Origin of the sequence: Limnobacter parvus (assembly GCF_024623725.1) — a bacterium.
In the GTDB taxonomy this organism is placed as follows: domain Bacteria; phylum Pseudomonadota; class Gammaproteobacteria; order Burkholderiales; family Burkholderiaceae_B; genus Limnobacter; species Limnobacter parvus.
Window position 1 is genome coordinate 173,015 of record NZ_JANKHG010000026.1, and the last position, 53,145, is coordinate 226,159.

A 53,145-nucleotide genomic window follows, 5' to 3' on the forward strand; every position below is an offset into this window, starting at 1 on the left:
GTTTTGATTGGCGGTGTGAAGCGAATTGGTGCAGTTGCACAAAAGGTGGTGCCATTCATGTGCGTGGCCTACATTGTGGCGTCGTTGGTCGTACTGGGCATCTACATTCAGGAAATCCCCGCAGCCTTTGCTTTGATTATCGAAAGCGCCTTTAATCCAGTGGCTGCCACGGGCGGTTTTGCAGGTGCGGCAATCATGCTCGCCATTCGCTACGGCGTTGCTCGCGGTATTTTCTCAAATGAGGCAGGTTTGGGAACAGCCGGTATTGCACAGGCTGCAGGGCAGAGTAAAAACCCGGTGGAGTCAGGCTTGATTGGGATGATGGGTACATTCATCGACACCATTATTGTGTGCACCATGACGGGCTTGGTCATCATTGTGACTGGGGTGTGGAGCAGTGGGGCGAATGGTGCAGCGCTTAGTTCCAGTGCCTATGCCGCAGGCCTGCCTGGTGTGGGTGAATATGTGTTGGCCATTTCTTTGGCATTTTTCGCATTCACCACCATTTTGGGCTGGTCATATTTTGGTGAAAAATGCTGGGAGTTTATTGCCGGAACGGCCATCACCTTGCCGTACCGTGTGCTGTGGACTGGCTTTGTGTTCGTAGGCGCCGTTACTCAGCTCGACTTTGTGTGGTTGGTGGCAGACACGCTGAACGCTTTCATGGCGCTGCCCAACCTGGTTTCCTTGTTGCTGCTGTCTCCGGTCATCGCAAAGCTGACCAATGAGTATTTCGCCAACAAATAAGCAAAGTGTCAAAACATCAACTTCTACACCTTCAAGCTGAATGGTGTGAAGTTGGTGTTTCTGTCGTAATAATCTTCGTTCTCTGCACGCTTTAATTTGGCGACTATCCAGTAGGTCAGGGGTGTCGCCAAAATTTCCCAACTTGTTTTCAACACATATTGAGTCAGCGCCACAGTGATGATCTGGTCGGTGCTCATGATTCCCCAGAACGCGATGGTGTAGAACAAGGCTGAATCAATGAATTCGCCCACCACGGTGGAACCGATGGTGCGCGTCCACAGCCATTTGCCCTGGGTCCAGATTTTCATTTTCGCCAACACAAAACTGTTGATGAAGCTTCCACTCCAGAAAGCAATCAGCGAGGCCAGCACAATACGCCAGGTGTTACCAAACACGCTTTCAATGGCAGGTTGCCTGTCGGCCCAGAAGGGGGCAAGTTCACTACGGTAAAAGCCATTACCGATGCGAAAGCCAGCGCACCAAAGCCAGCCCACACTGCGCGGCGGTCACGGCCATAACCATACACCTCGGTCAAAATGTCGCCAAAAATATAAGAAATCGGGAAGAAAAGTACCCCGGCTGCGAATGTGACCGTACCCACCACGGGCAGATCCAACTCGGAGATTTTTGCGGGGCCGATCAGGTTGGAGCACAGCAGCACCGCCACGAAGGCCACCAGAACGAACTCATAATATTTGTATTGGCGCATCTGAAACTTATCCTGTGGGTAGTGAGTACGAATATAGATCGTATATGTAGTAATTACAGTAATAATGATTATTGTGGTAACGGTATGCGAAATCTATACTCATGTTGCAATAACTGCGCTGTGGTTATTGGTGTCACCAATTGAAACAGAGGATGGAAAGATGTACACATCAATGAAGAAAGGCACACCAAAAAACAATAAAAAGTTTACCAAAAGTATTTTAGCAGGCAGCCTGTTGGCTGTTGTCAGCGTTGCTGCGTTGGCTTCTAGCCATCGCGAAGCGCCTTCCATTACCACCACACCGAAGGTAGACGGAACAGATTTTTACATGTTCCGAAGCTATGAAGCAAACCGGTCCAATTTTATTACTTTGATCGCAAATTATCAGCCTTTGCAGGATGGTTATGGCGGCCCGAACTATTTTTCGATGGACCCCAACGCTCTGTACGAAATTCACATCGACAACGATGGCGATGCGCAAGAGGAAATTACATTTCAGTTCAACTTCCGCAATACATTGCGCGATTTGAAGCAAACCATTGGAGGCGAATCCGTCAGTATTCCTTTGATTCAGCAGGGCGGTGTGGCCAATGTGGGCGACACGAATTTGAATTTGAATGAAACCTACACAATGACTGTGGTGCGTGATGGCCGCCGAAACGGCAACCGCACTGTCGTTTCGAAAACTGGTGGAAATTCAACACTTGAAAAACCAGTGGACTACATTGGTGAAAAAACTTTGGGTAACGCAGCGGCTTACCAAGCGTATGCGGATGCTCATATCCACACTGTCACGATTCCTGGATGTTCAGCAGGTACCAATCAAGCCCGCGTTTTTGTAGGCCAGCGCCAGGAAGGTTTTGCTGTGAACTTGGGTACCATTTTTGACTTGGTGAATGCACCTTTTGGAGTAATTTCAAACCGTGCCAATGCCAACGCTGCATTTGAAAATTCCATTCAAGACAAAAACGTGACCAGCATTGCCTTGGAAATTCACAAAGATTGTTTAACTCCTGGAACTGAAGACGTAATTGGTGGATGGACAACCGCCAGCGTGCGTCAGGTTCAAATTGGTGACGGTGTACCAGCGCAAGGCCACCAAACGGCAGAGAAAGTCGGTGGTGCTTGGGTACAGGTATCACGCTTGGGTATGCCTTTGGTGAATGAAGTGGTGATCGGTTTGAAAGACAAAGACCGGTTCAATGCTTCTAAGCCAAGCGGTGATGGTCAGTTCTTGACCTATGTGTCTAACCCCACCTTGCCGCAGCTGATTAGTTTGGTGCTTACCCAAAGCCCCGCTTCAGCGCCTACAAACTTTCCAAGAACTGATCTTTTGAATGTTTTCTTGGCTGGTATTGAAGGTGTAAACCGACCTGCGAATGTCACCTTGTCAGAAATGCTGCGTTTGAACACTGAAACCATGCCAACGGCAATTGGGGCCCAAAACCAGTTGGGCTTGGCCTTTGGTGATGCGGCAGGTTTCCCGAACGGTCGTCGACCAATCGATGACGTAGTGGACATTTCACTGGTTGCTGTAATGGGCGGCCTTTGTGTGGCCAATGGAACGGGCAACACGTTTGGTTTGAACACGGTGCCTGGTACCAACTTGTCATCCACTTGCGCACCTTCCAGTGTTCCCTTGGGCAATACATCGCTAAGTATTCACGACGCTGTGGAGCAGGCACGTGTGCCCTTCATGAATCGCTTTCCGTTCTTGAGCACACCCACGCCGGGTTCAGGCACGCCTGCACCAACGCAAACCACGCTTTAAGAGGACAGCACCATGAAACCTAAAAGCAAACTTGGACTGGCAGCGGGTGGGGCATTGTTGCTTACCCTAGCGGCCTGCGGTGGCGATGGTTCACCGCTTAATATCAGGGCAGCGGGCAGTGACGGAAATATCAATGCGACTGAAGCTCGGGCACTTTTAAGAAACGCCCCGGAAACCGGCGAGCCTGATGATGTTAGCAATTTAATGCTGGCTACTTCTGAAACGGCAGAGCCATTTGATTTGCCTGATTAAATTAATGATTTGATTCAGTGCGCATGGAAAATCCCGCAGCTCAAAAGGCAGCGGGATTTTTTTATTCTGCGTTCAAAATTACTGACAAAAACTGACTTTTGTAGGCTGTGCCGTTTTCTTCAGTGGTCAAGGCCCGTAGCAGAGCTTCCCCTCTGGGTTGTAACAGCAAAGTGACTTTGCCAGTGGCATCAGTTTTGGACCACAAGGTAATCGGGGTCTCTGGGTACTCAAGGCCAACGGGTAAGTCAGGTACAGCTTGGCCGTTCTTGTACACATAGATGTTGTCGCTGTCGCCAGGCAAACTTACGAATTGCGCAATCGCCGGGTTGTACAAAGCGCTATCAATTTTAATCGGTTGAATCTGCGCAGTCTTGAAATACTCTTCGTTGAACTTCTCGCTGCCCAACACCTTGTTGACCAGCGCTTTGTCCACTTTGTTTTCTTCAAAGTGCTGCGCGCCTTGGCGGGGCGACAATTCAATCAAGCTGGTTTTCAATGTGGCCAAACAATTCGTGGGGCGTTCTTTGTACACATAGCGAATGCTGTTTTCGTCAAAGGCTAAATTAAAAATTTCGCCTTGGGCGTCAACACACCTTACGGCGTCCACATATTGACCTTTCACCGTAATTTCCTTGGCCGGGAAGTTGTGCCCAGTGGACAGGCCCATGCTTTGTTGGCCCGGCTCTATCCAGGTCAGGTGTGCCATGGCTGGAGCGCTGGTACTAATAAAGAGCAATGCAATCAGTTTCTTCAACATAACAACTTTGGTGCCGCAGGTTAGAATCATTTAACAGTACTACACAACGGATCAATCATGGCGAAAACCGCTGCCACAGCGCCCAAAGATTTGGCTTCCCAGCTGCTTGAAGCTGAAGTTGCTTTCTGGCTTCTGAACCTGAAGGGTAAGAGGTTCCAGGCCATGTTGGCCGATGAGTTGGGGTATGTACTGGACCGGTTTGAACACATTTTGTTGAAAGATGCGGTTGACCAGAAAAAGGTAAAAGCCACAGCACAGCGATATGCCGTTGAAATGGAAATTGGTGGTGCCATTCCTGAACTGTTTGGCGAAATCGCCAACCGTATTTTCGAGTTTCCTGCCAGCCGCACCACGAAAATTGGCGAGGTGGTTTCTGATTCAATTGCCACTGAGTTCATCGAGAAAATCTTCGAACAAGATGGTGTGTTGGATCATGCGGTCACCAATATTCGCAACAGCACGCCTTTCCGTCATTTTTTATCCGATGTTATTTTCACTGTGCTCAAAGACTATGTGTTTGAGCAAAACAACTTGATGAAGTTCACCAGTGTGGCAAGCAGCACACGGAAGGTTCGTGAATGGCTAAGTACCAAAGCCCCTGATTTGTCGGAGGGGCTTGAAGACCGCGTGCGCAACCTGATGGAAAGCGGTGTTAAAAGTTCGCTGGAAATGGTGGATGAAACCCTGGACAACGAGCAGTACCGGGAAAACGCCATGAACAGCGCGTTGGCTTTTTGGGATGTGGTTCGCGAGTGGCCGCTAACGGCCTACCGCGATTACCTGACTGAACAAGACTTGCAAGAATTCATGGTGATGGGCTATGAATTCTGGCTTGAGTTTCGCAACACCGAGTATTTGAAATCATGCATTGATTTGGGCGTTGACTTTTTCTTTGAAAAGTACGGCGAGCAGTCGTTGCAAGACTTGCTAGACGACATAGGCGTTACCCGTGAAATGATTCTGGAGGAAGTAGACCATTACATTCCAGACCTTGCTGCCTTGCTGATCAAGGAAGGTGTTGCAGAAGGCTTTTTGCGCCGCAATCTGCAGCGCTTTTACAGCAGCAAGAAGGTGCAAGACCTTCTTGCGCCTTGATTATTTACAAATTGCCTGTGCTGGAGCCAGCTGGTAGGTTCAGTACCTTGCCGTTGCTGAATGTCAGCACCACTGGGCCATCTGATTCAACAGTGTAGGCTGCACCATTACTCAAGCAGCTTGCTGCGGCATCGATATTCATTGACGCCACATTGCTCAGTTTTGCCGTGAATCGGTTTTCGCTGGCCGTTTGCACAGGCATGCCGATCAGCCTGCGAAATGTTTGCACAAAAGGCACTGGACCGTTGCCAGCTGTTTGCCCGTTTTCAAATTGAACACTGCTGCGCGTGCACGCAAAGCTTTCGACGTCCATTGCAATGTCGCCTTCTGCGCGTCCTTTGATGTTGCTGAGCCAATAAGCCTTGTCATGTTTGATTTCATACTGCGGAAATGCAAATGCCTCGTTGGTTTTGTACGTGATTCTTCCGGGATTTTTAACCACCGTTAAATTACGTGTGAATTCGGCTTCTTTACCCCATTCGTCCAAGGCAATTAAAGTAAGGTGCTCTGCGGCCAAGTGCATGTAAAACTCGTACAGCACTCCGTCGGTTTGGCCAAGTTTGAATGCCCAGTCCAGTCCGGTGTTGACTTGTACCAGTTCATCAAGTGCAGCATAAGAATGCGTGCCAGGAATGTGCCTTAAATTGTTTAGGTAGTTACTGATGTTGCCCAAGCCACCAATGCGGCTGTTGATGGGCAATTCGAAGGGCAGGGCACCTGCCAGTGCGTCTTCACCTTGAATTAGCGCGTCGCCCAGCAGCGGTGTATTCAAAATGCTGCCGGTAAAGCCCACCCAGTTGCTTAAACCTGCAAAGCGGTCGGGATACAGGGCGGCAAGGCGTGTTGATCCGTACCCACCCATGGAATAGCCGCCCACCAGCACACGGTCTTCATCAATGTTGAAGGTATTTAAGGCATCGTCCAGCACGTCAAGCACGTCACGTTCCGACAAGCCGGTGTAAAACCCATAAGGCCCGCGACCCAGCGGTGAAATAAGCACTCGGTCAAGTTGCTCACCAAACTGGGCTTGCATATTGGGCTGGTTGATCTGGCTTGCATGGTTGGCTTCGCAGCCATGCAGAATTACCTGAAGGCTGCGTTGATCATCCAGATTGCCATTGGTGGGAATGTAAACACCATAGGGCTGATACTTGCCCACAAAGTGAAAAAATTGTCCGCAGAAGCGGCTTTCAGTTTGCTCGCGACCCGGTATGCCTTGCAGCACCATGCCTTCACCGGTGGAATTCGGTACCGTGTATTTGGATGTGTAAACACGTTGTTTAAAGCCAGCGCCCACTACTGCTTTCTCGGTGTTGCCCCGGTTCAGTTTTTGGCTGTTCACCACTGCAAAGAATTCGGTAATGTCGCCAGAACCCAGTGCAGCAGCCTGTTTGTCTTCCCACCAGTTGCCCTTGTTCGGTAACAATTGTGCCGGTATGGTGCCTTCGGCGCCAGCTTCTTCATCAGGACCTCGGAAAGCCACGTTCATCACTTCACCACTACTTTGTGCGGTCACCGCCCATAACTTGAAGGTGCTATTGGCCGGTGCTGGGAACGTGCCAGTAATTAAATTGGTGTCCGGATTTCCTGTATTGAATTCATAAACCACATCGGCACCAGCCACACTCAGGCCCAGCAATGTTTCCGAGCCAGTGGCAGGGTTGTTGTCGGAATCAATTGCGATGGCGGCTATGGTTTGACCTGCTTCATAAAGGGCGTTCAGCTCGAATGTGGCCGTGTAGGTGTTGCCTTGTTTGCTGATTCGCAATTCGACCAGGTCGGCTGTGCTTTCTGCACCGGCGGGGTATCGTGAGTCGCCAGCGGTGGGCGACAACAAGCCTGGTGTATTGGCCAGTGGATTACCCAGTTGGCCAGCACGGCTGGCCAGATTCAACAAGGCAGGGCTTGGTGAAAGCAGGCCCGTGTCAGCGCCGTAGTCATCGAACACATAGTCGCGGTACACCAGCACGCCATCGCAAATCTCGGTAACACCAGCAAACCAGGATTGTTCGTTGCACTGGGCGGTTTCCTGGGGTGAAACAGGGGTTCCTGTGGCAGAGGAAACAGTGTTTTCATCACTGCCACAGGCGGCGAGCAAAGCGGCTAAAACAATGGTGGGTAGTTGTTTTTTGTACAGCACAGTCTCGTATCCGTCAGCAATTGGTTCAATGAAGTATTACTTCACTAAAGTGCCAATGGATTCAATTGCTGCTTGCCAGTATTTGAAAGTCTTCCGCCCAACCGGCTGCGCGTTCTGCTGCATTGCTCCGTTGCTTGGAGTCCGCCACATTCAAGACATCCACGATTAATGCAATCGTGGCTTGTTGTCTCATTTCACTTTCCCGCTTTTCCGATGCATTCGCAGGGTTTTGCCAATCGTTGAGCAATGCTGCAATTTGCTGACTCAAAGTGTTTTGATCGATTTGGCGATTCGCAGCCTGATTGGCCAACACCATGAAACGTTGTTGACGCTCCAGACGTTTTTGAAACCAGGTTTCCGGGTTGTTCGAGCGATTCTTTGCCCAGTTGTCAATCAGCGCCAGCTGTTGCTTGTTTAAATTGCCAAGCCACCGCTCAAAGCGCTCTGCCATGCGTTCGGCGGATTGCTCAGTTCGCTTGTCGGGATTGCTCGGCAATCGCTCTTCTCGGTATTTTTCATTTGACTTTTTCAACGCCGCTTCAATTTCAGGGATTTGATGGGGGTAGAAGCCCAACATGTTTTTGGCAATCAAGGGGGCTGCTTGATTGGCAGTTCGGCGTAACGATGTTCGAACAGTTTGGTTCAATGCCTGCACTTGAGCCGTGGTAACAGGCTCAACCTTGGAATTGCTTGCTGTAAGTGCTGTTTGTACGACTTGTAGCTCTTGAGCCAATTTTGGTAGTTCGTTGCTGCGGTGCCATTGAACCAGTTCAGTCAGACTGGTTCGAAGCAGGGCAGATTGCGTGTCATCGAAATCAATCTTATTGCTTAGGTAGGTATGCGCAAAAGTGACCGAGTTGTTGTAACCCAGTTTGATTGCGCTGCAAGCGCCCAATAGCAAGACGCTGGCGAGCAAAATAAAGCCACGGGTTCGAATTCCAAATTTCATCGCAGATTCGCACCACTTTTTAAAGTTAAACAGTGTTGTTGAGACTCAAGGCTTTGTTTTTCGTTCATTGTGTGTGGAAATCCGCAGCCCAAATTGGCAGCGGGTTCGCAAAGACATGAAGCTGACCATCCTGTATTCGTAGTACTTTGCGAAACGGATCACTGGCGCTGGAGTTGTCGAGAACCCAAAGGTCGTCGCACAGTGGAACGGCATTCAGCACATTGTTCAAAGTACGTGGAATTCGGTTTTCAATTTTGTCGTCGGGCACTGAATGGCCGCCTGTTCCAATGCGTTGGTACACACGGGCTTTATTCAATGCAGTTTGTTCTAAATGAATAAATACCATGACTACCTGGTAGCCCAGTGCCTTGGCTTTGGCCACGAAATCGATTTTTGAAGGGTGCGAAAACACTGTTTCAAAGCAAAAAGTTTTGCCCTGTTCGAGAAGGCTGTTTCGAAGATTTTCCGCGATTTTCGCGGCGTCGTAGCTGTGGGCTTCCGGTGCTTGAGGAAACACATCGCGGGCGATGTCATCGGCGTTCACAAAGGGCATGCCCAGTGCTTGCAGTTGTGTGCGGTAAAAAGTGGATTTCCCCGCGCCATTGCCGCCCACCAGCAGCCACAGTTGTTTCATGTCAGCTCAATGTCAACTTAGTGTCGGCTTTATGGGCTTGAACACGCCGTTGTCAAACTGGCCCACTTTTATTTTGCCTTTGCCATCAACTTGTTCAAGCAGACCAGGGTGCGTGGTGCTGGCTTGGTAGCGCAGTTTGCTTTGGCTAACTTCGGCTTTCAATTCACCAGTGCTGCGTTTCAGGTCCATATTGCCAAACACCGTGTCAGCGTTCAGTGCTGGGGCGTTAACTTGCTCCAGCTTCACGCGCAGCAGCCCTGCCTTGATTTGAAGCAGACTTTCAGGGTCGAGCAAGTTTTCTACTTTTTGGCCGATACTGGCCCAGTATTCAATTTGCTCGGCCGCACTGCGGTGGTGGAGTTTACCCAACACGGAAGCATTGCTCATTAAATCAGATTGGATACGAATTGGTGAAGAGGCTTTGGCCATGGCATACTCCCTGCGAATGCAGTAATTGTAGCAAAATGCTACAAAAACAGCAAATCACAGGTTTCGAACTGATTACAAGTTGCGCAATACGAATTCTTTAATGGCCTGTGCGCAGGGGTAGGGTGTTTCAATCATGGGTAAATGCCCCACTTCGTCGAACAAACACATTTCCGCACGCTTGATGAGCCGCTCGAATTCATAAGCGCAGCTAATATGAAGCACATCGTCTTGCTTGCCCCACATGATCAAAGTGGGCGCTGAAATGTCTTCGAAGGTGGCTTTGGTGTAGTCGGGGCGGCGGCTCAGCATTTCCTGAAACAGAAACCCGTTAACATCGCGCCGGTGAATCAGTTCGGTGGCGGAAAAAAAGGCAGCAGAAGCAGCCAAAGCCCGGTTGTGAAATACCAGCTCAGTCAACTTCATCACGTCCATGGGTGCACGGGGCACCAGGCGGTTTTTACCCCGCAGTACTTCGCGGATAAAATCAGTTTCTTCGTTGCCCGGAAGGCCCAGTGCGTCCATCAATACAAGGCTGGTGACCATTTCCGGAAAGCGGGCGGCAAGCAAACCAGCCAGTGCACCCCCCATTGAATTGCCCACTACATTCACTCTATGCACGCCAATTTCAGTCAGCCAGTCGTGCAAGCGTTCGGTTTGATCTTCAAGGCCATAATTGCGTTCGGGATTGAACCCACTCTCACCCCAGCCTGGCAAATCAGGTATCAAAATCCGGAACTGTCCTGCGAAGAACGGTAGCAACGGCAACCAGTGTTCTTTCGCTGCTGCAAAGCCATGCATTAGTAACAGGGCGGGGCTGGTCGGGTTACCGATTTCTAGCCACACCAGTTTGTCTTTGCCCACACCAATTCGCTTGCGATGCACACCCACCAAGCCACCATACCAAGGGTTCAGACGCGTAAAGCTGAATAATTTTGGGCGCCAGTCTTTCAGTTTGTCTGACGAGATTTCAGGCGCGTGGCGCAAAAATGCCTCGCCAACATGGTCAAAATATTGATCAACCAGTTTTGCGCCTTCGCTGATGGGAGTAACTTCTTTGCCTTTGGACTTACGGACAGGTTTGGCCAAGTGGGACCTTTTATTTATAGTATTGATACATGATTACCAAAGCATACTTCGAATAATTACAAAGGTGAGCCCTTACCGCGAAACTCAATAATCTTTGTGTTTGGTCTTTTTCGCATCATTCGGGGAAAGGCTTACACTGTCCTTGCAAGCCAACCTGATTTTTTTAGGCATTCATTGACCTTGTGTCGTGTGGACGACACAAGGCGAACACCTTAACCTCGAAACTCCTCCGGAATTAACAGTTCATAAGTGGCGCCGGTGCCGGGCAAGTTGGGCAAGCCGGGCAAGGCAGGCAGGTTGGGCCCACGCTGATTGCTGAAGTAGAGCCTGGACCCGTCCGGTGAGAATGCAGGGCCTGCAAGCTCACTGCCACCACCTGTAATTTGAAGCAGAATTTTCGCAGGTTGATTTGGAATCATCACCATCAAACGCATCGCGTCGCCATCTTCGGCCACGATTACATCGCCCGCAGGGCTTACCACCAAGTTGTCTACATCGTCAAAGCCCGCACCCTCGGCTAGCTGGCTGTTGTCAAACACAACTTCGATTAAGTCATTATCAACGTCGAGCGCATACACCCGGTTGTCGCCCTTGCAGGCGAAGAATACTACTGCGCGCATTGGCTTGGCCACGCCACTGACAGTTGGTGCTTGCCCTTGGGGGAATTCCTGAATCCAGATGCCTTCACCACCCCTGAACACTGTGCCTGGAACTGGCAAACCTGCGGTGCTGGTCCGGTTGCGTACCTGTGCCTGAGGATTCTCGGGTTCCAGCACATCAACCCACTTTACGCGGTGAACGCGTTGTGCCACTGCAATGTCGTCCTGATATGCACCTGCTTCAAAACCGACAATTTCAAGTACTTGAAGTTTGCCCTGTTCCATGTTTAAACCCATGATGCCGTTCACAGCGGGGCGTAATTCACCTTCTGACACGAACCTGTAAAGGCGACCGTCACCTGCATCTTCAGTCAGAAACAATGTTTTGGTCGGCATGTCCACTGCCACGGCCTCGTGGTTGTATACACCAAGTGCGGGCAGGGCGCGTGCGGTTGAGGTGTTGCCCAGCGGATCGCATTCCCAGGTCACGCCTGTTTGGGTTTCTTCACAGCTTAACCACGTACCCCATGGTGTTGCGCCGCCCGCGCAATTGCGCGAAGTGCCAGTCAAAATTCGATAAGCCGATTGCAAGTCGCCCTGTGAGCTGAATCGCAGTGCACCCACGCCGCCTCTTGGCGCTTCTGTTTCGCTGTTGGAGACGTAAACCCAACCGCCATCCTCGGTCGGGAAAACTGCACCGCCATCGGGAAAGATATGCCAGTTGTAGCCAGTCAAACCAAGCAAATCAGGTATGCCCAGCACAGGATTACTAAGGTGGCGCGCCACGGGGCGGACCACAAAACCTGCAGGTGCGAGAATGTTGTCAACGCCCGTTGCCACCAATTCACCAATTCCAGCCAGCGGGCCAGGCTGCAAGGGAAGTTCCATGGCCAATGGACCCAAGTTGGGAGGATTGACAACCGGTGTGCCCGGGTTTTCATTGGGCGCTGTTGGCGTAGTGCCGTCAATTGACGAATTTCCGTCGGAACCACATGCACTCAAGATGGGAAGTGCAGTTGCACCTGCGCCCAAAAACATGGCGCGAAGCAGGGCTCGTCGTTTAAAAGAGGGGATTTGAGTAGGTGTCATCGCATGCCTGCCGATATAACGTTGTGTACTTTTTGTACTTGTTTTTTTACTGCGCAGTTTGGGCAAATTACTCAGTGTGAACTGCATTACAAATGACACATGTCATTTTCAAGACGATTCATCTAGAACAATGACTCCCAGTCAAAATAAATCCTTTTCTCAAGTTGGGCAGTATCAGATTTAACCAACACAGGAAAGGCAATCTGATGAAGCGGCGCGATGTACTAAAGGCAATGGCAGCAACAACTTTGGTGGGTTGCGGTGGTGAAAACTTGGTTAGCAGCAACCCGGCTGGGCCTGTGGATCCTTCTGATCCTGGCGTGGGTGGACCTGTGAGCAGCAATGAATTTGAACAGGCTTTGCCACAACCTGGATTCGAGCCGGCAGGGTTTGACTTCCCCATGGTATTGGCCATGCCTTTCGCCCATGGTGTGGCCAGTGGCGACCCCTTGGCCGACCGGGTTATTTTGTGGACCCGAATTACCCTGCCTGAATACCCGCCGCAAGGCGTGCAAGTTCGTTGGCTGGTCAGCACCACGCCCGACATGCAAAATGTGGTGCGCCAGGGTACACAGCGGGTTGTGGCACAGCACGACTACACCTTGAAAGTAGATGCCCAGGCGTTATTGCCTGCCACCACTTATTATTACCAATTCAAAACTGGCCCACATAGCAGCATCGTGGGGCGCACGCGCACCGCGCCGGCGGAAATGGTGTCTGCAATTCGATTGGCGGTGGTTTCATGTTCCAGTTATTGGTCGAGTACCTGGAGTGGCTACGGCGCAATCGCCCAGCGTGAAGACCTTGATTTGGTGATCCATTGTGGTGATTACATCTACGATTTTGTGGATGAAGACGAACAGGTTCGCGCACGAAAAAGTATCGAAGACACGGCGTATGTGGACTACCGCGACTGGTTGAATATCGATGAATGTCGCAGACGTTATGCGCTGTTTCGTTCAGACCCCAATTTAATGGCGGCTCATCAGCAGCACCCCTGGTGCATTACTTGGGACAACCATGACATCGATCCGCGCTTTGGGAACGAATTACCCACTACTTTGCCGGAAGGTCTTGAGTCCACTTGCACGTTGCTGGACACCACCCGCGCTTTTTGGGAATGGACTCCTTCACGCCCTGTGAAGGCCGACGGCAGTGGTGAATTCATTTTCTACCCCGACACCGAATACCCGGCACCAGTTAACCCATTGCTCGTGTACCGCAGCTTGAATTATGGTCCCTTGGCAAGTATTCGTGCATTGGATACGCAAAGCTTTTTACCCTCATATGGCTTGCAGGCCGACGCATCGCATTTGCCCGAGGGCAGCCCGACTTTGTTTGGAAAGTCGCAATTTGACTGGTTGTTGACCCAACTTCGTCAAGACGAAGCACAAGGTGTGGTGTGGAAGGTATTGAACAACCAAACCTGGATTGCACCATGGGTGGTGCCCAACGTGGTGGGTTCGCCGGTGGTGCCACTGCCAGTTCGCTGGAACGACTACAACGCGGAGCGCAACCTGCTAATTTCACAATTGCGCGGTGGTGGTGAAATTCCTGCAGTGAACGGCACGGTATTTGTTTCCGGCGACATGCACGGCAATTGGATTTCCGATGTCGTCGAAGACGACCAAACTGCCTTGCTGAATGACTATCAGGTTGCACCGCCCGTGCCCACCTTACGACAAGGCACATCACCCGAAAATATTGCGGCGGGTTTTCAGCGCTTAAGCACGGCAAACTTGCCTGGACTGAATTTGCGTGCTGCTTCAGCCGCTGTTGAATTTGCGCCGTCTTCGATGGGGCGTGGTGGTGCCGATGAAATTGTGGCCAACGCTTTACCTGGCAGCCCTTTTGCTTTGCAGGTGGCGGCCAGCCGCGCCATTGAAACAGCCACCATGCTGGGCAATAAGCATGTGCAATTCATGGAATGGGTTGAGCACGGCTACGGCATTGTGCAGCTGGAGCAAAGCAAAGCAATATTTGAATGTTGGTGGCAGAACAAATTGCAGGAAAACGCGCCTGACGTACTGGGCATTCAAATGGTTAGCTTTGCCGAAGATGAGCCCTTGCGTTTGCCCACACCCCGATTCAAGAATCAGGTGGATTCGGTAACCTTGCATGGCATGCAAATACAGGCTAGCAGCAGCGAAAGAACTGCTGCGCTTGCACCTGCGCCGGCGCAGGTGTTGGCTCGGTGACCTTTCCACGCAAGTGAATGATGATTGCTTAGTACTAATTTGGTCTGGCAGGAATAAATGAACCAAGGCTTGGTGCTCTTGTCTATAAAATATCGACAAGATTGAGTCGTGTTTGGTTTCAAACAGGCTGGGTGGTAATTTTTTAGCAAAGGTAATTCATATGCGAGTGTTAAAACTGTCCACTGTCGCAATGGTGGGGGCAACATGCCTTTTGAGCGCATGCGCCTCGATGTACAGCGTTCGGCCGGTGGTTGCAGAAAACCAGGTGCCGGTGCAAGGTGCCGGTTTCGAGTCATTGAGTTCAAAGAAAAAGCACACTGTACAGGTGGGTTCAGCGTACAACTCAATGCGGCAGTTCGACAATCCCAGGTTCAATGTTACCTTCGTGAATAACGGGAAGTTTCCGATTGAGTTTTCAACTGAGAACGTCACAGTGATTTTCAATGGACAGCCAGCCACAGTGGTCAGCTATGCCGCGCAAATACAGGATGTCCAAAATCGCCTTGCCAATTACGGCATGAGAATCCCAATTTTTTACAGTCCTTTTTATCAGCAGCCTTTTCACCGTGGTTTCCATGGCGGCTTTCACAACAGTGGATTTTTATTTCAAGCCGATTTCACTGACAGCTTAGACGTGCAACGAGCCTTGGAAGATTTTGATCATATCCAGAAATTTAGTCTGAAGCCCACGGTGGTGCGTCCCGGTGAGCAAGCGCAAGGGCAGATTGTGGTGGGTAAAAAGTTATCTGCAAGTAGCGCGCAAGACATCACCGTCAATGTGCAAGTCGACGACGACGCTCACACATTCAGCTTTGGTTATTTGCAAACCAATTAACCGTTTTGCAGCATGCGTTGCGGTGAATCAGGAATTTTTCTGAATTCTCGCAATTTTGTGCGTAAAAATAAAATCATCGCGTCTTTGGCAGTCAGCTCGGTACTTAGATACTCAACAACCGCATTTAGCTGTTCCACTTCGGCCGATCGCTGCTGTATCAACTCACTGGCACGTTGCTGCAGCTTGGCAAGTTGGCGGCACAAAGCATCGTTTTCTTTTAGCAGTGACTCAATTGTTTGCTGAGCGAGGGCAGAGGTTTTCATTACCGTGCTCCGGTGCCTAGTGCAAGGCATTCTTGGTGATGCAAGACAGGTCGTTGCCATGCAAGGTGGGCTGATCTAGCTCATTTTTAATCCGCTGGACTTCGGCCTGCGCAAAACCCATTACGCCGAGCAAGTCGCGAAATGCTGATGCTTCGAAACGCATCGTCATGTAATGCAAACACAAGGAAACAACATTGGTTTCTTGACAATAATATACCGACCCATTTTCACTACCGGCCAACCACTGGCCTAGCTGTGCTGTGCAGTTTTGTCGCTGCATGAATTACCCCGGTTTTGTTCGAATGAGACCTTATCGTAAATGATAATAGTTATCAATACAAGAAATTTCATCACATTATTTGTGAACGCAACAACCGGGTATTCGCTCCAATTTGCTCGCTTAAGTTAAGGCCGTGGGTCAGGATTCCAATAACTCAAACGTCAAGCCCGCATGCAATTGCAGGCGGCTGATTAGTTGTTCCCCCATCAATGACGCAGGTGTCCAAAATCCGCCAGCTTTGTCATGGTTGTCCTTGGCCAGGCAAACTACTGCTTCACCCAGCATTTTTGCTGTGGAACCATAACCGGGGTCCATGTCGCCTGTCACCCTTGCGACTGCGCTCTTGCCTTTGCTGGTGGTTCCATAGAAACGCAAATCGTATGATCCACGCTTTTGAGAGTTTTCACTGGGGCCTTCACCAGGCTTTGGAACCACGTATTTCTCGAGTATCCAGCGGGTGGGCGGTAGGGCAGCCCCAATCAAAAAGCCGGCCATGCCACTGGCCAACCCGATGGCTGTTAAGCGGCCCTTCAGGCCACTTCCCGTCATCATGGCCTCGTCGTACTTGAAATCCTTGCCATAGTTGTAACCCATCAAGGCGTTGCTTCGGTGAACTATGCGCGTGTTAATACCTGCCATGACGAAAGGCGCAAGCCAGTTCTTAGCGATGGGGTCAAATTCAGCGAACTTCACGTTGGGTTGGCGGGCAGCAAGTCGTGTTGGCGAGATCAAATAGGGATTGGCAAGCTTTTTTGCAAGTGATCGGTCTGCTGCGACTTCACGGGTCACGTTGATCATACTGGCCACAGTGCCGCCTGAAAACTCACCTTTTAATTTGCGAACACGCATGCGAATTTGTTGGCAAGGTTCACCATACTGAACAGTTACCGCATTCTGTAGAAACAAAACGCCTAAATCAGAGGGTATGGAATCGAATCCACAACAATGAACAATGCGCGCACCACTTTTTTTTGCGCTTGCCTCATGTGCATCAATCATGCGTGCAATCCATTGCACTTCACCAGTCAGGTCACAATAATCTGTACCGCTTTCGGCACAGATCTTAACAAGTTGAGAACCATACAAGGCATAGGGGCCAACCGTAGATACGATAACCCTGGCTTTTGCGCTCAATCCTTGAAGCTCTTCTTCATTGCTTGCATTTGCGGTCAGGATGGGTAATGTGCGCGCTTGTTCGCCCAGCGTATTCCTCAAAATCTCAAGTTTTGCCTGATCCCGACCAGCGATGGCCCATTTTAACTCGCCATTTAGTCCATGGCGTTTCCACAAATACTGCACCAAAATTTGTCCTACAAAACTGGTGGCACCGAACACGACCACATCGAATTCTTTTAGTTTCATCGCAGATTTTCTCCTGAATTTATTGTCTCTTTGTCGATTCTCTCATACTGAATTTACCTTGTACCGTTATTCATAATTTTGATTATTTGTATTCCGTTAGGGTGATATGTAGTGACCGGAGCTTTAACCCGTTCGGGGGGACGCAATTTGGATGTGGAATATTTAAGGTAAATCCATTACCCGGAGAGCACGATGCTTAGTTCTACAGCAGTGAATTTCTTGTCAGATTCAACATCACAACTGCTCCCTTTCTGGATTGCAAAAGCAGAGTCTGATCACGAGCTGGAACTGGCCGCGCGGGCCAGACAAGTTGCGTATGGAAAACATCTTCCGCAACTGGGCGACAAGTTGGCCACTCCCGATGAAGATGATGTTGACCAAGACTCCGCAGTACTCTTGGCCTATTCCAAACTCGACGGCAGCTGCATTGGTACAGTCAGAATCCAGATTGCCAATCAACGGGCGCTGCGACTGGAGGATTCGTTTCGACTGCCCAGCGCATTGCGGCAGGGGCGCATTGCTGAAATTTCCAGATTGGCCATTCCTTCCCGATCCAATGGACTCACCTTACGGTTGATGTTGATCAAGGCTGCCTACTGGTACAGCCGTGCACACCGGGTTGATCGTTGTTTTCTTTGTGTGCGATATCCAGTAGATCGGCAATATCGACGTTTCGATCTGGACGATGTGATGAGAAATGATGGGTTTGTGCCCATGCAACACATTGGAATGATTCCACATCGAATCTTGTGGTTTGATGTTTTCAATATAGAAGCACGGTGGTTGCTCAGCGCTAACCCGTTGCACTCTGTTTATTTTTCGAATTCACACCCCGATTTACTGAAGAACATTCAGGCGAATACCTTGATTCAAGAGACCCTTGCCCAACGGCGAAATCACGGATGAAATTCATGCAAGCAGTGCTGGTGAACAGGAAGTTTTTCCGCTTTATTCAAAGTTTACAAAACGCACCCTGGGTGCAAATGTTGTCGGTAGTGTTATTAATTTGTTTTATTGCAGTCTCGATTGTGAATTTGTCGCTGTTCGATGAACATGCCGAGCGAGAAGTCAGAGTGCAGTTTTCAAGCATGGACAATGATCAGACACCAGACTCAATATTCACCGTGCTGGAACAGATGAAAGGTGAACCACGAGCTGAAATATTGCGTACCCATCTGGATGAAACACCCTTTTGGATCTACGCCAGTCTGAATGCTGCTGTTCTGAATCATCACAATCAAATGTACTTTGAATCCAGGCATCTTGTTCAGTCAATTTGTTGGCGCGAATCAACAGTCGGGGAACTGGAACAACTTGTCTTGAGAACCAATCAGGGTCGTTTGCTTTCCACAAGTTTACTGGGTAAAGCCGATACCCAGGGAGTGCTTTGCCAGTTCAGCTTTGTAGGGCCCGCTACACTACAGATCGGTTTGCAATCTCAGGCTGATTTCAACGCGAGTTCGTTGGACTTTGAACGTCGTCAGGGTTTTCTTGAGGGCGTACTGTATTTGATGATTGGCTTTGTCGCTCTGGCTGCAATCATGACCCGTAGTTCCTTGTTTGTCTCCTATGGTTTTTGGTTGTTCGCCAGCCTTCGCCTCGTGGCTTTGTCCGAAGGGTGGGATCACACACTGTTCGGCATTGAGTTAGGTATCGAGACCCTGTCACATGCACGCATGACAGCATTGGCGATGTATTTCGCATCCACGGTACTGATGATGTGGCATCTGTTTGAGAATGTCAGGCGTGAATCCTGGGTGGGGGTGTTGCGCGCGCTTCAGGGCGCGTCGATACTTTTCATGTTGCTTGCTTTGGTGGCACCCTACCGCACCTTTCTTGAGCTGTTCTGGCCCATGAGCCTCGTGGCAGTGTCTGTGGTGGCCTGGGTCGTAATTCAATACTTTTTGGAAAAGCGAGATCGAGTTGCCATTTATTATCTTGCGGCAATGTTGATCACCTTGACCGGCGCAGTGGCGGAAGTTTTGGCTGCCTGGTTTGAACACACTTTACTGCTGCAATACTTCAACAGTGCTTCAGTAACCGTTTTTGCCAGCGTTATGACGGCAGTGGCCTTGGCTGAGTACTTCCGAAAAGCGCAACTTCAACAACAGCTTGCGGCCAGGGAGATCGAGCAGGCGCATGAGCGTCTTGAAAGCGTATTCGATATTGCACCGTCCGCCATGTTTACCTCTTCGGTTTCCGGCGAACTATTGAAGTACAACAAACGATTTGTTGATGTTTTTCTGAATCGGGAAGGCAAGCCAGTCTTTGATTTTTTACAAGCTCAAAGGCTGCAGACTTTGTTTAATTTGCTTGAAACTCCTGGCAAATCTTCGCGCCGCGAGTTGCCGATTGTGATGGGTGATGGGCAAACAAGGTGGTTTGAGTTGGTTGTGAATCGGGACGATCGCGAGCTGGTGGGTGTGGTCAGCGATTTCACGGCGCGAAAGGACAAAGAACTGGCTTTGCAGCATCAGGCCACTCACGATGAACTGACAGGCGCTCTGAATCGCCGAGGTTTGCAGCACAGCATTCACAATCGACTAATTAAAGGTGCAGGGACCTTCACCGTGTTTTGTACCGAAATCCAGCAATTCTCAAGAATTGTCAGTGCCTACGGCCTGGCAGTGTCAGATCAATTGCTTCAGGCATTTCAGATTGAGCTTCATAAATATTTGGGGTCTTATGGAGAAGTGGCCCGCCTTCATGTGGATCAGTTTGTAGTTTTGATTCACCAGGCCGATGCACTGAGAGCGGAGGATGAGTTCAATGCCTTTCTTGAGAAGATTGAAGCAACACCGTTTCAGCTGGATGGGCGAGCTATTCAGCCAACCGTATTGGCTACACTGGTTTTTCAAGGAGTGATTGACAACGTATTGGATGTCATGGAAACCGTTGAAGTATCCATGCGCGAATCCTCTGCCAAAACAAAGAGAAGCGGTCAGGCCGAGCGAATTGTGTACGAGCAGAATCAAACACGCCGTCTTTTGGAGCAATCCAGAACCATACGACGCTTGGGTGATCAGAAGCTGCCACAGGGGCTCACTTTGGCATGGCAGCCTATTTTGGCTCTCGAACAGCCAGACATGCCACTGTACGCCGAGGCTTTGCTGCGAATCAAAGGCGAGGATGGGCAATTAAGTTCAGCCGGGTTCCTGCTGGAAGCCTGCGAGAGAGGAGGGCACACGGCTTTCCTGGACAACTGGGTACTTAGTCAAAGCCTTGATTTTTTGAGCGAAAACTCAGAGGCACTTAAAAAATTAAGTGTGTTGAGTATCAATGTATCGCCCGGGTCGTTAAATGATGAGGTATTTCTTCAAGACACCTTGGCGCTCATTCTGGTACATCAAGCACAGGCTTCCAAGTTGTGTTTGGAAATCACCGAAGTGGGTTCAGTGATCAATTTACCCGCTGTACAAACCTTCATTGAACAAGTTAGAACATTGGGCGTTCGAATCGCACTGGATGATTTTGGTGCAGGTTACAGCAATTTCCGATACGCGATCGATCTGCATGCTGATGTAATCAAGATTGACGGCTCGATTATCAAGAACATTTGCCACAGCACAGAAAGTCACGCTGTGACAACCGCAATTGTTGGTTTGGCCCACGACCTGGGTTGCAAGTGTGTGGCGGAATGGGTAGAAGACTTGCACACCCTGCGGGAAGTGAAAGAGCTCGGCGTGGATTATGTTCAAGGTTATCTGATTTCACCGGCGGTTGAGTGCACCCGGTTTTTGAATTTGCAAAGCCCGCTCGATCTAATGCAAGACCAAGACAGGGCGATGATGATTCAGGACATCGTTGACGCTTTGCCTTGCTGATTCGGTTCTTCGGTGATTTCTTCCAGAGGCTGGCCCTGCTCTGAGTATTCCACCCAGAATCGTTTCACGATTGATTTCTCTAGTTGTCCTCGCTTGTTCAGAGGGCAGGCAAAACGCAAAGTCATGCGCAAGCATTTTTCATCCACACTGGCCCAGAATACCTCGGGGCGCGCTTTCGGGAGGTCGACGAAATTGTCCCGTTCTACTGCAGAGAAGTGACGCTCAGCTTCTTCGATCCAGTGTTTGCCTGCTTCATCCGCAAGACGAAGAGCCAATGATTCTGCAGCTTGAATTTTTACAGACTTGTCAAAATTGAAGTCAATCAAATGAATGCCGTACGAGCCATAGACCGACAGGTTTTTCATCGCTTGAGTGAACACAAGGCTGTTGGGTAGTGAAAGGAGACGGCCAGTCTGCTTTTTTGAGGGTCCAATTTCCGCAAGCTCGAAAGTAACAAAACCCATGTTGACCAATTGACCGGTGAATTCGCCCACCTCAATGGTGCTGCCGATTTTTAAACTCTTGTTCAGCGAAATAATCAAAGCCCCCCAAAGGCAAAGAATAAATTCTTTGCTGACAATCAATAGTGCGCCACCAATTGCAGCAAGCGAAATCAAAAAGCCTGTAATTTGTCCAGACCACAATGCCAGGATCAAAAGCAGGGCGCTAACCCAAACAATATTTTTTCGGCGCACCCATGTTGCCCGCACATTGCCGGTTTGGGGCAATTTCGAACCCGTGTCACGAAGCAAGCGCCAGTGCATCAAGCGGTTGATGGTGGTGGCCAGCATTAGAATACCGATGGACAAAATCAACCGGCCAAGTCGACTTTCCAGAAAGTTGAAGACCTGTTCAACAACGGGTTCAAGGTCTTTAAAGAATTGAATAATCTCCATATTAGCTTCTGCTGGCCACGCCTTTGTCTTGCTGGAAAATTGCTTCCAGTTCTTCGCGGCCATCCCGACCGATTTCGATTATTTTGTCGCTGTCGCCCAATACTTTGGCTTGTTTGTCCAGCAGGTTTTGATCGTGCATTTTGAAAGTCTCGGCTTTTTGCATGGCTTGGCCGTCGCTATAGCCCAGTGCGTGCAGCGCCTCGGTGGCTGCTTCCAATGCGCCTGCAAACACCTCGCGAATGACTGAATGTGCTCCAGCTGCTTTCAAGGCCAGGTAATCGTTTCGATTGTGTGCACGAGCAATGATGGTAATTTTTGGATAATGGTGAACAATGAACTCCACGATGGCTTGCGTCATTTTCGGGTCATCAATGGCCACTATCACAGTGCGTACTTTCGCAATGCCTGCAGCTTCAAGTACTTCGCCTCGAGATGCGTCACCGTAATACACCTGATTGCCAAATTTCTTCACGAACTCGATGTGCTCAGCATTTTTGTCCAAAGCGGTGAAGTGAATCTGGTTGGCGGCCAGAATACGGCCAGTAACCTGACCGAAGCGGCCAAAGCCCAAGATAAGTGCCTCTGATTCGCTGGAGTCAAATTTCTCCATGTTCTCTGGTGCTTTTGCAATTTGCTTGTCTGTGAATTTGTCCAGCCACAACACAGCGGGCGCGGTCAGGGCCATCGAAATGCCGATCATCAAATTCACCAAACCAGAAACACCCTCACCCAACAACGACAGTTGCATGGCCTGTGCCATGATCACAAAGCCGAATTCACCACCTTGGCACAAAATTAAACCCAGCATCAAACCGCGAGGGAAAGGCACACCCGCTACCATGACCAAGCCCACAATGACGGCGGCTTTCAATGCCATCAAGCCCAATGTGCCAAAAATCACCGTGAATGGTGAGTCGACCATCAAGCCGAAATCAAGCGTCATGCCGATTGAGATGAAAAACAGCCCCAAACTTAAGCCCTTGAAGGGTTCTACGTCGGCTTCCAGCTGATGGCGAAATGAGGAGTTGGCCAGCATCATACCCGCCATGAATGCACCTAGACCCATGGACAAATTGGCATGTTCCATGACCACGGCGGCACCCAAAACAATTAGCAAGGCCACCACGGTCATGATTTCCCGGCCACCATAACGTGACAAAAAGTGCAATGCAGGGTTGATCAGGTAACGGGCAAAAATGATTAAACCAAGAATGGCTGCGGGGGCCAACCACCATTGGCCGGGATCCGTGTCGGGCTCGATCGGGGCCAATGCTTGAACTGCAAACAAAATTGGGACAACCGCCAAATCTTGAAACAGCAAGATTGAAAACCCGCGCCGCCCATCTTCATTGCCCAGCATGCCCTTGTCGGCCATTAACTGAATTGCAAATGCGGTGGATGAAAGGCCCAATGCAAGTGCAATAACCAAGGCCGCGTTGCTGTTCATTTCGAACATATACGCCAGAACGCCGTAAATTACCCCGGCAGTGATGAACAATTGCCCCGAGCCGAGCAACAGCACTTGGGCTCGCATGGCCCACAGCTTGGCGGGTTCCAGCTCAAGTCCAATGACAAATAGCAACAAAATGACGCCAATTTCGGAGAAGTGCAGTACTTTTTCAGGGTCGTCAATCAAACCCAGAAGCTGGGGGCCGATGACCACACCAGCGGCCAGGTAACCCAAGATAGCGCCCAGGCCCAATTTTTTGAACAAGGGAACCGCCAAAGCGGCGGCGAGCAAGAAGTAAACTACACTTTCCATGAATCGTCTCTCGTATTTTTTAGATCAGTTCAATGGCCAGCGCAGTGGCTTCACCACCACCGATGCACAAACTCGCCACGCCGATTTTTCCATTTGTTTTTTTCAAAGCACCGATCAAGGTGCAAACTATCCGGGCTCCGCTGGCGCCAATGGGATGACCCAAGGCACAGGCACCGCCGTGAATATTTACTTTTTCTACTGGAAGCTTGAGGTCAACCATTGCGGCCATGGTCACCACCGCAAATGCTTCATTGATTTCAAACAGATCAATATCTTCAGCAGTCAGCCCGGTTTTTTTGAACAGGTTTTGTAACGCACCAACGGGTGCGGTGGTAAACAAGCTTGGCTTTTGGGCATGGGTACTGTGCCCAAGTATGCGCGCCAAAGGCTTTAAGCCAAGCTTTTCTGCCTGGCTTTGTTTCATCATCACCACAGCAGCGGCACCATCAGAAATTGATGAACTGTTGGCAGCGGTTACGGTGCCACCATCGCGGCGGAATGCAGGCTTCAAGGTGGGCACTTTGGCGGGGTCAGCTTTCAATGGTTGTTCGTCTGTGCTGACTAGTTCGCTGCCTTTGCGAGTGGAAACTTCAATTGGGGCGATTTCCCACTGGAAGCTGCCGTCTTCTGTGGCTTGTTTTGCTCGCGCCAAAGAGCGAATTGCGAATTCGTCTTGCGCTTCACGGGTAAAGGCGTAATGGTCTGCACATTCTTCGGCAAAGGTGCCCATCAGGCGACCTTTTTCATAGGCATCTTCAAGACCATCCAGAAACATGTGGTCCATTACCTGGCTGTGGCCCATTCGCATACCGCCGCGCGCTTTGGGTAAGAGGTAGGGCGCATTACTCATGCTTTCCATGCCGCCGGCCACAGCAACATCGGTGCTGCCAGCCAGCAGACCGTCGTGGGCCATCATAATTGCCTTCATGCCTGAACCACACATTTTGTTGACGGTGGTGCAGGCGCTGCTGAGTGGCAAACCGGCTGTAAGCGCAGCCTGACGGGCAGGCGCTTGTCCTTGGCCTGCCGGTAACACGCAACCCATGATCACTTCATCAACTTTTTCGGAAAGGGTGGGGTGCCCCGCACGAAGTACAGCTTGTTGAATGGCATGTGCCCCCAATTCGCTGGCGGTAAAACTGGACATACTGCCTTGGAAGCCGCCCATGGGAGTGCGCGCAGCCGATACGATCACAATGGGGTCGTGGTTCATGTTTAGGGTCTCCGGGAGAATAGATATTCTTTATTCTATTTTCCCGTGCCCCAAGGCTTTCGCGAGCCCATCGCAGCAATTACGCAGCAGTTTTTTGAAGTTCGCCGCGCAGTTGTTGTGTGGCACTCACCATCACTGCCAGAGCGGCCTCTGTTTCCTCCCAGCCGCGGGTTTTCAGTCCACAGTCGGGGTTTACCCACAGGTTCTCAGCAGGAATTACCTCGGCCGCCTTGCGGATCAGGCGCACAATTTCATTTTGCAGCGGAACGCGGGGCGAATGAATGTCGTACACACCAGGGCCAATTTCATTGGGGTAGTGGAACTCACCAAAACCGCACAGCAGCTCCATGTCGGAACGGCTGGTTTCAATGGTAATTACATCAGCATCCATGGCTGCGATGGCGGGCAATATGTCGTTAAATTCGGAATAGCACATGTGGGTGTGAATCTGCGTGTCGTCCCGCACTGGGCTTGCCGAAATACGAAAGGCCTTACTGGCCCACTGCAGGTATTCATCCCATTTGGCTTTGCGCAGCGGCAAGCCCTCACGGTAGGCGGGTTCGTCAATTTGAATGATGCCAATGCCCGCTTGCTCAAGATCTGCCACTTCGTCTCGAATGGCCAATGCAATTTGCAGTGCAGTGGTGGCGCGTGGCTGGTCATTGCGCACAAAGCTCCATTGTAAGATGGTGACAGGGCCAGTCAGCATGCCTTTCACGGGTTTCTCACTCAGGCTTTGTGCGAATCGGGCCACATCCACGGTCATGGCTTTGGGGCGGGCTACGTCGCCAAACAGAATGGGCGGTTTCACGCAGCGTGAACCATAGCTTTGCACCCAGCCATTGGCCGAGAAAGTAAATCCTTCCAGCTGTTCGCCAAAGTATTCAACCATGTCATTGCGTTCGGCTTCGCCGTGTACCAGCACGTCTAGTCCAATTCTTTCCTGAAACTCAATAGCTTGACGAATTTCCTGGCTAATGTGCTGCCAGTATGCTGTTTTATCAATTTCGCCTTTCTTGAAACGTGACCGCAGATTGCGAATATTTTTGGTTTGTGGAAATGACCCAATGGTTGTGGTGGGGAAGGCGGGCAAGTTGAAACGTTCTCGTTGTAGCTTTTGGCGAATGGCAAATTCACTGCCACGTTGGTCAGCGGTGGGTATCAATGCAGCAAGGCGTCCTTTTACTTCCGCGTTATTCAGCAAAGGGCTACTGGCGCGTTGACGTACTGTGTTTTGATGTTCATTCCAAAGCGTGTTCAAGGCACCGCTCAGTGTTTTTCCATGTAAGTGGGCTTTGGCTGCTTGCTTGATCAATTCAAGTTCTTCCAGCTTTTCGATGGCACCTGCCAGCCACGGCAAAACCTCCGTGTTCACAGCGGTGTCGCTGGTAAATCGATAGGGTACATGCAGAAGCGAACAACTGGGCGCAACCCACACCTCGCCTTTGCCCGCTTCAAATGATTTGGCGATTTGGTGAAGTGCTGCTTGAAGATCAGTTTTCCAGACGTTGCGCCCGTCGATCAAGCCCAACGAAAGTACCTTGTAATTGGGTAACCAGTCCAGCACCAATGGAAGGTCTTCCTCTGCGCGTACACAGTCAATGTGCAAGCCATCTACTGGCAGTTTGCACACTGCGCTGGTGTGGCCTTGTGTACTTGAAAAATACGTGGCCAGCAGAATTTTCAAATCGCTTGTTTTCAATTGCAGGTAGCAGCGTTCGAATGCCGCCAAGTAGTTGCCAGGCAGATCCAGACCCAGTATGGGTTCATCAAATTGTACCCATTCAATACCATGCACTTTCAGCTCAGCCATAATTTGCCCATAGACAGGCAGCAGTTGCTCAAGCAAGTCGAACTGCTCGAAGTTTGCTTGTTTGCTTTTACCCTGGAACAAAAATGTAAGCGGCCCAATCAGGCTGACTTTGATTGGGTGGTTCAAGGTTTTCGCTTGTTCAATTTGCTCCACAAGATTTTCAGTGTGGGCTTTGAACACAGTGGCTGCTGTGAATTCGGGCACCATGTAGTGGTAATTGGTGTCAAACCATTTGGTCATTTCCAGCGCCCAGGTTTCGTGAGCGTGCTTACAGGCGTGGTCTTCGGTCGATTTTCCACGCGTCATGGTGAAATAACGTTGCAGTGCTGATTGCTCTGGTTTGAATTCAAAGCGCGCCGGCTCGCAGCCCAGCAATTGAATGTGGTCTGCCATTTGATCGTAAAACGAAAAGTCGCCCACTGTAATGAAATCAAGCCCGGAATCAATTTGTGCTTGCCAGTGTTTTAACCGCAGTTCGTGTGCAGTAGCGCGTAGATCTTCCTCAGAGGATTCGCCACGCCAATGGCTTTCCAATGCAAATTTCAGCTCGCGGTTTTCACCAATCCTGGGAAAACCCAATGTGTGTGTTTTGATCATGATGTTTCTTCTTGTGTGGCAATTAAAGCATCATGATCCGCACAATCAAGGTATTATTCAAACGAATAATATTATTGAAAATGGTGAAATATATTCATGTCAAAAAGTATTCTTGAATTGCGCCACTTGCGCACTCTGCAAGCGATTGAACAAACCGGCAGCTTGAGCCGCGCGGCGGATGTGCTGTGTATTACGCAAAGCGCGGTGTCGCATCAAATCAAGGCGCTTGAGGATTGGTTTGGTGAAGAACTGGTGTACAAGCAGGGCGGGCAAAGCCGCTTTAGCGTGGTGGGTCAACGTTTGCTGCAATTGGCGGGGCAGGTTCTAGGGCAAGTGGACAAAGCGGAATTGGATATTCTGCAAATGAAGCAGGGCGCGGGTGGCCCGCTGCGCGTTGCTGTTGAATGCCACACCTGCTTTGACTGGTTAATGCCTTCAATGGACGTGTACCGCAATCGCTGGCCCGAAGTAGAGCTGGACATTGTTTCCGGTTTTCACGCCGACCCGGTGGGGTTACTGCACAAAGGCGATGCAGAATTGGCGATCGTATCCGAGTTGTGCGAGGAAGAAGGCATCGTGTCCTTTCCTTTGTTTCGATTCGAGATGGTGGGCGTTGTACCCGTTGATTCAAAGCTGGCCAAGCGCGCGTATTTGAAGCCTTCTGATTTCGCTGACCAAACCTTGCTGACTTACCCCGTACCCGACGATATGCTGGACGTCATCAAGCATTTTTTAACCCCGGCGGGTGTGCAGGCAAAACGCCGTAGTAGCGAATTGACTGTGGCTTTACTTCAGCTTGTGGCCAGCAAGCGCGGCTTGTCTGCCTTGCCAGCCTGGGCGGTCACTGGGTATGTAGACCGTGGCTACATAGCGCAAGTACCCTTGGGTAGAAAAGGCCTGATGTCGACTTTGTATGCGGCTTTGCCCAAAGCCATTGCAGGCAAACATTACACCGCCGATTTTGTGGCGGTGATGCGGGAAGTGTGCGCGCGTGAACTGGATGGAATTGAGTTGTTGGGATAAATGCTCAACCACCCAACCCCGCTAGATGAACGTAAACCGGTATACCCACCAAAATATTCAGCGGAAAGGTAATGCCCAAAGACAAGCCCACATACAGGCTGGGGTTGGCCTCAGGGATTGCATACCGCACCACCGCAGGTACGGCGATGTAGGAAGCGCTTGCGGCCAGCACCATGAGTAGTGCCGTGTCGCCCACACTGGCGTCTGTGGCTTTGGCAAGCAGCAAGGCCAAGGTGGCATGCACAATGGGTGCAAGCACTGCATAGGCAATCATCCATTTCGACACTGTTTTTAATTTCGGAAGGTGCTTGGCTGTGGTCAAGCCCATGTCGAGCAGAAAGAAAGCCAGCATGCCTTTGAATAGGTCACCGGTGAAGGGTTGCATGGCTTCTTTGCCGGCATCGCCGCTCATGTAACCAATCAGCATGGCGCCCAGAAGCAGCAGCTGCGCGCCTTCAGTAAATGATTCCTGAAGCAGGTGCCCAAAGCCTTTGCCAGGAACTGGTGCAGCATTCACGCCTTTGTTTTGCTTGCGTGCCATGTTGGCAAATATCACTGCCAGAATAATGGCAGGAGATTCCATCAGCGCCATGGCTGCGGCCATGTGCCCACCGTAGGCAATCTCTGATTTCTCCAAGAACTGAACAGCAGTAATAAAGGTAACCGCACTAACTGAGCCGTAAGTTGCTGCAATTGCAGCGGCATCAAATGCAGATGTGCAGCGTTTAAGGATGGGGTAGCTGATAAGCGGCACTACCACAGCCAACAAGACCGCGCTGCCCAGCCCACCCAGCACTTGGGCGTTGAAGCCAGATTCATGCAGGGCAAAGCCACCTTTCAAGCCCAAAGCCATCAGCAGGTACAGGGAAAGAAATCGGCTTACCTGCGCGGGTATTTCAAGGTTGGATTTAACCAGACCGCTGAATATACCAAGCAGAAAAAACAGAATGGCGGGGTCGGTGAAATTGTTCATGGGGCTTGCCGAATTGAAAGTGCGCCCATGCTATGCAGAATCAACAATCATGTAAAATCAGAAAAAATAGAATATTCATCATTAAAAGGTTATGAATAACCATGAATCTGACCCTTCGACAATTGCACCTTTTCACCGCACTGACCCGCTTGAAAAGCATTACGGCGGTGGCGCGGCACTTTCATGTCACGCAGCCCACGGTTTCCATGCAGATGAAGGAACTGGCGGAATCGGTGGGTTTGCCGCTTTATGAAGTAATCGGTAAGGCCGTGTATTTAACGCCTGCTGGTTTGGAACTTGAGGCAACAGCGCGCAGCATGTTGGCTGAGCTGGAAGGATTTCAGCAACGCATTGATGACATCAAAGGCTTTCGACGCGGCAAATTGAATGTGTCTGTGGTCAGTACTGCTGAATATTTTGTTCCGCGCTTGTTGGGCGATTTTTGCGCCAGGTATCCCGAGGTAGAAATTGCTTTGGAAGTGTTGAATCGAAACGGAGTTATTCAACGTCTGGAACACAATCTGGACGACTTGTACATTATGTCCAAGCCGCCTGCGAACCTGGATGTTGAAGCCAAGGCGTTCATGACCAATTCCTTGCAGGTGGTTGCACCAGCAGGTCATCCCTTGGCCCAGCGCAAGCGCATCAAGCACAGCGAACTTGTTCGCTACCCTTTTGTTTTGCGAGAACGCGGATCAGGTACACGCCTGGCCTGTGATTCCCATTTCGAAAGTTTGGGGTTTGAGCCCACCGTGCGGCTTGAGCTGGGCAGCAACGAAGCCATCAAGCAGGCCGTTCAGGGCGGTATGGGTTTGGCTGTGTTGTCTGAACATGCATTGAATGCCGGCTCGGCAACCGTCGGGCTTCAGGTGTTGAATGTGCAAAGCTTTCCCATTCATGCCAACTGGTACACGGTTCGACCCAATGGCAAACGGCCATCGCCAGTAGCTGCTGATTTCTGGCGTTATTTGAATGTGGATTTGAAAAAAGGGCGCTGATTCGCATTCAGCATTAAAAACGAACGTTCGTTCGAATCCCTCATCAACCATGCATACCCATTCTGCGTTAACCTTCTGAATATTCCATATAAAACAGGTAGTCAGGAGACTTTCAATGAATTTGAATAATTTGGTGGCAGTGGTTACGGGTGGTGCGTCGGGCTTGGGTCTGGCAACGGTAGAGCAATTTGTTGCCGCAGGCGCCAAAGTGGCTGTGTTCGACATGAATGAAGAGGCAGGCAAAGCGGCCGAAGCCGCCCATCCCGGTAAGGTGATGTTTCAGAAAGTGAATGTGGCAGACGCCGCTTCAGCACGCGCCGGAATTGATGCAACCATGACCGCCTTTGGTGCCATTCACATTGCGGTGAACTGCGCTGGTGTGGGCACCGCAGGTAAAACATTGGACCGCGACAGCAAAGCGCTGCCGCTTGAAGCTTTCGCAAAAACCATCAACATCAACCTGATTGGTACCTTCAATATTTCAAGCCTGGCCGCTGAAGCAATGGCCAAGAATGCACCCGATGAAGACGGGCAACGCGGCGTGATTATCAACACTGCATCTGTTGCAGCTTTTGATGGTCAAACCGGGCAGGCCGCTTATTCAGCCAGCAAGGGTGGTGTGGTTGGCATGACCTTGCCCATGGCCCGCGACTTAGGCCGTTACGGTATCCGGGTCATGACGATTGCTCCAGGTATTTTCGACACGCCGATGATGCAAGGCGTTTCAGAGGAATACCGCCAACCGTTGATCGCCATGGTGCAGAACCCCAAACGTTTCGGTGCACCTGCGGAGTACGGACACCTGTGTGTAAGCATTGTTGAGAACAATTACCTGAATGGCGAAACCATCCGTATTGACGGCAGTATCCGCATGCAGGCGAAGTAACACGAGTAATCGAGGAAAGGAATCATCATGGGCGCAATTGAACAACCATTGGATCAATTCAAAATGGCTGAAAATGAAGACATCACTTTGTTTCGGGACATGCTGTTGCGCTGCCTGGAAAAGGAAGTAATTCCGCATTACGACCAGTGGGAGAAAGACGGCTGGATGCCCAAAGAAACCTGGCTGATGCTGGGGGCCGCCGGCATGCTGGGGCCTGACATGCCCGAGGAATTTGGTGCGGCGGGCGCGCCATTCGAGGTGGCCCTGATGATTCTTGAAGAAACCTGCCGCCTGAACTTGCATTCACTGAGCACAGCGCTGAACGTGCATGCCAACATCGTGATGCCCTATTTGAACAATTTGGGCACCGCGGAACAAAAGGCACAATGGCTGCCCCGCATGGTGACTGGCGAGGTGGTAGGTTCAATCGGGATGACAGAACCCGGCGCGGGCAGTGACTTGGCTGGCATGCGCACCAATGCCGTTCGCGAGGGCGACGAGTGGGTGATCAACGGTTCCAAAACATTTATTACCAACGGTCTGCATTGCGGCTTGATTGTGTTGGCAGCAAAAACTGACACCACCAAGGGCGCTAAAGGGATTAGTCTGTTTTTGGTTGACAGCAGTTTGCCTGGTTTCAAAAAGGGCAAAGGCATCAAGAAGATGGGTCAGCATTCCAACGACACCGCTGAACTGTTTTTCGACAACTTGCGTGTACCAGCCAATGCCTTGCTGGGTGAAGAAAACAAAGGTTTTATTTACCTAATGCAGGAACTGCCTCGCGAACGCTTGGGTTTGGGTTCGCAGGCGGTTGGTTCTTGTGAAGGCGCCATGGCCATTACGGTGGATTACGTAACGCAGCGCAAGGCCTTTGGCAACACCATTGCACAGTTTCAAAACACCCGTTTCAAAATGGCTGAACTGCGTGCTCAACTTGAGTTGACCAAGGCCTATTTAAAGCAATGCGAAGCACGGTTCAAAATGGGGGCAATGACCACGGAAGAGGCCTCGATTCTTAAGCTGATGTCGACTGAGTTGCAGGTGAAATTAACCCACGAGTGTTTGCAGTTGTTTGGTGGTTATGGGTACACCGAAGAATATCCAATATCGCGTTTCTTCACGGACGCACGGGTGCAAACCATTTACGCTGGTACTTCGGAAATCATGAAGGAAGTGATTGCGAGAGGCGAGTTGGGAAGGTAAATCGGCAGAAAGCTGGTTCATCTAGCCAACTCCGCGGGGTTGCCCGATTCCGCACTGAAAACCGCTTGCTCCCGTTTTGGATGTATTCTTGCGCACAAAATTCGGCAAAATAGATGGCCGAATTTGGTGTCGGCTTGCAGCCCAACGCTGCGAATAAATCCAAGCGGGGCGGTTTTCTTGAAGCGCGAAACAGGCAGACCCACTGCCGAGTTGGCCGAATGACCCGCCGGGTTCACGCTCAATCAGCACGTCGAATGATGGGGTCTTCTAATTATTCGACACAAAACCGCAACATCAGACTGGCATAAAGAGAAGTTAGTACTTTTTCAACACTTCTTTGTACCGCCTACATGAAAAAAATCTTCGAGACATTAAGCGAACAGCGTTGGGACGACCACCGCTACTACCATCACAGCCGTATCAATCAAAGCCTGCATTTGCTGAGTGCTTTGTCTTTCCTGTTCGGCTACGTGTTGCTATTCATCGACCCCGTTTCTGCTGCCTTGGTCGCTTGGCTAATTGCCATGACAAGCCGCCAAATTGGTCATTTCTTCTTTGAACCAAAAACCTACGACTATGTGAACGAGGCCACCCACGATCACAAAGAAGACATCAAGGTGGGCTACAACTTGCGCCGCAAAATTATCTTGCTGAGCATTTGGGGTGCCTTGCCAGTACTGATCTGGTTCAGTCCGTCGCTGTTCGGTTTGCCACCTACTGGCGCTGACACTGCAAGCTTTGTGCGCAGTGTGGGCGAGTCATGGTTGTGGTTGGGCTTCGGTGGTTTGGTGTTTCGAACCATTCACCTGTTTTTTATTCGCGACATTGAAACAGGTTTGGTATGGGCCCTGAAAATTATCACCGACCCATTCCACGACGTGAAGATTTACTACAAATCACCGTTTTACTTGCTCAAGGGCCAGCTGATTGACCCCATGGACGATGTCAAAGCGCGCCAGGTTTCTTTAAGCACACGTCGCTGAATTTTCTTGTTGCTGTTGCAAGCCTCGCTGGTTTCCCACCAGCCATCGGCTTGCATACAGCGCGCTGCCTGAATGAACCGGTCACAAAACACATCGAAATCAGCATCGGTGTAGTTGTGGCTGAAAATCATTCGACCTGAACCCACCCAACTCAACATCACACCCGCTTGTAACAAGTAGAACTGAAACATCCAGTTAAAGCGCGATGGTTTGTTGTACAAAATTGTAAAAATTGAAGTCATGTTTTGCACTTCAACGGGCAGTTCCAGTTCAGTCATTCGCTTGTTCAGTGCTGCGCGGCGGGTGTTCCATAGCGTGTCCACGGTCTGGTACATGCGTTCAACCTGTTCACTGTCGATGTGTTTTAAAAACAGGTTCATGGTTTGCATCACATAGGGGTGTGAATTGAAAGTGCCCCGAGCAAAGCAAATATCGGCTGGTTTGTCGCTTCTGTAGCGTTTCATCAATTCCGCTTTGCCGCACAAGACGCCAACCGGCAAACCGCCACCCAGGGTTTTACCGTAAGTGACCATGTCGGCGCGCACGCCGAAATAGTCTTGCGCACCACCTTTGGCCAACCGAAAGCCCAAGAACACTTCATCAAGAATCAGCACAATGCCGTTTTCAGTACAAACCTGGCGTAGCTGTTTCAGCCACTGGGTATAGCCTTCCTTGTCATAGCCTGCTTTGCGGCCGCTACTTATCAGGGCGGAATCACCGGGCGCATTGGTGTTTGGGTGCAATGCTTGCAAGGGGTTCACCAACACGCAGGCAATGTCCTTGCGTGTGGCCAACACATGCAAGGTTCGTTGACTTACCTCCTGCAAAGTCAGTGTTCGGTCTGCACTCACCGGGTTGCCAATACCGGGCTGCACATCGCCCCACCAACCGTGGTAAGCACCTGCAAAACGCACAATACGCTGGCGGCCAGTGTGATATTGCGCAAGGCGTACGGCTTGCATCACGGCTTCGGTGCCGCTCATGTGGTATGAAATTTCATCTTGCCCGGCAAGGGCAAGAATACGCCGTGTGTTGTCCAGCACCACAGGGTGGTAGGGGCCCAGTACCGGGCCCAGTGCATCCATGTCCAGTGCCGCCTGGCGAATAAATCCTTTGTATGCGTCGTAACCCAGCAGGTTCGTGCCATATGCACCGGTTACATCGATGTATTCATTGCCATCCACATCCCACAGGTGCACGCCTTCGGATTTGTTCAGGAAAAGCGCAGGCAATAAATGCGCATTGACCATTTTCCGGAATTGGAAGGGCACCCGGTATTTGTGGGTAAATTGTGCATCGGAAATATTGGAAATCGCCTGTTCCAGCATCCGCTTGCCCAGCGGGGTGCGCTCCAGCAAATCTTTAGACAAACTGTGGAAGCCCTTGCGGCGTCTGTCCACGACCAATTCACTGGCGTCGTCGCAATTAAAAAATGAATCGCCCTCAAGTGCGTAATTCGGAATCAGTTTTGAAACCCGTTTGGCCATGCGCACGTGGCCGCTTAAGCCAGGGTGCTTGGCACGCGACAACTGAAGTCGCCTGTGGGCTTTCAAAACAAGGTAGGCGCTGGCACTGGCGCCGAGTAGCAAGGTCAAGCTGTCAAGGTTCATACACATTTCTGTCAAATACAACAGGTATGGTTGTACGCCATCTCGGTGACAGGCTGATTAAATTGCATAAAAATACAGAAGTGCGTTCCCAACCACCGGTTTCGCGACTCGAACTGCAGGAAAGTGCCAACTTCATTTTGACCAACCGCATTCCGCGTTTGTTCAGTTCCTGGTTCATGGGCAAGATCAGCAAGATAAAATATCCATGGTTCGCCCAGCCCGCTTTGTGGGTGTGGCGCAAGTGTGCCGATTTAAGTTTGCACGAAGCTCAAAAACAGCAGTTCAACTCCATTCATGATTGCTTTACCCGCGCTTTGAAACCTGGCGCTCGACCAGTTGCAGAAAATGCCTTGGGTACCAGCCCATGCGACGGTATTTTGGGTGCGCATGGTTTGGTTGAAAACGGCTGCTTATTGCAAGTGAAAGGCTTTCCCTATGCCATTGAGGAATTGCTTGTTGATCCTGATTTGGCGATGAAATACCACGGCCACCGCTACGTAACGATTCGCATCACAGCCAGCATGTACCACCGTATGCATTCGCCCCTGGATGGCGTTGTAGATCAGGTCGATTACATTCATGGCGACACCTGGAATGTCAACCCGGTGGCTTTAAAGCGAGTGGAAAAACTGTTTTGTAAAAACGAACGTGCAGTGCTTAGCGGAAAAACTGTACAGGGCGAATCCTTTGCCATCGTGCCAGTGGCCGCAATTCTGGTGGCGGGCATTCGCTTGCACTGCACGGGTCGTGTGTTTGATCAAAATGACCGGGGTCCACAACGCGTTCGAACCCACACGCCAATAAAGAAGGGCGAGGAACTGGGTTGGTTTGAGCATGGTTCAACAATCGTATTGCTGGTGCCACCCAGCTGGAAAATCGTACCCGATCTGGAAGAAGGAAGCCGTTTGTTGATGGGGCAAGCCCTGTTTGAATAATTCGGTTATTCTTGCGCCCTATGGACATATTGATTAGCGAAGAAAAGGGCGTTCGCCAACTTCATTTCGGAAGCGATTGGGTGCAAGGTGCCATGCGCATTGCTCGCCCATATGCGCTTGAACTGGAATACACCCGGGAAATGATGGCAGGCCTGCTGCTAAACCCCGACCCCAACTGGCCGCGCACAGCGCTCTTCATTGGACTTGGCGTGGGTGCTTTACCCAAGTTTTTACACCGTCACAGACCCAATTGCAAAATCACAGTGGTCGAAATTTCCCATGCCGTGGTGGCCGCCGCGCAAATGCATTTCAAGCTGCCACCGTTTGCCCCGAACTTTCAGGTGGAAGTAGGTTGCGGTGCAGACTACATGGTTACTGCAGTAGCCAACAATTCGCGGAAATTCGATTTGATCATGGTGGATGGCTTTGATGGCAAGGCCAAAGTCGGACCGCTAAATTCAACCGCGTTCTATTTGAATTGCAAAGCACAGCTAACAGGGCAGGGCTATTTGGTGGCCAATCTTCTGAGCAATCAAAAAGATTCACAGCAAAGCAAGCAGAGGCTGCTGGATGCATTTGATGGAAATGCCATTGCCCTTGCGCCGTGTGCCAGCGGCAACGTGATTGCGCTGGCACACATTGGTGCTGGTTTCAATGTGGATCAAGCCGATTTACAGACCAACTGCAACATTCTGAAAGAAGAAACTGGCCTGAATTTGTCCAATACAGTGGCCAAACTTATCGGTGCATCGCCAAAAGTTTAAATTGCGCGCCTAAAATAGGACACAAATTAAATTTAACGAGACACCGCAGCCATGCAAAACGATCAACAATCCATTTGGTTTTCCATGCCCAATCTGGAAAACATGAATGCCATGTGTAAAAACACAGCCTGCGAAGCGCTGGGCATTGAAATTACAGAAGTGGGGCACGATTTTATTCGGGGCACCATGCCTGCCGATACACGTACCTTTCAGCCATTTGGCCTGGTGCACGGCGGCGCAAACGTGCTGCTTGCCGAAACCTTGGGCAGCATTGGTGCCAACTTGCTGGTCGATAACAGCAAATTCTATTGCGTGGGGCAAGAGGTGAACGCCAACCATTTGCGCGGCGTAAGAAGCGGCAAGGTAACAGGAACGGCCAGGTTGTGGCATGCGGGTAAAAGCTCACAGGTTTGGAATATTGAACTGCATGACGACAGTGGCAAGCTGAGTTGCATTTCCCGCCTTACCATGGCAGTTGTCCCCGTCCCAGGCGCCAAATAAGTTATGACAAAAGTAACAGTAAGACAAGACAAAAACGTGCTCGGCGGCCCATTGCTGGCCTGTTCGTATTCTCCACTCACCGGTTTTTTGCGCGACGGGTGTTGCAGCACTGGTCCCAATGATTTGGGGCGCCACGTGGTGTGCGCAAAGGTAACACGGGAGTTTCTTGAATATCAGCTTCGTATGGGCAACGACTTGATCAGCCCAGTGCCCCAGTACCGGTTTGCGGGTTTGAAGCCGGGTGACCGATGGTGTGTGTGTGCAGGTCGTTGGAAACAGGCGCATGATGCAGGGGTAGCCCCGCCAGTTTATCTGGAAGGTACAAATTTCACCGCACTGGAAGTTATTCCTCTTGAAACCCTGCTTGACTATGCAATTACCTAAAGGTTGATACCCACCATGTTAAAAAAACTTGCCTCACAATCGCTGTCGGCTGCCAGAATCAGCCCCACCGCGCTTTACACGGGGCAAGTTTGGCAAAGCACCGGTCGATCCATCCCTGAATTAAAGTCCATCCCGGCAAGCACATTGCACCTTGCTCTGGCACCCTCCATGTTCATTTCAAAAAGTCTGGGTGGGCCCACGATGGAAGATTTTCTACTGGCCCGTCATGATTTGATTGATCACCACCTTACCGAGTTGATCGAATCTGGGAAGGCTAGCCAAATCATTGAAATTGCAGCAGGTTTGTCGCCCCGTGGAAGCCGGTTTGTTGAGCGTTATGGCGATAAGATTACCTACATTGAAGCAGATCTGCCTGGCATGGTTGCTCAAAAGAGGAAGCTGCTTGCGACCCGTCTGCGCGCTTGCCCCAATCATCATGTGAAACCAATCGACGCCTTTGCAGAATACGGCGCGCACAGCTTGGACGGGCTCGCCATGCAGCTTGACGCTGAAAAAGGATTGGTCATTATCACTGAGGGCTTGCTGAACTATTTTGATCGCGAAGCGGTCCTTGGCTTGTGGACCAGAATTTCAAAAACCCTGGAACAGTTCAAGCACGGGGCTTACTTGTCAGACATTCATTTGCAGGCACACAATGGTGACCCTCTTGCGCAGGTGTTTGTTGCGGGTCTGTCGCTGTTTGTCCGGGGCAAAGTGCATTTGCACTTTGAAACCGCTGGGCATCTACAATTGGCGATGGAAGAGCTGGGTCTGGCATGCCAGGTTTTAACACCCAGTGACCATGCTGAGGATATTCCTGCGTGTGCAGCCAAAGGTGCTGACTTTTGCCGGGTTTTGTTTGCGCGACCTGCCAGTGCGGTAAAGTAAGCACACAAATAAAAATTAGCAGCAGGAGACATTATGCAATCCAGGTTAATTCGAGGCTTGGTTGCCTCTGTCATGTGTGTTGTTTTGAGCAGCACCAACGCATTGGCGCAAACCGGCAAGGTAAATGCCTTGGGTGCCGAAATGGCTGGTAACGCCGCCGGCACCATTCCAGAATGGACCGGCGGCTTGACCAAGGCCCCTGCGGGCTTCGACCCCAAGAAAGGTTACGCCGACCCCTTTGCTGCCGAAAAGCCTTTGTTTGTTATTAACCAAAGCAATTTGACGCAGCACGAGAAATTTCTGACTGCAGGTCAAATTGCCCTGTTAAAGCGCTACCCAAGTTACAACATTCCTGTTTATAAAACCCATCGCACCGCCGGGTTTGCGCCTGAAATGATGATGAGCATCGACATGGAAGGCAACAAGCCGAAGCTGGCCCACGGTGGTTTGGCAGTTGAGGGTGTGCAGTCGACTAGTGTTCCGTTTCCAGAACCCAAAAACGGGCTAGAGGCAGTGTGGAATACGCTGATGCGCCGCCCGGCGCAAACTCTGCGGTCGCACACGGCCAGTTTCGTGGCCGGAAACGGTACCAGTCCGGTCACTTTCGCCACAAGCCAAACCATTGCATGGGCACCCGCCATTGGCAAGGCTGGCAGCACCTTGCTTTTTGCATTGATTGGTGAATCAACCAAGCCTGCTGCGCAATCGGGTGAAGCCTTGCTGGTGTTGGACACACTCAATTTCAAAGAAGATGCTCGCAACGCCTGGATCGTGAATTCAGGTCAACGTCGCGTATTGCGCGCGCCAGAACTGGTGCATGCAGCACCCGCCGGCAACAGCGATGCGCTGCGCACGGTCGATGACATTTACGGATTTAATGGCTCGCCCGAGCGTTTCGACTGGAAATTGGTGGGGAAAAAGGAAATGTACATTCCCTACAACAATTACAAAATGAGCGACAAGAGCCTGAAGTACCAGAACATGATTGCCGATGCATTTGTAAAGCCCGAATTAACGCGGTTTGAATTGCACAGAGTGTGGGTTGTCGAAGGCACTTTAAAGCCAGGGGCAGACCATATTTATTCCAAACGCACCATGTACATTGATGAGGACAGTTGGTATGTGGCGCTGATGGACCAGTACGACACCAAAGGCGAACTGTGGCGCATAAAAATGCTTTATCTGATGCAGGCTTACGATGCACCTGGTCTGTATACATCGGGTGAAGTGCAGCACGATTTAAACGCCCGTAAATCGGTATTCAGTGCTTTTCAAAATGAAGAGCCACCCACAGAGTTCAATGTATCGGTTCGCCCCGGCGATTTCACGCCAGCGGCTTTGCGCAAATTGATGCGGTAAAAAAGTAAGGAATGGCACAGCTTGTTTAGAGTGCTTCTTCATCAGGACGGGGCGACTAGCCTCTACAATAAAGCCCGAATCGATTCAAATTCGCAAGGAATGTTCCTGGCATGGCCGAGCAAAAAAGACCCCACAATCCCAACGACAGCTCGTTTAATCTTGATGAAGACGGCGCCGACGGTGGGGACAAGGACACCACGCTGGACCGAATTAAAACCGGCGCCTTCGAGCGCAATGTGGCGCTAACGCGCATGGGCGTGGGTGCCGGCGCGAAAATTGCCAGTCACACCATGCGCAATTTCTTTCGACGAGGCGAGTCGAAGGACGAAGCCAATAGAAACTTCTACCGTGCGCAAGCCAAAGAACTGGCAGATGAACTGGGTCGGTTGAAAGGCAGCGTGATGAAAGCTGGGCAGATGTTGTCTTTGTATGGACAGTACTTTTTGCCCGAGGAAGCAGTCGAGGTATTGGCATCGCTTCAAGACAACACTCCTGCAGTAAGTTGGGCTTTTGTGGAACCACAGCTAATCGACGCCTTGGGCGAGAAAACAGTTTCAAAGCTTGAAATCAACCGCAAACCCATTGCTGCTGCCTCCCTTGGACAGGCTCACTTGGGCACGATCAAGGCCACTGGTGAGCAGGTGGTGGTTAAAATTCAATATCCGGGTGTGGCCAGCGCCATCGACACTGACATTCGCACGCTTTCGCGTTTAATCTCGGCCACTCGCCTTGCTCCAAAAGCGCTTGATCTGAGTGGTGTATTCAACGAACTGCGCGCAATGCTTGAGAGGGAATGTGATTATGTTCAAGAAAAAGCGTTTACAGAAACATTTGGTGAGCGTCTGCTTGGTGATGAGCGTTTTATCGTGCCCAAGGTTTATCCGGAATTCTGTGCCAAACGGGTATTGACCACACGTTATGAACCCGGGTTTTCTGTTTCTTCCAAACAAGTTCAAGCACTGTCGCAAAGCAGGCGCAATGCATTGGCCAAGTCATTTGCCGAACTTTTTGTGACGGAGTTTTTTGACTGGCAACTGGTTCAAACTGATCCACATTTCGGCAATTACCGCATAAGAATAGATCCGCAAGGCGAACATGATCAAATTGTGACGCTGGATTTCGGGGCCACGCGGACTTTCGATTCTTCTTTTGTCGAAAGCTATGGGCAAATTGTGCGGGGTTCTTTGCAATTCAACCGAAAGGAAATTGCACAAGCTGTCATTGAAATTGGACTCATGAATCCAGATACGCCACCGTCTGTGCTTGAAGGTTTCGGTGATTTAACTGAGCTAATTGTGGAGCCGTTCCGAAAACCCTTCGATTCGAACGTGCCCGATCGCCTTTATACGCCGGGCGGCGCATACCGCTTTGGTGATACCGATCTGCCTGCAAGGGTAGGGCAGACCGCCGCATTAAAAATGATGTCCAAGCATTTCAAAATCCCTCCGCAAGAAATTATTTTCTTACATCGTCGAATAGGAGGTGTGCTGGTCACGCTTAAAACGCTGCGGGCCGAGTTGAAGCTTCATGAATTGTTGAAGCCGCACCTGGGTTTGAATTAAACCATTCTTTGTTTGTCCGAAATTATCAATGTAATTGCTGCTTCCATGTTGAAACGGTGGGAACCTTTGCGTTTGTTTTTGTCTCTAAATGTGCGTTAATAGTTATCGCGCAGATATAAAATTTCTTTATTGCGCATATAGCGTAATTTGCATTGCCCAGTCCACACGCATGTGGTCCAATGACTGAAGTTGTCCTAGACAAAAAAGGCGAAACAATGTCAGCAGCCCAAGATTCGATCGGTGTGGTGGTTTTAGAACCCAACAAGCAGTTGCTTGACCGCCTGTGCAAGTCGGCGGAGCGCGTATGGGGTCAGCATGAGGTACTTCCGCGTCAAACTGGCAAGGAATTGGCTCTTGCGGCAGAAAACCTAAGCGTAGGCCTGGTCCTAGTGCGTGCAAGCTTCCAGCGTTCAAGCGTGTTGGTGCAAAATACGCTGGTTGATATGTATGCCGCGGGCACACAGATTTTGATTGTACAGGACACTGCATTTCGCGTTTCAGAGTCTTCGTGGATGTCGTTTGCAGGAATCCACTTTCTTTCTGACAACTCCACTGACGAACAATTAATTGATTTGCTGACCATGACTTTGGTGCGCCACTGCATGCCACAGTTGAATAAATTAATTTGACCTAGACAAGCGCTTTTCATGCTGACCCCGACGGGGCAGTATTCATTTCAAATCAATCGTATCCCCATGACCCAGCAGACGGAAATTTGCTGGGTCTACCCCCTGTTGATCCAGCGCGATTTGAAGGTCTCCGATGGGTTGATCCAATGGCTCGTCAGTCAATTCGAAGGTGCCCCAGTGGATACCCATGGACTGGGTTGAGCGTACGTCTTTGTGAATTTGTACAGCTTCGTCGGGGTTGATGTGCTGCGCCTTCATAAACCAGCGGGGTTCGTAAGCGCCAACAGCGATTGCGCTGAAATCGAATGGTCCGAGCCGTTTGCCTATCTCCGCGAAATCCTGACTGTAACCAGTGTCACCTGAAAAATAGAAACTAAGATCCTGATTTTTTAGTGTCCACCCTCCCCAGAGCGACTTGTTTCTATCGGTTAACGTGCGCGCGGACCAATGGTAGGCAGGTACGAAAGTGACCTCATTGCTTCCGATTTTGTGCGTCTCCCACCAGTCCATTTCCTTTACATTATTCACGCCCCAGCTTTTCAAAAGCGATTCAAGACCCAAAGGCACCAAAAACAGAGTGTCGGGTTGCTGCTTGGCCAGTTTTACCACCGTGTTGTGATCCAGGTGATCGTAGTGGCTGTGGCTGATGACCACCACATCGATCTTGGGAAGATTTTCGACACGACTTGGCGATTGGACCTTGCGGGAAGGGCCCGCCCATTGGACAGGAAATGCACGAACCGAAAAGTGGGGGTCGGTTAGCATGGTGAAGCCTTTGGCACGCACCATTACGGTGGCATGACCAAGCCACGTTGCGGTTTTATCACCGTAATTTTCCAGTTGGCTTTTGTCGAATGCTTTTTGAGGGAAATCGTCGTAACTGGCAATGAATTGGCCCGGAGGTGGCGGCAGGTCTTTGCCAAAACGTTCACGATACCAGCGAAGCAAGTCCGACATTGGTTTGGAAACGGTGGTTCCGTCTGAATTCACGAACCCGTCAGGTCGGTGGTGGGGCTTGCTGGAATCAAAATAAGGATTCGATGCAGCACAACCCTGAATAAAAATACCTGCAACAAGACTAGCAACCCCAAAGACGACATACTTCATGATTCATCACAGTTAAATTAGAGTTCCTTCCACTGCGTTGCAAGATATACGGCAACTGGCAAGCCGAAGTAGAGTAAACAAAGTACCCTGAAATGGTCCATAGATTCTACCGCAGCACCGTGATGGTCAGCCACCGGAATGCCACCCAACTGAGCCGGGTTGCCATTAAAAGCCAAATCAATTGCGGTGCCACCATCAAAAAGTGGGGCAATGAATGCAGGTTCAAGTACGAACGCGCAACCGAGAATCCATAAAACAAAAAACACAGCGAACCGCTTGATACTCATCTTGAATACTCCTCTTGCTGTTTTTATAATGCCCTGAAAACAACTGTACAATAAACACTGTAACTGTGTACAGTACTTTATGCAGTGTTGTGGTTTTTTCATGGCAGGTTTTAATCAATTGAACAAAATCAGGCTGTTACAATCGAACACGTTTCATTTCTTTTTAATACCAAGAGGAGCTTTATGCAGTCCCAACGCGTATCAATCAATGCCAAAGATGGCGGACAATTTGGCGCCTACTTATCGTTGCCGCCCACGGGTACAGGCCCCGGGATTCTATTGATTCAGGAAATTTTTGGCGTGAATCAGCACATTCGTGAAGTTGCAGACCAGTACGCAAGCGATGGATTTGTGGTGTTGGCTCCAGATGTGTTTTGGCGTCAAGAACCTGGTCTTGATATCGGATACGACGATGCCGGTTTCCAAAAAGGCTTTGGACTCATGCAAAACATGGATTTTCCCAAGGCAGTCGAAGACCTGTGCATAGCCGCTGAAGCTTTGAAGAATCGCGCTGAAGTGACGGGCAAGGTCGCCAGTTTGGGGTTCTGTATGGGTGGCATGCTTTCCTATCTGGTCGGCACTACACCGGGTGCAGTCGATGCCAGTGTGTGTTATTACGGTGGCGGCATTCACACCGCACTGGACAGAGCACCCCAGGCAAAAATCCCAATGTTGATGCATTTCGCCGAGAATGACGGCTTCATTCCCATGGACGCTGTGGCTCAAATCAAGTCGGCCTTCAAGAGTAATTCAGCCGTTGAAATTCATACCTATCCGGGCGTTGATCATGGTTTTAACTGTTGGGGACGACCCATGTATCATCAAAAAACCGCTGCTTTGGCCCGCGGTCGCTCACTGGCCTTTTTGTCCGGGGTAATCTCATCCTGATCCACTGACCGTTCCGTCGTTCCGGGCACTCTTGCCTCGCTGCCAATTCGGGTGGGGTGCCCATCAACTTGATGTCACTAGGTAGTTTATTACCTATAATGAAGCGGTCAAATTACTTTTGGGCCGTTTTCTTGATCGACTCCTCAGCAAAGAACATCTCCATAATCCGCTTCTTGACCACGACAGCAAGCAACGCTTGGCAATCAAGCCCGATTCTTTGCCTTGTTCTTGCGTTCGGATTGGCGGGTTCCTTGGTTTTCTGGACTCAAATCAGCGATCTTGCTTGGCTGGGTCAGCTCGCGTTGTTGATCACCACAATTGGTCTCGCTTTCTTCGCTGGTGTAGCGTTAACACGTGCGTGGCTAACTTATCAACTGAAAGAAAGTTTGTATCGTCTTGGGCAGCACAATCCACAGGAACATTACCTTGCAGGGAAAGATGTATTCGAAGCCATTGTGGATGCGGTTCAGCGCCTGAGTGAACAGCAGGAATACCTGTTGGCTGGTTTTGATGAAGAGAAGCGCCGTTTGCTTAGTGTGGAAAGTTGTTTGAATGGCTTTGTCGTGGAGTTCTTGGTCAGTGAGGGGGGGCGTATTCAGGTTGAAAATGTCGACACCTCAATCGAACGATTCTTTCCGGTTACTCGCGCGGAATTCATAGCCAACTGGACCACCGTACTTAAGCACATTGATCCGAAATATCACGCCACGTTCAAAGCGGTACTCTCTCGGCCCGAGGCATTCCCCAATCGCGAATCGATTGTGTTTTCGACGTTAAAGCGAAGCGGCCAGCTTCCACAGTATTTTCAACTGACTTTGCAGCGCGAATCCAAACCCAGTGGTGTGTGCATGTATGCGGTGTGTCTGGATGTCAGTGATCTGGTGTTGGCGAAAGAACAAGCTGAAAGTGCCGACCGGGCCAAATCAGAATTTCTGGCCACCATCAGTCATGAGCTGCGCACGCCGCTGAATGCGATCATCGGTTTCTCACGCCTGCTTGAAGAACAACTCACAGATCCCCAGTTGCAGGGGGACGTGCGCAATATTTCCAGTTCTGCGACCAGCTTGCATTTGATTTTGAGTGATGTGCTCGAATACTCTCGAATTCAGGCCAATGGATTGCGGCTTGACATGGCTCCTTTCGATCTTGAGGCAATGGTAAGGCAAGTCCACGCCTTGAATCTGAATTTGGCCAGGCAAAAGAACATTGAATTCTCTCTGGTGAATGAATCAAGTGGCTCGTCCTTTGTTCATGGGGATGCCAATCGCTTGCGTCAGGTTATTCAAAACCTGGTCTCGAACGCATTGAAGTTCACCGAGACTGGCTATGTCAAAATGCGTCTGATTACGGGTCCTCCTGCCCAGGGGCGGATGGAAGTTTTTCTTGAGGTAGCAGACAGCGGGATTGGGATTGGGCCAGATGCGCTGCAAAAATTGTTTCAGCGCTTTAGCCAGGCCAGTCGGGAGATCAATCGTCAGTATGGCGGCACTGGCTTGGGTTTGGCGATCTGCAAAGGTTTGGTCGAACTGATGGGGGGGCGAATCGATGTAAGTTCCGAGCCTGGGGTGGGTTCTGTGTTCACAGTCAGCTTGAACCTGTCAGTGGCCAAGTCAGCCACCCCTGAAAAAGTAAGCAAGGCAGTTACGCCCACTGGCCGCGCGCTGGATATTTTAGTGGTCGATGATCACCCAATGAACATCAAACTGCTTGATCGTTATTTGGGCAAAAGAGGCCACAGGGTTACCCAGGCGACTGGTGGGTTGCCAGCAGTTAAGTTGTGTGAGGCACAATATTTCGATTTGGTTTTGATGGACATTGACATGCCCGACCTAGACGGCCACGAGGCGACCCGCCAAATCCGCGCATCGGAATCTGCAGGGTCGCGAGACAGTTTCATTTGTGCCTTGTCTGGATTGTCAGACGACAAAAACATTGCTCAGTCAATTAATTCGGGCATGAATTTGCACATGACCAAGCCCGTGCCATTCGAAAAGCTCGACAAGTTAATTGAGGAGCTTGGACAAACAGCCGCTAACAGGCCGTTTGTTGACACCACACATCTCACTGAATGCCCAGTTGCTTTTCCAGGTACGACCTTGCTTTTTCCAGCCAAACAGTGAGCGCGGCCAACAGGTCACTTTGGCTGAATGAACAACTTTCGCCTTCGAACATGGCAGTACTTTCCAAGCGTTCCAAAATGCTTTCCAGTGCGCCTTCAAAAACGGCGGGAAGGTCCCTGAGCAGATCTTTTTCCTGCCTGAATGCGAAAATAAGTGCAGCGGTGTTTTCAAATTCATCATTTTCCAGTGAATCTGATAACTTTTTAATCCGCAACAATGGATCTGCTGGTATGTTACTCATGAGTATTATTTAACTAAATTATCGTCTGGGCAGTGTACTCCAGCACATTGGCACACGCTTTGACTTACAGGAGATTTTGACATGGACAGTAAACTTTCATTGGATAAGACAGCCTCGGTGGCCTTGAACTACGACGCAGTACTGGCTGACCTGGAAGCGATCGAACCTTTAATTTCAATATTTCCAAAAATGGAAAGCCTGAAAAAGCTAGACGAGAGCACCTACGAATGGAAACTCAAACCAATCGGCGCCATGGGCGTTTCTCATGCAGTGCACTATGCCGCGGTGTATACCGTAGACAAGGCCAACGGCAGACTCAGTTTTAAAGCCAAGGAAGGCGTGGGCAACGCCAGTTTGTCTGGGGTATTTCAATTCAAACCCAATGGCAGCAATGTCGACATTGAAGTTGAAATCAATGGTCTGCTTCGAGACATTAAAGTACCTATGCTGCTGAAAGCGGCAACCCCTGGCTTTATTAAAACCATGTTTGATGGGCTGGTGGACCGATTCATTGAAAAACTGGGGGAGAAATATGGCAAATAACAAACCTGCCAATTACGACACCGGCAAAGCCATGCGCACCAAAGTGTTGGGTGTAGACTATGTCGCGAAGGCTGTGTCGAATCCAGATGATTTTGCTGCACCACTGCAAGACATTGTAACGGCGTACGCTTGGGGCACGGTGTGGCCACGCGATGGGCTTGAACCTAAAATTCGCAGTATTGCGACAGTTTCAATGTTGATTGCGCTGAATCGTCCCAATGAGTTGAAGTTGCATATGCGCGGTGCCATCAACAATGGTGTTACGCCGAATGAACTGCGTGAACTGATTATTCATGCCAGCGTGTATTGCGGCTTCCCCGCAGCCATGGACAGCATGCGCCACGCCAAGGCCTTGCTGGAAGAGCTTGAAGCGGAAAAATAAAAAGTTTCAAACGTAAAAAAACCGGCTACGCTTTAACGCTCGCAGCCGGTTTTTTTATGGAAGCTTGAACGCTTACTTTTCTACGAAGGCGCGTTCAAATACATAGTCACCGGGTTCACCAATGCCAGGTGACACCACAAAGCCTTTGGCATCCAGAATGCTGCGAATATCAGCCAACATACTGGGGCTGCCGCAGATCATGGCACGGTCAGTTTCAGGGTTAAGCGGTGGTAAACCCAAGTCATTACAAAGTGCGCCATTTTCCATCAGCGTAGTAATGCGGCCCACATTCTTGAATTCTTCACGCGTAACAGTGGGGTAATACAAAAGTTTCTCACGAACCATGTCGCCAAAAAACTCGTTGTTTGGAAGTTCTTCTGTGATGAATTCACTGTAAGCCAGCTCATTCACGTACCGCACACCGTGCACGAGAACAACCTTCTCGAATCGTTCGTACACGTCTGGATCTTTGATCAAACTCATAAAGGGAGCCAAACCAGTGCCGGTACCGAACATAAACAAATTTTTGCCAGGTTTTACGTCGTCCAGAATCAATGTGCCAGTGGGCTTTTTGCCGACCAATAAAGAGTCGCCCACCTTCAAATGCTGCAAACGGGAAGTCAATTTTCCATCGGGCACCTTGATGCTGAAGAATTCAAGGTGTTCTTCATAGTTGGCACTGGCGATGCTGTAGGCGCGCAGTAGGGGCTTGCCCTCAATTTCAAGGCCAATCATAACGAAATGACCGTTGTGAAAACGCAATCCTGGGCTTCGAGTGGTTTTGAAGCTGAATAGCGTGTCGTTCCAGTGATGGACTTCCGTGACTTGTTCTTGAATCAGGTTTGACATGGTTGCGGCGTGGCTTCTCGTAAGTTCTTCAATCGCGCCAATGATAACGCACTGCACCAATAAACGCTGTAAGTCATTCTATTTTTTAGTTATTTGCTTATTTGGAGTTGCTCCTCTAACCAGGTTGAAAGAATAAGGCTTCATTGGGGGTTATAAAGTGAAGTCGAAAGCAAGACACAACAATATTCAAGAAGGGCAACCCCCATGACAGAGACACAAGAAAAGCAGCGGCAAACAAACCAGATGGTGGTACATTCCGGCGACGTGGAATTGGCGGTAAGTTGCCACGGCGAGCCGCACAACCCCACGATTATCTTGATACACGGCTACCCCGATTCAAGCGCCGTGTGGGATCCGGTGGTTGAGATTTTGCAGCATCACTTTCATGTGGTGACCTACGATGTACGTGGCTGTGGTAACTCCAGCGCACCTGGCTGGATGTGGGATTACACATTAAGCAAGTTGTCAGAAGACTTGCAGGCTGTGATGCGCGCAATTTGCCCCACACAGCCTGTTCATTTGCTTGCTCACGATTGGGGTTCCATTCAAACCTGGGAAAGCGTAACTGATCATCGTCTGAAATCCAGAATCGCCAGCTACACCAGTATTTCAGGCCCGTGTTTGGACCACATCGGCATGTGGATGCGCAATGGGATTGCAGCCAACAATCGCAAGGCCCTTGGCGGTGTGATGGGGCAGCTTGTGCACTCATGGTACGTGTATGCATTTCAGCTGCCTTTCCTTGCACCTGCTGCCTGGAAGTTGGGTCTTGATAAAGCTTGGCCCGGCATTGTGAAGAAAATGGAAGGAGTAGAGCATGGCGTGAATCCCACTCAGCGCAAGGACGGGGTAAACGGCATCAACCTGTACCGCGCCAATATGTTGCCGCGCATCAGCAATCCGCGTTTGCGCCAAACAGATGTACCCGTGCAATTGCTGGTGCCCACCAAAGACAAATTCGTGACTACTGCGCTTGTTGAGTCATGTTACCCGTATGCTCACAATGTATGGCGGCGTGATATCGACGCTCAACACTGGGTTGTCCAAAGCCATCCGGAATGGGTGGCGAACTGTGTGTCGGAATTCGTAGAATTTGTGGAAACTGGTCGGGAGAATCCTGGCCTGGTAAAAGCCAGGGTGTAAGTAGTAGAGCAACAAACATCCAGCCGAGGTTGTGGTTATTTGCACAGACTCGGCTGACCTATTGGCGGCATTAAATAATGCCCATCTTGATCATCACCATCAGCTGACCTTCACCCACCAAGCCGCCCAAGATTGCACCGGTCATAATCAGAATCCATTCTTCCTGTTTGAACACCGGGCGCAACAGGCCTTCAAATTCCAGCGGGGTCATGGCCTGCATTTTCTTGCCCACCACGTTCTCAATGTCCAGTGAAGTTTGAACATAGGTTTCTGCATGCATGATGACATCGGCGAGGCGCGCCATCAGCATTTCGGAGGTATCTTGCTTCATACGCTGGAATGATTCCGCCCCAACGGCCATCACAACAAAAGGCTTTACGATGCTGGCCTTGCTGTCGACCATTTCCCGCACGCGCTCGTCCACCATTTTCTGCACTCTTTCAGAAAGTGGTCCAGCCACCATTTCGCCAATGATGGTTTGTGGTGTCAAAATGTCTCTCGCAATAATTTTTGCATAATCGGCGGCAACTTTTTGTTGGCGCTTCAAGAACAAACCTTGAATGGTGTAAGAACCAAAAGGGATGGGTTTTTTGGGTTCAAACAAGATATTCAAGGCGATCCAGTCTGAAATAAAACCAACCAGGAAACCGAAAACCGGCAAAATCCATGGCTCTTTCAAAAGCACCCAAAGTACCATTTGAACCACGCCGATCATAAAGCCAAAATACAGGCCAGAAACGCCGAAGAACTTGAACTCTTCCCGACCAACTTCTTGAAAGATTCTGTTTAGCAGGTGCTTGTCTTTCATCAGGATTCGAATGACCAGCGCCTTCAAATCCAGAATTTCGTCAATGTTGCCTTTGATGTCTTCCATGACACTGGCAATAACACCGGGTACATCTTTTTTAACTCGGTCGATTAACTTTTTCTGCGCGAAGTTGGGCAAACTTTCCCACAGGCGTGGTTGATGTTTCGACATGACTTCGCGAATGATGGTCTCGATCACCTCCATTGCCGGGCCTTCCAGTTCTTTGCCCAACCGCTCGGAGTCCAGTTTAGAGACCACTTCATTAACAGACACCAGCTTGGTAGTAATGGTGTCCACTGCAATTGACGCCATGCGCAGTGCGTTGCGGGGTACGATGCCTTGCCAGCCAAAAAATGGCGGAATGCCCACAAACTTCATCGGATAAAACATCATTTTGACCGCAGCGATCTTGGTCACATAACCAAGAAGTGCAGCAACGACAGGGATTGAGAGATAAACCAGGTAATTCTGCTGAACGTCAGCGTAAATTGTTCCCCAATCCATGAAAGGTGTCCCCTTAGAGTTTTATTTTTTGTTGGTAAAGTGTAGAGATATCGCTGTCGTTTTATTATTTTGGACGGCTGCTTCTAATCTGTCTTGTCTCTTTCGCAAGTATAACGATCTAAAAGTAAACGCCGCTGCATGAAAATTAGATCAATTATTTTAATAATTACTTCAGGATGATCGTTTTGGATTTTTCCTTTCCTCATTTAAGTGTGCCCATATGGGCCGTTTTTGCGCTTATGGCATTGGCTGGTCTAGGTTTGGCCTGGTTTTTTCAGGCGTCAGCTTTGTGGCTGATGTTCAATCCCAAAGAGTTCAAAGGTTGGCGTATCCCGCTGTTTCGTAAATTGGGTTTACATCAATTGGGCCTGGAAGGGCTTGGGTGGCAGGGTCTTGTTCCCCATCAAAAGTCAGTGATGGCGGAAATTGCCGTGCGCCTAATGACCCACAAGCTATTACCACTTGATGAAATGATCAAGCGAATTCCCGCACAAGGTTTGTCAGATCGCTTGACGCCGCCCATGCAGGAGACAGCAGACCTTGCGTGTCGTGAGGTCATGTTGAAACACAAGCCGACCTTGTGGGAAAGTCTTCCCAGTTTCTTACAAAACTCAATTATTTTCAGGATCCGGGGTATCGTTCCTGAAGTATCCAAGCAAATCATTCTTGATCTTCAAAAAAAGCCTGCTTATTACTTGAGTTTGAAAACACTGGTGCTTGATGTAGTCACCAGCAAGCCATTCTTGGTGGTTGACCTGTTTAAAAGCGCTGGGAAAGATCCCATGGCCTATTTAATACGGTTTTCACTGGTTGCGGGTTTGGTCGTAGGGCTTCTGCTCGCGGGAATTTCCATGTTTGCTTTGCCGTGGTATTGGTTGGTTGTGACTGGTGTCGTGCTGGGAGCAATCGTCAATGAACTGGCACTCGAAAGTTTGTTCTTTCACCCAGATCACGGCACTATCCGCTTGGGCAAATTCACTGGCTTTTTCTTCCGGGATCAGCGACACATTTCTGAATTGTTTGCCCAAACTGCGGCCAGGGATGTTTTGACAACTGAAAACATTGTTCTGTCGCTGTGCCGTGGTCCGAATGCTAAAAATTTAGGCTCCCTGATTGATTATCATGTCCAGCGGGTGATGGATTTGGAGTCCAGTGGAATTAAACCTTTGCTGGTGGCCATATTGGGGGCAGAGCAGTGGGTAGCCATTAAGCGGGATGCCGCCAAAATTTTTGCCAGTAAACTGGAGGCCCATTTGATGGCGGCGCGTGTCTACTTAAATGACACATTGCGAATTGAAGAAGTCATTATTGAAAGACTTTCCACATTGCCTGCCATGGAGTTTGAGAAAGCACTTAGACCCGTTTTCTCCCGTTATGAATGGATGATGCCTTTAATCGGCGCTTTCTGGGGGGCAATTCTGGCGGGGCTTTTGCTACTTTTAATTTAAACCCTTTGGTTTTGAATCCGTCCGCAACGGGTCAGAGTATTACTTACAAATCCAACAACACAACACCCAGTTTTCGGAGGCGACATGTCCACACTAGTAATCGGTTCGGTCAATGAATTAGAGGGCCCGGTCAGCATCATGCGCGATGGTGAAACCCGGTCTTTGGTTTCAGGCGATGCGATCAAGGCAGGCGATGTAATTACCGCGAGTGATTCAGGCAGAGCCTCTATCATTTTGGCCAACAGTTACGGCGAACCCATTGGCAACTTATTGGTTGCTCCCACTGGCAGCGTGATTGTTGATACAACGATGAAAAATGGTCAACCCGCGATGGTGTTCGAGGCCTTGTCTGATGATGGGGTAACAATCGCCAATCTTGATCCTGACTTTGCTGACATGGTTGAGCTCAATGGGGTTGAGCAAGCTGGCGCCGAAGGCGGAATGTTCGGTTTATTCGGCGGCGGATTGCTGGCGGGCGGATCCATGGGAAGCATTGCGACTGTTGGTGCAGGCGCGGTGGGTTTGGGTTTATTGGCGTCTTCCAGTGACGATGAAGGTTCAGGCCCAACGAGTTCAGCTGGCGGCGGCACGGTGGGTGGAAGCGATGGCGGTACAGGCGGTGGTGATGGTGATGGCGGTGGCGACACTGGTGGTACAACTGGTACCCCGCTGGATGTGGTTCTTGATCCTGTGCTTGATGCTTTGGCAGGCACGCCCCTGGTTGCTGTAACCGAACCGCTGGCTGATGCATTGGGAACGTTGGGCGGTGCCGCAGGCGGCGCAGGTGGCGGTGGTTCAGATGGCCCAACCGGAACACCTTTGGATGC

General features: G+C 50.2%; 48 protein-coding genes and 2 pseudogenes (1 of these 50 running past the window's edge). 28 read left to right on the forward strand and 22 right to left on the reverse strand.

The features are described 5' to 3' along the window. Nucleotides 1-747 carry the 3' portion of an alanine/glycine:cation symporter family protein gene (locus tag NSP04_RS13425; protein ID WP_257512862.1) on the forward strand. Its footprint begins 597 nt before the window's first position, so 747 of the gene's 1,344 nt are visible here — the last part of the coding sequence; its start codon lies beyond the left edge, outside the window; its stop codon occupies nt 745-747. 23 nt (nt 748-770) lie between these two features. Here NSP04_RS13425 and NSP04_RS13430 read toward each other — a convergent pair. Further along, nucleotides 771-1,456: pseudogene (locus NSP04_RS13430) on the reverse strand (queuosine precursor transporter). Between the two features lie 160 nt (nt 1,457-1,616). On the opposite strand from NSP04_RS13430, the gene NSP04_RS13435 reads away from it, so the two are divergent. Both NSP04_RS13435 and NSP04_RS13440 read left to right on the forward strand, forming a co-directional pair. Continuing rightward, entirely contained in the window at nt 1,617-3,227 is a 1,611-nt protein-coding gene (locus NSP04_RS13435) for a DUF4331 domain-containing protein (RefSeq protein ID WP_257512863.1), read from the forward strand. 12 nt (nt 3,228-3,239) lie between these two features. Beyond that, the gene (locus NSP04_RS13440; protein ID WP_257512864.1) at nt 3,240-3,479 is read left to right on the forward strand and encodes a hypothetical protein; all 240 of its coding nucleotides are present in this window, start codon (nt 3,240-3,242) and stop codon (nt 3,477-3,479) included. A 61-nt stretch (nt 3,480-3,540) separates the two neighbouring features. Here the strand turns inward: NSP04_RS13440 and NSP04_RS13445 are convergent, their stop codons facing one another. Next, nucleotides 3,541-4,236: a hypothetical protein gene (locus NSP04_RS13445; RefSeq protein ID WP_257512865.1), complete on the reverse strand. Its 696-nt coding sequence runs from the start codon at nt 4,234-4,236 to the stop codon at nt 3,541-3,543. A gap of 57 nt (nt 4,237-4,293) precedes the next feature. Between NSP04_RS13445 and NSP04_RS13450 the strand changes: the two genes are divergently transcribed. Next, on the forward strand, nt 4,294-5,331 hold the full coding sequence (locus NSP04_RS13450) for a hypothetical protein (RefSeq protein WP_257512866.1): 1,038 nt from the start codon (nt 4,294-4,296) through the stop codon (nt 5,329-5,331). 4 nt (nt 5,332-5,335) lie between these two features. On the opposite strand, the gene NSP04_RS13455 is transcribed toward NSP04_RS13450, so the two are convergent. From NSP04_RS13455 to NSP04_RS13480, 6 genes are all read right to left on the reverse strand, one after another. After that, on the reverse strand, nt 5,336-7,471 hold the full coding sequence (locus NSP04_RS13455) for a hypothetical protein (protein WP_257512867.1): 2,136 nt from the start codon (nt 7,469-7,471) through the stop codon (nt 5,336-5,338). Nucleotides 7,472-7,532: 61 nt separating this feature from the next. Beyond that, on the reverse strand, nt 7,533-8,420 hold the full coding sequence (locus tag NSP04_RS13460; RefSeq protein WP_257512868.1) for a DUF6279 family lipoprotein: 888 nt from the start codon (nt 8,418-8,420) through the stop codon (nt 7,533-7,535). A gap of 64 nt (nt 8,421-8,484) precedes the next feature. Next, nucleotides 8,485-9,054, reverse strand: a complete 570-nt coding sequence (locus NSP04_RS13465) for an ATPase (RefSeq protein WP_257512869.1) — start codon at nt 9,052-9,054, stop codon at nt 8,485-8,487. Nucleotides 9,055-9,066: 12 nt separating this feature from the next. After that, nucleotides 9,067-9,483, reverse strand: a complete 417-nt coding sequence (locus NSP04_RS13470) for a TA system antitoxin ParD family protein (RefSeq protein ID WP_257512870.1) — start codon at nt 9,481-9,483, stop codon at nt 9,067-9,069. 72 nt (nt 9,484-9,555) lie between these two features. Beyond that, entirely contained in the window at nt 9,556-10,569 is a 1,014-nt protein-coding gene (locus NSP04_RS13475) for an alpha/beta fold hydrolase (protein WP_257512871.1), read from the reverse strand. Between the two features lie 212 nt (nt 10,570-10,781). Next, nucleotides 10,782-12,344: an alkaline phosphatase PhoX gene (locus NSP04_RS13480; RefSeq protein WP_257512872.1), complete on the reverse strand. Its 1,563-nt coding sequence runs from the start codon at nt 12,342-12,344 to the stop codon at nt 10,782-10,784. A 146-nt stretch (nt 12,345-12,490) separates the two neighbouring features. Here NSP04_RS13480 and NSP04_RS13485 point away from each other — a divergent pair, with 146 nt between their 5' ends. Next, the gene (locus NSP04_RS13485; RefSeq protein WP_257512873.1) at nt 12,491-14,455 is read left to right on the forward strand and encodes an alkaline phosphatase D family protein; all 1,965 of its coding nucleotides are present in this window, start codon (nt 12,491-12,493) and stop codon (nt 14,453-14,455) included. A gap of 229 nt (nt 14,456-14,684) precedes the next feature. Next, complete coding sequence (locus NSP04_RS13490) at nt 14,685-15,290, forward strand: hypothetical protein (protein WP_257512874.1); 606 nt, start codon at nt 14,685-14,687, stop codon at nt 15,288-15,290. Here NSP04_RS13490 and NSP04_RS13495 read toward each other — a convergent pair. The 3 genes from NSP04_RS13495 to NSP04_RS13505 form a co-directional block, all read right to left on the reverse strand. Further along, nucleotides 15,287-15,553, reverse strand: coding sequence for a hypothetical protein (locus NSP04_RS13495; RefSeq protein ID WP_257512875.1), 267 nt, complete (start codon nt 15,551-15,553; stop codon nt 15,287-15,289). The two genes, NSP04_RS13490 and NSP04_RS13495, sit on opposite strands and share 4 nt — an antisense overlap. A gap of 16 nt (nt 15,554-15,569) precedes the next feature. Continuing rightward, nucleotides 15,570-15,722 (reverse strand): hypothetical protein, encoded by a 153-nt coding sequence (locus NSP04_RS13500; protein WP_257512876.1) that lies wholly within the window; start codon nt 15,720-15,722, stop codon nt 15,570-15,572. Between the two features lie 249 nt (nt 15,723-15,971). Further along, the gene (locus tag NSP04_RS13505; protein ID WP_257512877.1) at nt 15,972-17,195 is read right to left on the reverse strand and encodes a saccharopine dehydrogenase family protein; all 1,224 of its coding nucleotides are present in this window, start codon (nt 17,193-17,195) and stop codon (nt 15,972-15,974) included. A gap of 192 nt (nt 17,196-17,387) precedes the next feature. Between NSP04_RS13505 and NSP04_RS13510 the strand changes: the two genes are divergently transcribed. Together NSP04_RS13510 and NSP04_RS13515 are read left to right on the forward strand one after the other, a co-directional pair. Continuing rightward, a complete protein-coding gene (locus NSP04_RS13510) occupies nt 17,388-18,101 on the forward strand; it encodes an N-acyl amino acid synthase FeeM domain-containing protein (protein ID WP_257512878.1) in 714 nt (237 codons plus the stop codon). Continuing rightward, on the forward strand, nt 18,098-21,019 hold the full coding sequence (locus tag NSP04_RS13515) for an EAL domain-containing protein (protein WP_257512879.1): 2,922 nt from the start codon (nt 18,098-18,100) through the stop codon (nt 21,017-21,019). The genes NSP04_RS13510 and NSP04_RS13515 overlap by 4 nt, the downstream gene beginning before the upstream one ends. Here the strand turns inward: NSP04_RS13515 and NSP04_RS13520 are convergent. From NSP04_RS13520 to metE, 4 genes are all read right to left on the reverse strand, one after another. Continuing rightward, a complete protein-coding gene (locus NSP04_RS13520; RefSeq protein ID WP_257512880.1) occupies nt 20,989-21,915 on the reverse strand; it encodes a mechanosensitive ion channel family protein in 927 nt (308 codons plus the stop codon). The genes NSP04_RS13515 and NSP04_RS13520 overlap by 31 nt on opposite strands. A gap of 1 nt (nt 21,916) precedes the next feature. After that, the gene (locus NSP04_RS13525) at nt 21,917-23,677 is read right to left on the reverse strand and encodes a monovalent cation:proton antiporter-2 (CPA2) family protein (RefSeq protein ID WP_257512881.1); all 1,761 of its coding nucleotides are present in this window, start codon (nt 23,675-23,677) and stop codon (nt 21,917-21,919) included. Nucleotides 23,678-23,696: 19 nt separating this feature from the next. Next, nucleotides 23,697-24,890: an acetyl-CoA C-acetyltransferase gene (locus NSP04_RS13530; RefSeq protein ID WP_257512882.1), complete on the reverse strand. Its 1,194-nt coding sequence runs from the start codon at nt 24,888-24,890 to the stop codon at nt 23,697-23,699. 79 nt (nt 24,891-24,969) lie between these two features. Continuing rightward, nucleotides 24,970-27,300 (reverse strand): 5-methyltetrahydropteroyltriglutamate--homocysteine S-methyltransferase, encoded by a 2,331-nt coding sequence (metE, locus tag NSP04_RS13535; protein ID WP_257512883.1) that lies wholly within the window; start codon nt 27,298-27,300, stop codon nt 24,970-24,972. A gap of 96 nt (nt 27,301-27,396) precedes the next feature. Between metE and NSP04_RS13540 the strand changes: the two genes are divergently transcribed. After that, nucleotides 27,397-28,323, forward strand: a complete 927-nt coding sequence (locus NSP04_RS13540) for a LysR family transcriptional regulator (RefSeq protein WP_257512884.1) — start codon at nt 27,397-27,399, stop codon at nt 28,321-28,323. Between the two features lie 4 nt (nt 28,324-28,327). Here NSP04_RS13540 and NSP04_RS13545 read toward each other — a convergent pair whose 3' ends face one another. Then, nucleotides 28,328-29,296 carry a sodium-dependent bicarbonate transport family permease gene (locus tag NSP04_RS13545; RefSeq protein ID WP_257512885.1) on the reverse strand — a complete coding sequence of 323 codons (969 nt, stop codon included), beginning with the start codon at nt 29,294-29,296 and terminating at the stop codon, nt 28,328-28,330. A gap of 101 nt (nt 29,297-29,397) precedes the next feature. Between NSP04_RS13545 and NSP04_RS13550 the strand changes: the two genes are divergently transcribed. The 4 genes from NSP04_RS13550 (at nt 29,398) to NSP04_RS13565 (ending at nt 33,366) form a co-directional block, all read left to right on the forward strand. Further along, nucleotides 29,398-30,294 carry a LysR family transcriptional regulator gene (locus NSP04_RS13550; RefSeq protein ID WP_257512886.1) on the forward strand — a complete coding sequence of 299 codons (897 nt, stop codon included), beginning with the start codon at nt 29,398-29,400 and terminating at the stop codon, nt 30,292-30,294. A 115-nt stretch (nt 30,295-30,409) separates the two neighbouring features. Beyond that, a complete protein-coding gene (locus NSP04_RS13555) occupies nt 30,410-31,180 on the forward strand; it encodes an SDR family NAD(P)-dependent oxidoreductase (RefSeq protein ID WP_257512887.1) in 771 nt (256 codons plus the stop codon). 27 nt (nt 31,181-31,207) lie between these two features. Then, a complete protein-coding gene (locus NSP04_RS13560; RefSeq protein ID WP_257512888.1) occupies nt 31,208-32,383 on the forward strand; it encodes an acyl-CoA dehydrogenase family protein in 1,176 nt (391 codons plus the stop codon). A 350-nt stretch (nt 32,384-32,733) separates the two neighbouring features. After that, the gene (locus NSP04_RS13565) at nt 32,734-33,366 is read left to right on the forward strand and encodes a hypothetical protein (protein WP_257512889.1); all 633 of its coding nucleotides are present in this window, start codon (nt 32,734-32,736) and stop codon (nt 33,364-33,366) included. On the opposite strand, the gene NSP04_RS13570 is transcribed toward NSP04_RS13565, so the two are convergent. After that, nucleotides 33,288-34,976: an aminotransferase class III-fold pyridoxal phosphate-dependent enzyme gene (locus tag NSP04_RS13570; protein ID WP_257512890.1), complete on the reverse strand. Its 1,689-nt coding sequence runs from the start codon at nt 34,974-34,976 to the stop codon at nt 33,288-33,290. The two genes, NSP04_RS13565 and NSP04_RS13570, sit on opposite strands and share 79 nt — an antisense overlap. Before the next feature lie 80 nt (nt 34,977-35,056). On the opposite strand from NSP04_RS13570, the gene asd reads away from it, so the two are divergent. The 8 genes from asd (at nt 35,057) to NSP04_RS13610 (ending at nt 41,998) form a co-directional block, all read left to right on the forward strand. Then, nucleotides 35,057-35,911, forward strand: coding sequence for an archaetidylserine decarboxylase (gene asd, locus NSP04_RS13575; protein WP_257512891.1), 855 nt, complete (start codon nt 35,057-35,059; stop codon nt 35,909-35,911). A gap of 20 nt (nt 35,912-35,931) precedes the next feature. Next, entirely contained in the window at nt 35,932-36,675 is a 744-nt protein-coding gene (locus NSP04_RS13580; protein ID WP_257512892.1) for a spermine/spermidine synthase domain-containing protein, read from the forward strand. Between the two features lie 51 nt (nt 36,676-36,726). Continuing rightward, entirely contained in the window at nt 36,727-37,176 is a 450-nt protein-coding gene (locus NSP04_RS13585; RefSeq protein WP_257512893.1) for a hotdog fold thioesterase, read from the forward strand. 3 nt (nt 37,177-37,179) lie between these two features. Continuing rightward, nucleotides 37,180-37,560, forward strand: coding sequence for a DUF2237 family protein (locus tag NSP04_RS13590; RefSeq protein ID WP_257512894.1), 381 nt, complete (start codon nt 37,180-37,182; stop codon nt 37,558-37,560). A 15-nt stretch (nt 37,561-37,575) separates the two neighbouring features. Further along, complete coding sequence (locus NSP04_RS13595; RefSeq protein WP_257512895.1) at nt 37,576-38,448, forward strand: class I SAM-dependent methyltransferase; 873 nt, start codon at nt 37,576-37,578, stop codon at nt 38,446-38,448. A 33-nt stretch (nt 38,449-38,481) separates the two neighbouring features. Beyond that, nucleotides 38,482-39,807 carry a DUF1329 domain-containing protein gene (locus NSP04_RS13600; RefSeq protein WP_257512896.1) on the forward strand — a complete coding sequence of 442 codons (1,326 nt, stop codon included), beginning with the start codon at nt 38,482-38,484 and terminating at the stop codon, nt 39,805-39,807. A gap of 110 nt (nt 39,808-39,917) precedes the next feature. Continuing rightward, nucleotides 39,918-41,369, forward strand: a complete 1,452-nt coding sequence (locus tag NSP04_RS13605; protein ID WP_257512897.1) for an ABC1 kinase family protein — start codon at nt 39,918-39,920, stop codon at nt 41,367-41,369. A 215-nt stretch (nt 41,370-41,584) separates the two neighbouring features. Then, complete coding sequence (locus tag NSP04_RS13610) at nt 41,585-41,998, forward strand: hypothetical protein (RefSeq protein WP_257512898.1); 414 nt, start codon at nt 41,585-41,587, stop codon at nt 41,996-41,998. Between the two features lie 42 nt (nt 41,999-42,040). Here the strand turns inward: NSP04_RS13610 and NSP04_RS13615 are convergent, their stop codons facing one another. After that, nucleotides 42,041-43,105, reverse strand: a complete 1,065-nt coding sequence (locus tag NSP04_RS13615; protein ID WP_257512899.1) for an MBL fold metallo-hydrolase — start codon at nt 43,103-43,105, stop codon at nt 42,041-42,043. A gap of 17 nt (nt 43,106-43,122) precedes the next feature. Further along, nucleotides 43,123-43,392: a hypothetical protein gene (locus tag NSP04_RS13620; RefSeq protein ID WP_257512900.1), complete on the reverse strand. Its 270-nt coding sequence runs from the start codon at nt 43,390-43,392 to the stop codon at nt 43,123-43,125. Between the two features lie 183 nt (nt 43,393-43,575). On the opposite strand from NSP04_RS13620, the gene NSP04_RS13625 reads away from it, so the two are divergent. Together NSP04_RS13625 and NSP04_RS13630 are read left to right on the forward strand one after the other, a co-directional pair. After that, entirely contained in the window at nt 43,576-44,280 is a 705-nt protein-coding gene (locus NSP04_RS13625; protein WP_257512901.1) for a dienelactone hydrolase family protein, read from the forward strand. A 251-nt stretch (nt 44,281-44,531) separates the two neighbouring features. After that, the gene (locus NSP04_RS13630) at nt 44,532-46,400 is read left to right on the forward strand and encodes an ATP-binding protein (RefSeq protein WP_257512902.1); all 1,869 of its coding nucleotides are present in this window, start codon (nt 44,532-44,534) and stop codon (nt 46,398-46,400) included. Here the strand turns inward: NSP04_RS13630 and NSP04_RS13635 are convergent. Next, complete coding sequence (locus tag NSP04_RS13635) at nt 46,342-46,641, reverse strand: hypothetical protein (RefSeq protein WP_257512903.1); 300 nt, start codon at nt 46,639-46,641, stop codon at nt 46,342-46,344. The two genes, NSP04_RS13630 and NSP04_RS13635, sit on opposite strands and share 59 nt — an antisense overlap. A gap of 81 nt (nt 46,642-46,722) precedes the next feature. Between NSP04_RS13635 and NSP04_RS13640 the strand changes: the two genes are divergently transcribed. Both NSP04_RS13640 and NSP04_RS13645 read left to right on the forward strand, forming a co-directional pair. After that, a complete protein-coding gene (locus NSP04_RS13640; RefSeq protein ID WP_257512904.1) occupies nt 46,723-47,184 on the forward strand; it encodes an SRPBCC family protein in 462 nt (153 codons plus the stop codon). Continuing rightward, nucleotides 47,174-47,566: a carboxymuconolactone decarboxylase family protein gene (locus NSP04_RS13645; protein WP_257512905.1), complete on the forward strand. Its 393-nt coding sequence runs from the start codon at nt 47,174-47,176 to the stop codon at nt 47,564-47,566. The genes NSP04_RS13640 and NSP04_RS13645 overlap by 11 nt, the downstream gene beginning before the upstream one ends. A gap of 72 nt (nt 47,567-47,638) precedes the next feature. Here the strand turns inward: NSP04_RS13645 and NSP04_RS13650 are convergent, their stop codons facing one another. Then, a complete protein-coding gene (locus NSP04_RS13650) occupies nt 47,639-48,415 on the reverse strand; it encodes a ferredoxin--NADP reductase (RefSeq protein WP_257512906.1) in 777 nt (258 codons plus the stop codon). Between the two features lie 204 nt (nt 48,416-48,619). Here NSP04_RS13650 and NSP04_RS13655 point away from each other — a divergent pair, with 204 nt between their 5' ends. Then, entirely contained in the window at nt 48,620-49,558 is a 939-nt protein-coding gene (locus tag NSP04_RS13655) for an alpha/beta fold hydrolase (RefSeq protein WP_257512907.1), read from the forward strand. A gap of 70 nt (nt 49,559-49,628) precedes the next feature. On the opposite strand, the gene NSP04_RS13660 is transcribed toward NSP04_RS13655, so the two are convergent. Then, nucleotides 49,629-50,870, reverse strand: a complete 1,242-nt coding sequence (locus NSP04_RS13660; protein WP_257512908.1) for a DUF445 domain-containing protein — start codon at nt 50,868-50,870, stop codon at nt 49,629-49,631. Between the two features lie 185 nt (nt 50,871-51,055). On the opposite strand from NSP04_RS13660, the gene NSP04_RS13665 reads away from it, so the two are divergent. Further along, on the forward strand, nt 51,056-52,318 hold the full coding sequence (locus NSP04_RS13665; RefSeq protein ID WP_257512909.1) for a DUF445 domain-containing protein: 1,263 nt from the start codon (nt 51,056-51,058) through the stop codon (nt 52,316-52,318). An 84-nt stretch (nt 52,319-52,402) separates the two neighbouring features. Further along, a pseudogene (locus NSP04_RS13670) lies at nt 52,403-53,145 on the forward strand (hypothetical protein); the annotation flags it as partial.

Coding starts and splice junctions, on each gene's coding strand:
- NSP04_RS13585 (WP_257512893.1), top strand. CDS start 36,727: ATGCAAAACGATCAACAATCCATTTGGTTTTCCATGCCCAATCTGGAA.
- NSP04_RS13540 (WP_257512884.1), top strand. CDS start 27,397: ATGTCAAAAAGTATTCTTGAATTGCGCCACTTGCGCACTCTGCAAGCG.
- NSP04_RS13465 (WP_257512869.1), bottom strand. CDS start 9,054: ATGAAACAACTGTGGCTGCTGGTGGGCGGCAATGGCGCGGGGAAATCC.
- NSP04_RS13595 (WP_257512895.1), top strand. CDS start 37,576: ATGTTAAAAAAACTTGCCTCACAATCGCTGTCGGCTGCCAGAATCAGC.
- NSP04_RS13660 (WP_257512908.1), bottom strand. CDS start 50,870: ATGGATTGGGGAACAATTTACGCTGACGTTCAGCAGAATTACCTGGTT.
- NSP04_RS13460 (WP_257512868.1), bottom strand. CDS start 8,420: ATGAAATTTGGAATTCGAACCCGTGGCTTTATTTTGCTCGCCAGCGTC.
- NSP04_RS13435 (WP_257512863.1), top strand. CDS start 1,617: ATGTACACATCAATGAAGAAAGGCACACCAAAAAACAATAAAAAGTTT.
- NSP04_RS13650 (WP_257512906.1), bottom strand. CDS start 48,415: ATGTCAAACCTGATTCAAGAACAAGTCACGGAAGTCCATCACTGGAAC.
- NSP04_RS13445 (WP_257512865.1), bottom strand. CDS start 4,236: ATGTTGAAGAAACTGATTGCATTGCTCTTTATTAGTACCAGCGCTCCA.
- NSP04_RS13545 (WP_257512885.1), bottom strand. CDS start 29,296: ATGAACAATTTCACCGACCCCGCCATTCTGTTTTTTCTGCTTGGTATA.
- NSP04_RS13555 (WP_257512887.1), top strand. CDS start 30,410: ATGAATTTGAATAATTTGGTGGCAGTGGTTACGGGTGGTGCGTCGGGC.
- NSP04_RS13470 (WP_257512870.1), bottom strand. CDS start 9,483: ATGGCCAAAGCCTCTTCACCAATTCGTATCCAATCTGATTTAATGAGC.
- NSP04_RS13525 (WP_257512881.1), bottom strand. CDS start 23,677: ATGGAAAGTGTAGTTTACTTCTTGCTCGCCGCCGCTTTGGCGGTTCCC.
- NSP04_RS13590 (WP_257512894.1), top strand. CDS start 37,180: ATGACAAAAGTAACAGTAAGACAAGACAAAAACGTGCTCGGCGGCCCA.
- NSP04_RS13530 (WP_257512882.1), bottom strand. CDS start 24,890: ATGAACCACGACCCCATTGTGATCGTATCGGCTGCGCGCACTCCCATG.
- NSP04_RS13490 (WP_257512874.1), top strand. CDS start 14,685: ATGTACAGCGTTCGGCCGGTGGTTGCAGAAAACCAGGTGCCGGTGCAA.
- NSP04_RS13620 (WP_257512900.1), bottom strand. CDS start 43,392: ATGAGTATCAAGCGGTTCGCTGTGTTTTTTGTTTTATGGATTCTCGGT.
- NSP04_RS13635 (WP_257512903.1), bottom strand. CDS start 46,641: ATGAGTAACATACCAGCAGATCCATTGTTGCGGATTAAAAAGTTATCA.
- NSP04_RS13570 (WP_257512890.1), bottom strand. CDS start 34,976: ATGAACCTTGACAGCTTGACCTTGCTACTCGGCGCCAGTGCCAGCGCC.
- NSP04_RS13550 (WP_257512886.1), top strand. CDS start 29,398: ATGAATCTGACCCTTCGACAATTGCACCTTTTCACCGCACTGACCCGC.
- NSP04_RS13580 (WP_257512892.1), top strand. CDS start 35,932: ATGGACATATTGATTAGCGAAGAAAAGGGCGTTCGCCAACTTCATTTC.
- NSP04_RS13485 (WP_257512873.1), top strand. CDS start 12,491: ATGGCAGCAACAACTTTGGTGGGTTGCGGTGGTGAAAACTTGGTTAGC.
- NSP04_RS13640 (WP_257512904.1), top strand. CDS start 46,723: ATGGACAGTAAACTTTCATTGGATAAGACAGCCTCGGTGGCCTTGAAC.
- NSP04_RS13440 (WP_257512864.1), top strand. CDS start 3,240: ATGAAACCTAAAAGCAAACTTGGACTGGCAGCGGGTGGGGCATTGTTG.
- NSP04_RS13565 (WP_257512889.1), top strand. CDS start 32,734: ATGAAAAAAATCTTCGAGACATTAAGCGAACAGCGTTGGGACGACCAC.
- NSP04_RS13495 (WP_257512875.1), bottom strand. CDS start 15,553: ATGAAAACCTCTGCCCTCGCTCAGCAAACAATTGAGTCACTGCTAAAA.
- NSP04_RS13605 (WP_257512897.1), top strand. CDS start 39,918: ATGGCCGAGCAAAAAAGACCCCACAATCCCAACGACAGCTCGTTTAAT.
- NSP04_RS13615 (WP_257512899.1), bottom strand. CDS start 43,105: ATGAAGTATGTCGTCTTTGGGGTTGCTAGTCTTGTTGCAGGTATTTTT.
- NSP04_RS13480 (WP_257512872.1), bottom strand. CDS start 12,344: ATGCAGTTCACACTGAGTAATTTGCCCAAACTGCGCAGTAAAAAAACA.
- NSP04_RS13505 (WP_257512877.1), bottom strand. CDS start 17,195: ATGAAACTAAAAGAATTCGATGTGGTCGTGTTCGGTGCCACCAGTTTT.
- NSP04_RS13500 (WP_257512876.1), bottom strand. CDS start 15,722: ATGACGATGCGTTTCGAAGCATCAGCATTTCGCGACTTGCTCGGCGTA.
- NSP04_RS13610 (WP_257512898.1), top strand. CDS start 41,585: ATGTCAGCAGCCCAAGATTCGATCGGTGTGGTGGTTTTAGAACCCAAC.
- NSP04_RS13645 (WP_257512905.1), top strand. CDS start 47,174: ATGGCAAATAACAAACCTGCCAATTACGACACCGGCAAAGCCATGCGC.
- NSP04_RS13625 (WP_257512901.1), top strand. CDS start 43,576: ATGCAGTCCCAACGCGTATCAATCAATGCCAAAGATGGCGGACAATTT.
- NSP04_RS13450 (WP_257512866.1), top strand. CDS start 4,294: ATGGCGAAAACCGCTGCCACAGCGCCCAAAGATTTGGCTTCCCAGCTG.
- NSP04_RS13655 (WP_257512907.1), top strand. CDS start 48,620: ATGACAGAGACACAAGAAAAGCAGCGGCAAACAAACCAGATGGTGGTA.
- NSP04_RS13600 (WP_257512896.1), top strand. CDS start 38,482: ATGCAATCCAGGTTAATTCGAGGCTTGGTTGCCTCTGTCATGTGTGTT.
- NSP04_RS13560 (WP_257512888.1), top strand. CDS start 31,208: ATGGGCGCAATTGAACAACCATTGGATCAATTCAAAATGGCTGAAAAT.
- metE (WP_257512883.1), bottom strand. CDS start 27,300: ATGATCAAAACACACACATTGGGTTTTCCCAGGATTGGTGAAAACCGC.
- NSP04_RS13520 (WP_257512880.1), bottom strand. CDS start 21,915: ATGGAGATTATTCAATTCTTTAAAGACCTTGAACCCGTTGTTGAACAG.
- NSP04_RS13515 (WP_257512879.1), top strand. CDS start 18,098: ATGAAATTCATGCAAGCAGTGCTGGTGAACAGGAAGTTTTTCCGCTTT.
- NSP04_RS13510 (WP_257512878.1), top strand. CDS start 17,388: ATGCTTAGTTCTACAGCAGTGAATTTCTTGTCAGATTCAACATCACAA.